Annotated in this window: 56 protein-coding genes and 1 pseudogene (1 of these 57 running past the window's edge); 24 read left to right on the top strand and 33 right to left on the bottom strand. The window is 68.0% G+C overall.

Going from position 1 to position 56306, the window contains the following annotated elements; genetic code table 11:
• Together EJK91_RS04630 and EJK91_RS04625 are read left to right on the top strand one after the other, a co-directional pair.
• Window positions 1-620, top strand: the 3' portion of a protein-coding gene (locus EJK91_RS04630; protein ID WP_024440144.1) for a serine/threonine-protein kinase PknG. Its footprint begins 1630 nt before the window's first position; the window shows 620 of its 2250 coding nt (coding positions 1631-2250); its start codon lies off the left edge, out of view; it ends in the stop codon at window positions 618-620.
• A 47-nt stretch (window positions 621-667) separates the two neighbouring features.
• Complete coding sequence (locus tag EJK91_RS04625) at window positions 668-1060, top strand: cupin domain-containing protein (protein WP_231383940.1); 393 nt, start codon at window positions 668-670, stop codon at window positions 1058-1060.
• Window positions 1061-1077: 17 nt separating this feature from the next.
• Here EJK91_RS04625 and fgd read toward each other — a convergent pair whose 3' ends face one another.
• Window positions 1078-2088, bottom strand: coding sequence for a glucose-6-phosphate dehydrogenase (coenzyme-F420) (gene fgd / locus EJK91_RS04620; RefSeq protein ID WP_125078361.1), 1011 nt, complete (start codon window positions 2086-2088; stop codon window positions 1078-1080).
• 43 nt (window positions 2089-2131) lie between these two features.
• Between fgd and EJK91_RS04615 the strand changes: the two genes are divergently transcribed.
• Window positions 2132-2887, top strand: coding sequence for an MBL fold metallo-hydrolase (locus EJK91_RS04615; RefSeq protein WP_024440147.1), 756 nt, complete (start codon window positions 2132-2134; stop codon window positions 2885-2887).
• Between the two features lie 216 nt (window positions 2888-3103).
• Window positions 3104-3499, top strand: a complete 396-nt coding sequence (locus EJK91_RS04610; protein WP_024440148.1) for a heme-binding protein — start codon at window positions 3104-3106, stop codon at window positions 3497-3499.
• Window positions 3500-3509: 10 nt separating this feature from the next.
• Here EJK91_RS04610 and EJK91_RS04605 read toward each other — a convergent pair whose 3' ends face one another.
• Window positions 3510-4424, bottom strand: a complete 915-nt coding sequence (locus EJK91_RS04605) for an SAM-dependent methyltransferase (protein WP_125078360.1) — start codon at window positions 4422-4424, stop codon at window positions 3510-3512.
• A gap of 25 nt (window positions 4425-4449) precedes the next feature.
• Complete coding sequence (locus tag EJK91_RS04600) at window positions 4450-5130, bottom strand: potassium channel family protein (RefSeq protein ID WP_024440150.1); 681 nt, start codon at window positions 5128-5130, stop codon at window positions 4450-4452.
• Between the two features lie 146 nt (window positions 5131-5276).
• Here EJK91_RS04600 and EJK91_RS04595 point away from each other — a divergent pair, with 146 nt between their 5' ends.
• On the top strand, window positions 5277-6773 hold the full coding sequence (locus EJK91_RS04595) for a potassium/proton antiporter (RefSeq protein WP_024440151.1): 1497 nt from the start codon (window positions 5277-5279) through the stop codon (window positions 6771-6773).
• Window positions 6774-6838: 65 nt separating this feature from the next.
• On the opposite strand, the gene EJK91_RS04590 is transcribed toward EJK91_RS04595, so the two are convergent.
• Both EJK91_RS04590 and EJK91_RS04585 read right to left on the bottom strand, forming a co-directional pair.
• Window positions 6839-7954 carry an alkaline phosphatase family protein gene (locus tag EJK91_RS04590; RefSeq protein ID WP_125078359.1) on the bottom strand — a complete coding sequence of 372 codons (1116 nt, stop codon included), beginning with the start codon at window positions 7952-7954 and terminating at the stop codon, window positions 6839-6841.
• A 44-nt stretch (window positions 7955-7998) separates the two neighbouring features.
• The gene (locus EJK91_RS04585) at window positions 7999-8577 is read right to left on the bottom strand and encodes a hypothetical protein (protein WP_241178624.1); all 579 of its coding nucleotides are present in this window, start codon (window positions 8575-8577) and stop codon (window positions 7999-8001) included.
• A 403-nt stretch (window positions 8578-8980) separates the two neighbouring features.
• On the opposite strand from EJK91_RS04585, the gene EJK91_RS04580 reads away from it, so the two are divergent.
• The 5 genes from EJK91_RS04580 to EJK91_RS04560 all read left to right on the top strand — a co-directional run bounded on the left by EJK91_RS04580 (window position 8981) and on the right by EJK91_RS04560 (window position 16615).
• Window positions 8981-10522, top strand: a complete 1542-nt coding sequence (locus EJK91_RS04580) for an acyl-CoA synthetase (RefSeq protein ID WP_036456812.1) — start codon at window positions 8981-8983, stop codon at window positions 10520-10522.
• 141 nt (window positions 10523-10663) lie between these two features.
• Complete coding sequence (locus tag EJK91_RS22900; protein ID WP_164517877.1) at window positions 10664-13642, top strand: PGRS repeat-containing protein; 2979 nt, start codon at window positions 10664-10666, stop codon at window positions 13640-13642.
• Window positions 13643-13680: 38 nt separating this feature from the next.
• Window positions 13681-14874, top strand: a complete 1194-nt coding sequence (locus EJK91_RS04570; protein ID WP_024440155.1) for an acyl-CoA dehydrogenase family protein — start codon at window positions 13681-13683, stop codon at window positions 14872-14874.
• 70 nt (window positions 14875-14944) lie between these two features.
• Window positions 14945-15706, top strand: coding sequence for an isocitrate lyase/PEP mutase family protein (locus EJK91_RS04565; RefSeq protein ID WP_024440156.1), 762 nt, complete (start codon window positions 14945-14947; stop codon window positions 15704-15706).
• 54 nt (window positions 15707-15760) lie between these two features.
• Entirely contained in the window at window positions 15761-16615 is an 855-nt protein-coding gene (locus tag EJK91_RS04560; protein ID WP_024440157.1) for an SDR family oxidoreductase, read from the top strand.
• A gap of 40 nt (window positions 16616-16655) precedes the next feature.
• On the opposite strand, the gene EJK91_RS04555 is transcribed toward EJK91_RS04560, so the two are convergent.
• Genes EJK91_RS04555 through purT form a run of 3 tightly spaced genes read right to left on the bottom strand, consistent with a single transcriptional unit; the run spans window position 16656 to window position 19595 of the window.
• Window positions 16656-17885 (bottom strand): O-succinylhomoserine sulfhydrylase, encoded by a 1230-nt coding sequence (locus EJK91_RS04555; protein ID WP_125078358.1) that lies wholly within the window; start codon window positions 17883-17885, stop codon window positions 16656-16658.
• Window positions 17882-18286 carry a rhodanese-like domain-containing protein gene (locus tag EJK91_RS04550; protein ID WP_024440159.1) on the bottom strand — a complete coding sequence of 135 codons (405 nt, stop codon included), beginning with the start codon at window positions 18284-18286 and terminating at the stop codon, window positions 17882-17884. The genes EJK91_RS04555 and EJK91_RS04550 overlap by 4 nt, the downstream gene beginning before the upstream one ends.
• A 43-nt stretch (window positions 18287-18329) precedes the next feature.
• Complete coding sequence (purT, locus tag EJK91_RS04545) at window positions 18330-19595, bottom strand: formate-dependent phosphoribosylglycinamide formyltransferase (protein ID WP_024440160.1); 1266 nt, start codon at window positions 19593-19595, stop codon at window positions 18330-18332.
• Between the two features lie 178 nt (window positions 19596-19773).
• Between purT and EJK91_RS04540 the strand changes: the two genes are divergently transcribed.
• Window positions 19774-20133: a DoxX family protein gene (locus tag EJK91_RS04540; protein ID WP_024440161.1), complete on the top strand. Its 360-nt coding sequence runs from the start codon at window positions 19774-19776 to the stop codon at window positions 20131-20133.
• A gap of 6 nt (window positions 20134-20139) precedes the next feature.
• On the opposite strand, the gene EJK91_RS04535 is transcribed toward EJK91_RS04540, so the two are convergent.
• Both EJK91_RS04535 and EJK91_RS04530 read right to left on the bottom strand, forming a co-directional pair.
• Window positions 20140-20793: a PaaI family thioesterase gene (locus tag EJK91_RS04535; RefSeq protein WP_125078357.1), complete on the bottom strand. Its 654-nt coding sequence runs from the start codon at window positions 20791-20793 to the stop codon at window positions 20140-20142.
• On the bottom strand, window positions 20790-22091 hold the full coding sequence (locus EJK91_RS04530) for an adenylosuccinate synthase (protein WP_125078356.1): 1302 nt from the start codon (window positions 22089-22091) through the stop codon (window positions 20790-20792). Before EJK91_RS04530 ends, EJK91_RS04535 begins: the two co-directional genes overlap by 4 nt.
• Before the next feature lie 79 nt (window positions 22092-22170).
• Between EJK91_RS04530 and EJK91_RS04525 the strand changes: the two genes are divergently transcribed.
• The 3 genes from EJK91_RS04525 to EJK91_RS04515 all read left to right on the top strand — a co-directional run bounded on the left by EJK91_RS04525 (window position 22171) and on the right by EJK91_RS04515 (window position 24667).
• Window positions 22171-22869, top strand: coding sequence for a peptidase M50 (locus EJK91_RS04525; RefSeq protein WP_444850796.1), 699 nt, complete (start codon window positions 22171-22173; stop codon window positions 22867-22869).
• A gap of 60 nt (window positions 22870-22929) precedes the next feature.
• The gene (locus EJK91_RS04520; protein ID WP_046301292.1) at window positions 22930-23715 is read left to right on the top strand and encodes a site-2 protease family protein; all 786 of its coding nucleotides are present in this window, start codon (window positions 22930-22932) and stop codon (window positions 23713-23715) included.
• Between the two features lie 67 nt (window positions 23716-23782).
• Window positions 23783-24667, top strand: coding sequence for a cation diffusion facilitator family transporter (locus tag EJK91_RS04515; RefSeq protein WP_024440166.1), 885 nt, complete (start codon window positions 23783-23785; stop codon window positions 24665-24667).
• A gap of 33 nt (window positions 24668-24700) precedes the next feature.
• Here EJK91_RS04515 and EJK91_RS04510 read toward each other — a convergent pair whose 3' ends face one another.
• Window positions 24701-25117 carry a DUF3151 domain-containing protein gene (locus EJK91_RS04510; RefSeq protein WP_192830958.1) on the bottom strand — a complete coding sequence of 139 codons (417 nt, stop codon included), beginning with the start codon at window positions 25115-25117 and terminating at the stop codon, window positions 24701-24703.
• A gap of 117 nt (window positions 25118-25234) precedes the next feature.
• Between EJK91_RS04510 and EJK91_RS04505 the strand changes: the two genes are divergently transcribed.
• The gene (locus EJK91_RS04505) at window positions 25235-26032 is read left to right on the top strand and encodes an Rv0361 family membrane protein (RefSeq protein ID WP_046301284.1); all 798 of its coding nucleotides are present in this window, start codon (window positions 25235-25237) and stop codon (window positions 26030-26032) included.
• Between the two features lie 73 nt (window positions 26033-26105).
• Here EJK91_RS04505 and fbaA read toward each other — a convergent pair whose 3' ends face one another.
• Complete coding sequence (gene fbaA, locus EJK91_RS04500; protein ID WP_024440169.1) at window positions 26106-27137, bottom strand: class II fructose-bisphosphate aldolase; 1032 nt, start codon at window positions 27135-27137, stop codon at window positions 26106-26108.
• A gap of 87 nt (window positions 27138-27224) precedes the next feature.
• On the opposite strand from fbaA, the gene EJK91_RS04495 reads away from it, so the two are divergent.
• A complete protein-coding gene (locus EJK91_RS04495; RefSeq protein ID WP_024440170.1) occupies window positions 27225-27923 on the top strand; it encodes a DedA family protein in 699 nt (232 codons plus the stop codon).
• A 20-nt stretch (window positions 27924-27943) separates the two neighbouring features.
• Here the strand turns inward: EJK91_RS04495 and EJK91_RS04490 are convergent, their stop codons facing one another.
• The 10 genes from EJK91_RS04490 to clpB form a co-directional block, all read right to left on the bottom strand.
• Entirely contained in the window at window positions 27944-29062 is a 1119-nt protein-coding gene (locus EJK91_RS04490) for a glycoside hydrolase family 76 protein (protein ID WP_024440171.1), read from the bottom strand.
• A 96-nt stretch (window positions 29063-29158) separates the two neighbouring features.
• Window positions 29159-30004: a hypothetical protein gene (locus EJK91_RS04485; protein ID WP_125078354.1), complete on the bottom strand. Its 846-nt coding sequence runs from the start codon at window positions 30002-30004 to the stop codon at window positions 29159-29161.
• A gap of 252 nt (window positions 30005-30256) precedes the next feature.
• A complete protein-coding gene (locus EJK91_RS04480) occupies window positions 30257-31027 on the bottom strand; it encodes a TrmH family RNA methyltransferase (protein WP_241178623.1) in 771 nt (256 codons plus the stop codon).
• Window positions 31024-31917 (bottom strand): hypothetical protein, encoded by an 894-nt coding sequence (locus EJK91_RS04475; RefSeq protein ID WP_046302279.1) that lies wholly within the window; start codon window positions 31915-31917, stop codon window positions 31024-31026. Before EJK91_RS04475 ends, EJK91_RS04480 begins: the two co-directional genes overlap by 4 nt.
• 17 nt (window positions 31918-31934) lie before the next feature.
• Complete coding sequence (pyrE, locus tag EJK91_RS04470) at window positions 31935-32483, bottom strand: orotate phosphoribosyltransferase (protein ID WP_024442025.1); 549 nt, start codon at window positions 32481-32483, stop codon at window positions 31935-31937.
• The gene (locus EJK91_RS04465; RefSeq protein ID WP_024442024.1) at window positions 32470-33246 is read right to left on the bottom strand and encodes an SDR family NAD(P)-dependent oxidoreductase; all 777 of its coding nucleotides are present in this window, start codon (window positions 33244-33246) and stop codon (window positions 32470-32472) included. Before EJK91_RS04465 ends, pyrE begins: the two co-directional genes overlap by 14 nt.
• Before the next feature lie 22 nt (window positions 33247-33268).
• Window positions 33269-34153 carry a trehalose monomycolate transport factor TtfA gene (gene ttfA, locus EJK91_RS04460; protein WP_046302278.1) on the bottom strand — a complete coding sequence of 295 codons (885 nt, stop codon included), beginning with the start codon at window positions 34151-34153 and terminating at the stop codon, window positions 33269-33271.
• Between the two features lie 72 nt (window positions 34154-34225).
• Window positions 34226-35437, bottom strand: a complete 1212-nt coding sequence (locus EJK91_RS04455) for a PecA family PE domain-processing aspartic protease (protein WP_241178622.1) — start codon at window positions 35435-35437, stop codon at window positions 34226-34228.
• 154 nt (window positions 35438-35591) lie between these two features.
• Window positions 35592-36815 carry a PecA family PE domain-processing aspartic protease gene (locus EJK91_RS04450; RefSeq protein WP_125078353.1) on the bottom strand — a complete coding sequence of 408 codons (1224 nt, stop codon included), beginning with the start codon at window positions 36813-36815 and terminating at the stop codon, window positions 35592-35594.
• A 160-nt stretch (window positions 36816-36975) separates the two neighbouring features.
• Complete coding sequence (gene clpB, locus EJK91_RS04445) at window positions 36976-39522, bottom strand: ATP-dependent chaperone ClpB (protein ID WP_125078352.1); 2547 nt, start codon at window positions 39520-39522, stop codon at window positions 36976-36978.
• A gap of 204 nt (window positions 39523-39726) precedes the next feature.
• Here clpB and EJK91_RS04440 point away from each other — a divergent pair, with 204 nt between their 5' ends.
• On the top strand, window positions 39727-40347 hold the full coding sequence (locus tag EJK91_RS04440; protein ID WP_024442019.1) for a TetR/AcrR family transcriptional regulator: 621 nt from the start codon (window positions 39727-39729) through the stop codon (window positions 40345-40347).
• Here EJK91_RS04440 and EJK91_RS04435 read toward each other — a convergent pair.
• Window positions 40336-40797: a hypothetical protein gene (locus tag EJK91_RS04435; RefSeq protein WP_024442018.1), complete on the bottom strand. Its 462-nt coding sequence runs from the start codon at window positions 40795-40797 to the stop codon at window positions 40336-40338. The two genes, EJK91_RS04440 and EJK91_RS04435, sit on opposite strands and share 12 nt — an antisense overlap.
• Before the next feature lie 110 nt (window positions 40798-40907).
• Between EJK91_RS04435 and EJK91_RS04430 the strand changes: the two genes are divergently transcribed.
• From EJK91_RS04430 to EJK91_RS04420, 3 genes are read left to right on the top strand one after another with little or no spacing between them, the layout of a single operon-like run.
• A complete protein-coding gene (locus tag EJK91_RS04430; RefSeq protein ID WP_024442017.1) occupies window positions 40908-41579 on the top strand; it encodes a GAP family protein in 672 nt (223 codons plus the stop codon).
• Window positions 41580-41615: 36 nt separating this feature from the next.
• Window positions 41616-42782: an FAD-binding oxidoreductase gene (locus EJK91_RS04425; RefSeq protein WP_125078351.1), complete on the top strand. Its 1167-nt coding sequence runs from the start codon at window positions 41616-41618 to the stop codon at window positions 42780-42782.
• 3 nt (window positions 42783-42785) lie between these two features.
• Window positions 42786-43688 carry an aldose 1-epimerase gene (locus tag EJK91_RS04420; protein WP_024442015.1) on the top strand — a complete coding sequence of 301 codons (903 nt, stop codon included), beginning with the start codon at window positions 42786-42788 and terminating at the stop codon, window positions 43686-43688.
• On the opposite strand, the gene EJK91_RS04415 is transcribed toward EJK91_RS04420, so the two are convergent.
• The 8 genes and pseudogenes from EJK91_RS04415 to EJK91_RS04380 all read right to left on the bottom strand — a co-directional run.
• Entirely contained in the window at window positions 43685-44059 is a 375-nt protein-coding gene (locus tag EJK91_RS04415) for a heat shock protein transcriptional repressor HspR (protein ID WP_024442014.1), read from the bottom strand. The two genes, EJK91_RS04420 and EJK91_RS04415, sit on opposite strands and share 4 nt — an antisense overlap.
• The gene (gene dnaJ, locus EJK91_RS04410) at window positions 44056-45252 is read right to left on the bottom strand and encodes a molecular chaperone DnaJ (RefSeq protein WP_024442013.1); all 1197 of its coding nucleotides are present in this window, start codon (window positions 45250-45252) and stop codon (window positions 44056-44058) included. Before dnaJ ends, EJK91_RS04415 begins: the two co-directional genes overlap by 4 nt.
• 21 nt (window positions 45253-45273) lie before the next feature.
• On the bottom strand, window positions 45274-45894 hold the full coding sequence (gene grpE, locus EJK91_RS04405) for a nucleotide exchange factor GrpE (protein ID WP_046301445.1): 621 nt from the start codon (window positions 45892-45894) through the stop codon (window positions 45274-45276).
• Window positions 45891-47744: a molecular chaperone DnaK gene (gene dnaK, locus EJK91_RS04400; protein ID WP_024442011.1), complete on the bottom strand. Its 1854-nt coding sequence runs from the start codon at window positions 47742-47744 to the stop codon at window positions 45891-45893. Before dnaK ends, grpE begins: the two co-directional genes overlap by 4 nt.
• A gap of 208 nt (window positions 47745-47952) precedes the next feature.
• Window positions 47953-48543 (bottom strand): NAD-dependent epimerase/dehydratase family protein, encoded by a 591-nt coding sequence (locus EJK91_RS04395; RefSeq protein WP_125078350.1) that lies wholly within the window; start codon window positions 48541-48543, stop codon window positions 47953-47955.
• Window positions 48540-49040 carry a DUF302 domain-containing protein gene (locus tag EJK91_RS04390; RefSeq protein WP_241178621.1) on the bottom strand — a complete coding sequence of 167 codons (501 nt, stop codon included), beginning with the start codon at window positions 49038-49040 and terminating at the stop codon, window positions 48540-48542. The genes EJK91_RS04395 and EJK91_RS04390 overlap by 4 nt, the downstream gene beginning before the upstream one ends.
• Window positions 49027-50004 (bottom strand): nitrilase-related carbon-nitrogen hydrolase, encoded by a 978-nt coding sequence (locus EJK91_RS04385; RefSeq protein ID WP_024442008.1) that lies wholly within the window; start codon window positions 50002-50004, stop codon window positions 49027-49029. Before EJK91_RS04385 ends, EJK91_RS04390 begins: the two co-directional genes overlap by 14 nt.
• Window positions 50001-50291 (bottom strand): annotated as a pseudogene (locus EJK91_RS04380) (steroid 3-ketoacyl-CoA thiolase); the annotation flags it as partial. The gene EJK91_RS04385 and the pseudogene EJK91_RS04380, both read right to left, overlap by 4 nt.
• 174 nt (window positions 50292-50465) lie before the next feature.
• On the opposite strand from EJK91_RS04380, the gene EJK91_RS04375 reads away from it, so the two are divergent.
• Window positions 50466-50954 (top strand): winged helix-turn-helix transcriptional regulator, encoded by a 489-nt coding sequence (locus EJK91_RS04375; RefSeq protein WP_024442006.1) that lies wholly within the window; start codon window positions 50466-50468, stop codon window positions 50952-50954.
• Window positions 50955-50969: 15 nt separating this feature from the next.
• Here EJK91_RS04375 and EJK91_RS04370 read toward each other — a convergent pair whose 3' ends face one another.
• Together EJK91_RS04370 and EJK91_RS04365 are read right to left on the bottom strand one after the other, a co-directional pair.
• Complete coding sequence (locus EJK91_RS04370) at window positions 50970-52244, bottom strand: cytochrome P450 (RefSeq protein ID WP_036457640.1); 1275 nt, start codon at window positions 52242-52244, stop codon at window positions 50970-50972.
• Window positions 52241-53404, bottom strand: coding sequence for an FAD-dependent oxidoreductase (locus EJK91_RS04365; protein WP_046301441.1), 1164 nt, complete (start codon window positions 53402-53404; stop codon window positions 52241-52243). The genes EJK91_RS04370 and EJK91_RS04365 overlap by 4 nt, the downstream gene beginning before the upstream one ends.
• A 359-nt stretch (window positions 53405-53763) precedes the next feature.
• Here EJK91_RS04365 and EJK91_RS04360 point away from each other — a divergent pair, with 359 nt between their 5' ends.
• The 3 genes from EJK91_RS04360 (at window position 53764) to EJK91_RS04350 (ending at window position 56129) form a co-directional block, all read left to right on the top strand.
• Window positions 53764-55245, top strand: coding sequence for an amino acid permease (locus EJK91_RS04360; RefSeq protein ID WP_046301440.1), 1482 nt, complete (start codon window positions 53764-53766; stop codon window positions 55243-55245).
• Window positions 55246-55261: 16 nt separating this feature from the next.
• Entirely contained in the window at window positions 55262-55444 is a 183-nt protein-coding gene (locus tag EJK91_RS04355; protein ID WP_024442003.1) for a hypothetical protein, read from the top strand.
• 115 nt (window positions 55445-55559) lie between these two features.
• Complete coding sequence (locus EJK91_RS04350) at window positions 55560-56129, top strand: hypothetical protein (protein ID WP_046301439.1); 570 nt, start codon at window positions 55560-55562, stop codon at window positions 56127-56129.
• Window positions 56130-56306: the final 177 nt, after the last annotated feature.

The raw sequence follows: 56306 nt of genomic DNA, 5'->3' as shown, positions 1-56306 counted from the left end.
CCGAACTGCTCACCGGCGACTACGAGGCGGCCCGCAAAGACTTCACCGAGGTGCTCGACATGTTCCCCGGCGAGCTGGCGCCGAAGATGGCGTTGGCCGCCACCGCCGAGCTGGCCGGAACCGACGACGAGCGCGGTTTCTACGAGTCGGTGTGGCACACCGACGACAGCGTGATCTCGGCCGCCTTCGGTCTGGCCCGCGCTCTTTCGGTGGAAGGCGACCGGACCGCGGCTGTCCGTACCCTCGACGAAGTTCCAGCCACCTCAAGGCATTTCACCACCGCGCGGTTGACCAGCGCGGTGACACTGCTGTCGGGGCGTTCGTCCAGCGAGATCACTGAGGCCCAGATCCGTGATGCTGCCCGCCGGGTGGAGGCGCTGCCGGACACCGAACCGCGAGTGTTGCAGATCCGGGCGCTGGTGCTGGGCGCGGCGATGGACTGGCTGACCGAGCACGAGGCCAGCACGAACCACATCCTCGGATTCCCGTTCACCGAGCACGGTTTGCGGCTCGGTGTGGAGATGGCGCTGCGCGCCCTGGCCCGGCTCGCGCCCACCCAGGAGCATCGCTACCGCCTGGTCGACACGGCCAACGCGGTGCGGCCGATGAGCACGTTCTAGATCCGATGACCGTCCCCAGCCGGCTTCGGCGAGCTTGCGCGATTTCCGTGACCTTAGTGGTCGCGCTGGCGCCACCGGCCACCGCGACGCCGAGCGACCAGACCAGCGGGGTGACCCTGTCCCAGACCTCGGTCGACGGCCGAGACTACTTCCTGCGGGAGATCACCATCGAACCCGGCGGCAGCACCGGGTGGCACTGGCATCCCGGCACCGTCTTCGGCGTCGTGCGACAGGGCACCTTGACCCATCATCGCGCCGACTGCAGTCTCGACGGCAGCTACGGACCCGGCGATCCGATCACCGAACCCGGCGGGCCCGAGCATGCCCACATCGGCCGCAACCTGGGGTCGACTCCGGTGGTGCTGCAGGCGGTGTACCTGTTGCCGATAGGCGCCCCGCTCTTCGAGGATGCGCCCGACCCCGGTTGTGGTTACGCCTGACCGGTCCCTGAAGCTGCTCAGCCCAGCCGGCGCAGCCGCGGCTCCAGGTCGGTCTTGAACAGCTCCAGGAAACGGCGCTGGTCGTGGCCGGGTGCGTGGAACACCAGGTGGTTCAGGCCCCACTGCACGTACTCGCCGACTTTCTCCACGGCCTCATCGGGGTCCGAGGCGACGATCCAGCGTTTGGCGATCTGCTCGATCGGCAGCGCGTCGGCGGCCTTCTCCATCTCGATCGGGTCGTCGATGGAGTGCTTCTGCTCGGCGGTCAGCGACAGCGGCGCCCAGAATCGAGTGTTGTTCAGCGCCAGGTCGGGATCCGGGTCATAGGAGATCTTGATCTCGATCATCTTGTCGACGCCGTCGACGTCGCGTTCGGCGATGGCCGCGCCCTCGCGCACGGCCGGCATCAGCTTCTCGGTGTAGAGCTCCGCGCCCTTGCCGGAGGTGCAGATGAAACCGTCGCCGACGCGCCCCGCGTACTTCGCCACCGCCGGCCCCCCGGCCGCGATGTAGACCGGCACTCCGGACTCCGGGACGTCGTAGATCGAGGCGCCCTTGAGCTTGTAGTAGTCGCCGTCGAAGTCCACCCGGTCACCGCGCCACAGTTCGCGCATCAGCCGCACCGACTCACGCAGCCGCCCGAACCGCTCCTTGAACTCGGGCCACTCGCCGGTGAAACCGGTGGCAATCTCGTTCAAAGCCTCGCCGGTGCCAACCCCCAGAAAGATCCGCTGCGGATACAGGCAGCTCATCGTCGCGAAAGCCTGCGCGATGACGGCGGGGTTGTACCGGAAGGTCGGGGTCAGCACCGAGGTGCCGAGCTGGATCTTGCTGGTCCGCTCGCCGACCGCGGTCATCCAGGCCAACGAGAACGGGGCATGCCCGCCTTCATGCCGCCAGGGCTGGAAGTGGTCGCTGACGGTGGCGCTGTCCATCCCATGCGCTTCGGCGGCTACGCCGAGCTCCACCAGCTCCCGCGGCCCGAACTGCTCTGCCGATGCCTTGTACCCGAGTTTTAGTTCCGCCATTCCACCTTTTCTACTCTCCCGCCGCCTTTCTAAACTCACGGGCATGGGTGAGAAGCTCGTCGAGCTCGTTCCGGTGACCGAACGGGTGTACTTGGCCCGCGGTGAAGCCGTCAACTGGCTGCTGGTCACCGACGACAGCGGAGTCATGTTGATCGACGCCGGTTACCCCGGCGATCGCGCCGACGTGTCGGCGTCGCTGGGCGCCTTGGGCTATCGCCCGGCCGATGTGCGGGCGGTGTTGCTCACCCATGCCCACGTCGACCATTTCGGTGCGGCGATCTGGCTCGCAAAGACCCACGGCACCCCGGTCTACTGCCACGCCGACGAGGTCGGCCACGCCAAACGCGAGTATCTGGAGCAGGTTTCACCGCTGGCGTTGGCTCCGCGACTGTGGCGGCCGAGCTGGGCACTGTGGAGCGCGCACGTGGTGCGCAGCGGCGGCCTGAACCGGGAGGGCATCCCGTCCGCACAAGCGCTGACCGGCGAGATCGCCGCCGGACTGCCCGGTCAGCCGGTCGCCATCCCCACCCCCGGCCACACCCGCGGGCACTGCTCGTACCTGGTCGATGGCGTGCTGGCCAGCGGGGATGCGCTGATCACCGGTCATCCGGTGTTGTCGCACAGCGGGCCGCAGCTGCTGCCGGAGCTCTTCAGCTACAGCCAGCAGGACTGTCTGCGCAGCCTCAGCGCGCTGGCGCTGCTGGAGACCGAGGTCTTGGCACCCGGTCACGGCGATGTCTGGCATGGGCCGATCAAAGAGGCCGCCGAGGCCGCAATCGAGCGTGCCAGCAAATATTAAGGTCACGATCGGATAAGTGCTGATCCCGCAGATTAAGGACGGCCCTTACCGAATCGCTCCGTACATGTGGAGTGATTGCCGCCAAAAGCTGCGGCCAGTGCAGGAACGATGGCTGCAAGCGTCAATCGTGTGCCCCAGGACACATGGCGTGCACTCCAGCCGCGCGTACCTTGGGCTCCGGACGGGAACTGCATTCCACACCCGGAAGGAAAATCAATGTCGAAAGCCCACGGCTTCACCATGTTTCACCGGCTCGGCCTCGGTGCCGGACTGCTTGGCGCCACCGCCGCCGCCCTGGTCGTCGCGCCGTCGGCGTCTGCGGCACCGGACTGCAGTCCAGCTGGGGTATCCCACACCGTGAACTCGGTGACGGGTTCAGCGCGGCAGTACCTGGCCGCTCACCCCGGCGCCAACGCGGTGGTGAATCAGGCCATCGGCGCACCGCGGCCACAAGCCGCCGCGGATGTGCGCAGCTACTTCACCGCTCACCCCCAGGAGTACTTCGAACTGCGGAACATCCTGGCGCCCATCGGCGAGACGCAACGGCAATGCCAGACCACGGGCCTGCCGCCCGAGTTGGCTTCGGCCTACGCCGAATTCATGGCCGGATAGCGTCGGGCGGTCAGCGCCGGGCGGCCGCAACGTAGCGGATGGCCGCCGGAGCGCCGTCGAGTTCACGGTCGGACAGCCGGGGCAGCCGGGCCGCCGCGAACAGGTCAGCGATACCGGATTGGCTGGTGGCCCAGCCGCTTTCGGTGAGATGCCGCACGACGTCGGTGTGCTCTCCGGAATAGAACGGGCCGGGCCCGGTGAGGCTCAGGCCACGCCGGCGCCACCGCTCGACGAGTGATTCGTGATGGACGGCCTGCGGCCGGCTCGGTGGCACCGCGTGATCAGCGGCGAGCCGGCTGCCAGGCGCGCTGAGCGCAGTGACGCCGTCGAGCAGACGATTCTGCGCATCGGAGGGGACGTACCAGACCAGCAACCCCTCGATCACCCACACGGTGGGCGCGGCGGCGTCAAAACCCACCCGGCACAGAGCCGCCGGCCAGTCGCCGCGTAGGTCGACGCCGACCGCGCGACGGTTGACGCTCGGCGTGGCGTCCCAGGCCCGCATGGTGCTGGTCTTGAAGTCCACGACATTCGGATGGTCGACCTCGAAGACGATGGTCTCCGGCGGCCACCACAGCCGATAGGCCCGGGTGTCGAGCCCCGAGCCCAGGATCACCGCCTGCCGGATGCCCGCGCGGGCGGCATCGGTGAAGAACGCGTCGAAGAACAGGGTCCGCGCCGCGGAGAACTCGGCAAACCGGGGAAATCCCCCGTCTCTGCCGAGCCGGCTGATGTCGAGGTCCCCGTCGGCCACCCGGATGCAGAACTCCAGGCCGACCTTGTGCACCAACGGCGCTGCGAACGGGTCGTTGATCAGCTCGCGCGACACCGCCGCGGCCCGTGCCGCCGCCAGCACAGTGGCCATGACGCCCGCGCCGCTGGCCAGGCTCCCGGCGTCATCCTGCTCGTTCGGCGCCGTACTCACGGGTCCCCACCGCGACGGCACGACGTCAGTGTGTCCTTCTGCCGGCGGGAGCGCCGTGCACCACCGCGCGGACCGCGTCGTCTATCCCGCTGGCCGCGGCGAAGAGCATCTCGTCGCCGGCCTGCAGCGCCTCGGTCGCCCGCGGCAGAATCACCCGGTCACCGCGCTGCACCGCGACCAGCGCGGCGCCGTCGGGCAGCACGATGTCACAGACCTGCCGACCGATCAGCGGGTTGTCCTCGGGCAGAGTCAGTTTCGTCAGGCTGGCCTGACCGCGCCGCAGGCCCATCAACGGGACCAGGTGGCCGACGTCGATGGCGCCCTCCACCGCGGCGACCATCGCCCGTGGGGTGGAGACCGCCACGTCGATGCCCCACTCTTCGGTGAACAGCGGCTCGTTGCGGGCGTTGTTGACCCGAGCCACCACCCGGGCCACCCCGAACTCCGCCTTGGCCAGCAACGCGGTGGCCAGGTTGGCCTTGTCGTCACCGGTGGCAGCGATCACCACATCACAGATCTCGATGCCGCATTCCCGCAGCGCACTCAGCTCGCAGGCATCCGCGAGCAGCCACTCGGCTTCCGGGACGGTATGGGGCTGGTAGTGCGCCGGGTTGCGTTCAATCAGCAGCACCCGGTGACCGTCGCCGATCAGTTCTCGCGCGACCGACCGCCCCACCGCGCCGGCGCCGGCGATCCCGATGCGCATGCTGGCTCCCCTCATCCCCCGCCGCTCCGGGCGTAACACAGTCGTGACAGCGCTACTGATTTACTGACAGATAACACGAACCCGCCGACTTTGAGCGAATCACATAGGCGGGTCCGACCGCCACCAACAGCCCGAACGGGGATCAGATGAGCCTGGAACAGCTCTACCTGGCTCTGTTGATCGGGGGCTTGGTCCTGCTGGCCAGCATTATCGCCACCCGCGCGGCGGATCGGGTCGGGCTGCCCAGTCTGTTGCTGTTCCTGCTGGTCGGTGTGGCGATCGGCAACGACGGGCTGGGCCTGGATTTCTCCGACGTACAACTGGCCAGTGACCTGGGCACCACCGCGCTGGCCGTGATCCTGGTCGAAGGTGGTTTGACCACCCGGTTCGCCAACATCCGTCGGCTGCTGGCGCCGGCGGCGGTGCTGGCCACCGTCGGCGTCGTGGTCAGCATGGCGGTGATAGCGGTGGCCGCGCACCTGCTGCTGGGTATCAGTTGGCAATTGGCGTTCCTGCTGGGTGCGATCGTCTCACCGACCGACGCCGCGGCGGTGTTCTCCATCCTGCGGGTGCTGCCGCTGCCCAGACGGGTGGCCGGCCTGCTGGAGGCGGAGTCCGGTTTCAACGATGCCCCGGCGGCCATCGTGGTGCTGATGCTGAGCACGACGCCGCTGGTGATCGACCCCGTCCACGCCATCGGCGGGGTGTTCTATGAGCTGGTGGCGGGCTCGGCGATCGGCCTGGCCGTCGGGCTACTCGGCGCGATAATGCTGCGCCGGGCGGCCTTGCCGGCGTCCGGTCTGTATCCCTTGGCGACGTTCGGGCTCGCCATGGTGGCGTTCGCGGCGGCGGCGTCGTTGCACTCCAGCGGATTCATCGCCGCCTACCTGTCGGGTGTGGTGCTGGCCAACTCCGGCCTGCCGCACCGCGCGGCCATCCGCTCGTTCGCCGAGGGGCTGGGCTGGCTGGCGCAGATCGGGCTCTTCGTGTTGCTGGGCCTCCTGGTGAGCCCGAGCCAGTTGTCCGGCGAACTGATCCCGGCGCTGATCATCGGTGCGGTGCTGCTGCTGTTGAGCCGGCCGGTGTCGGTGGTGGCGTCGCTGATCTGGTTCAAGGTGCCCTGGCGTGAACAGATCTTCCTGTCCTGGGCGGGACTGCGTGGCGCGGTCCCGATCGTGCTGGCGACCTTCCCGATCGTCGAGGGCGTACCGGACAGCTACCGCCTGCTCAACATCGTGTTCATCCTGGTGGTGGTCTACACGGTGGTGCAGGGCCCCAGCCTGGGGTTGTTCGCCCACTGGCTACGACTGATCCCGCGCGACGCCACCCGCGAGATCCAGGTCGAGGCGGCGCCGCTGGACGTCTTGGAGGCCGAGCTACTGACCATGACGGTGCAGCCGGGTTCGAAACTGCACAACGTCTCGGTGCTGGAGCTGCGGCTGCCCGACCCGAGCGTCATCACGCTGATCATTCGCAAGGGCGACACCTTCGTGCCGCAGCCCGACACTCGGATCACCATCGGCGACGAGCTGCTCATCGTGACCACCAGCAAGACCCGCTTGTCCGCCGAACGCCGGCTGCGAGCGGTCAGCCGGCGCGGCAAGCTGGCCCACTGGTTCGACGAGTACGGCGATAACGAGTAACCCCGTCGCGGTGGCCCTGCGCTGGGAGCGGGGGCCACTCGTACTCTTGCGCCCTCAGCGCGGCGTCAACGAGAGAAGGTGAGCAGCGGGATCGCCGTCTCAGCCGGGGTGAGCCCGCCGTGGAAGCCGATGAGTTGTGCCGTCTGCGGCGGCTCGTGTTCGGTCGCCAGTATCGCGGTGTCGCCGGTACAGGTCACCACGAGGTCGCCGATACGTGCCAGATGCCGGTCCCGCACCGGCCCGAATACCCCTGAGGCGACGGCCTGTTCGCGGGTTTGCACCAGGGCGCGCCCGGCCAGGCGTTCGGTCCAGGCCGCCAGCACGTCGGCTGTCGCGCCCGGCTCGGTGTGCAGGTAGCGCACCCGCGGCTCACCGGCGACCACCCGGATTCCGGCCCGCAACGCCGGGTCGGCGTCGAGGTCGATGCGGGCCTCCTCGGGCACGTTGAGCCCGCCGTGGTCCGCGGTCACCAGCAGCGCCGTGTCGCGCGGCAGCTCCTCGAGGAGATGCCGCAGCAGCGCATCGACTTTGGCGGCCGCGGCGTGCCAGTGCGGTGAGCCGATTCCCGACACATGCGCGGCGTGGTCGAGTGCTGCGGTGTAGCCGTAGACCAAGCCCGGCGCGGCCAGCTCCGCGGCGACCCGCCGCGCGTAGGGCTCGCCCTTGGCCACCGGGCGAAACTCCGCGCCCCGGTAGGCGGACTCGGTCAGCCCACTGCCGACGAACATCTCCGGCAGCACGGCGCGGGCCGCCACGCCGGCGTCGCGCAGCCGCTCGAACCAGGTGGGCACCGGCTGCCAGAGCGCCGGCGGCGGCTCGTCACCCCAGAAGATGTGCGTGAGCACCTGATCCGTTCCGGGGACATTGACGGTGAAGCCCAGCACGCCATGCTCGCCCGGGGGTACGCCGGTGCCCAGCGAGACCAGGCTGGTCGGTGTGGTGGAGGGGAACGTGCAAGACAGTTCGGTCAGTTGACCGGTGGTACCGGCCAGCACCGAGGCCAGCAGCGGGGCGTCCCGCGTCAGCTGCGGCAACAGTTGGTAGCCCAGCCCGTCGACCAGCACCACCGCCACCCGTTGCACGCCACCGACGCGCTCGCGCAGACCGAGTGTGTCGGTCGCGCCCGAAACTCCAAGCAGCGCGGCCGCGGACGGCAGGATGTCGCAGATCGAACCGGGCACCGGTTCAGCCTGCCATCGATCGGCGCCGCGCTGCAGCCCAGGAGCTAGCTGACGCCGTCGCCCTCGGCTTTCGGCAGATCGGCGCCGGGCTTGGCAGCGCTGGTGTTCGACTTGGTCTTGGTGTTATTGCCGCCCTGGGCACCTGAGCCGTTACCGCCACCGCCGGAACCACCGCCGCCGTTGCCTCCGCTGGGCATGCTGAGCTTGGGGAAGCTGGTGGAGTTGTTCGAGTTTTCCGAGTCGCCGGTGTGATGCTCGCCATTGGCAGGCGTCGGGGTGGTGTCGCCGGAGTTGGTGTCGGTGGGCGTGCCCGGGCTGGACTCGGTGGCCGGTTCTGGACTGAGTTGCCCTGGCTCGCCGTGCAACAGCTGATCGAGTTCTGCCAGCGGGTCCTGCAGGACTCCGGAGGCGGCCAGGTCCACCGAGCCCGCCGGAAGGTCGGCCACGTCGACAGGGTCGGGGCCGGCACTCGCCGCGCCGATCACGATGTCGAGTAAGTCCTCGAGGTCGGCGTGCGCCGCCGGTGCGACCAGCAAGCAGAATCCGGCGGACACAATCGTGGCCGTCACACGGACCGCCGCCCGCTGCCCTCGGCTCAAGCCGCCACCCCGGGGACCGCTCATCCGTCCAGACCTTCCTCGATGAACCTGGCCCGGCGACACTCCGCCAGGCCGAGGACGAACGTAGTCGTTTATCGCTCATTTACGCGACCCGGAAAGCCCGTTGAATAACAATGTTCAAAAAGCGTTCACTTTCCGTCACCGCTCCAGCCACCACCCCTCGAGACGCGGCATTTCCCCTGGTAAAGCCCGGAATTGAGATCGGCGTCACAAAGGCCGTGGCCAAACACACGGCGAATAATTCGGCTACCCACATAAAAGGGCCCACGGCTCCTATCTTTTATTGAAGATCGGCCATCTGCGGGATATAAGAATCAGCACGAGCGATAAGCGTCACCAACGGGCTCACCGCGTCCGTGCGGCGAACCACCCGTGCGCCGACAGTCAGCGGGTTAGCGTTCGTGGCGTGGACACACCCCCAATCGATCTCGGCTCCTGGATCGCCCGGCGGGCCGCCGCGACGCCGAACCTCCCCGCCATCACCTACGGCGAAATCACCTGGACCTACCTGGATTTCGCAAATCGGATCGACAGGCTGGCGGCCGAGCTGGCCGCCGGAGGGATGCAGCGCGGGGACCGGGTCGGCTACGCGGGCCTCAACCACCCGGACTTTCTGGTCACGTTGTTCGCCGCGGCACGGATCGGCGCCTCGTTCGTGCCACTGAACTGGCGACTGACCGCCGATGAGTTCGGCTACATCCTGGGCAACGCGCAGGTACACACCCTGGTCGCCGATGCCGAGCGCGCCGCAGTGATCGATGCGGTGCGCCGACAGGCCGGCCTGCGCCGGGTGATCGCGCTGACGCCGGTCCCGGGCTGGGAGGTGCTCGACGAGCTGCTGGCCGAACGGGCGCCCCTGGCCGACCCGGTCTTCGCCGAGCCCGACGACATCGCGGTGATCATGTACACCTCTGGCACCACCGGGCACCCCAAGGGGGCCATGCTCACTCACGCAAACCTGTTCTGGAACAACATCAATGCCCTGCTGACGTTCGACACCAGCCAGCACGACGTGTCGCTGGTCTGCGCGCCGCTGTTTCACATCGGTGGGCTCAACGTCACCACGCTGCTGACCCTGCAGAAGGGCGGCCGGATCGTGCTGATGCCCACCTTCGATCCAGCCGAAGCGCTGCGACTCCTCGCCGAAGAACGGGTCACCACCATGTTCGGGGTGCCGGCGATGTTCTTGTTCATGAGCCACCGGCCGGAGTTCGCCGACACCGACCTGTCCAGCGTGCGCAGCTTCGTCTGCGGTGGCGCGCCGGTGCCCGAGCCACTGATCCGCCGCTACGCCGAGCGCGGCATTCCGTTCGCACAGGGCTACGGGCTCACCGAGACCGCCCCGCTGGCCTTGGTGCTGCGCACCGATGAGGTCGGCGTGAAAATCGGCGCCGCGGGCAACCAGGTACTGCCGCTGTCGGATGTGCGGCTTGTCGATCTCGAGAACCAGCCGGTGCCGGCCGGCACGCGCGGGGAGATCTGCGTGCGAGGGCCGCAGGTGATGGCCGGCTACTGGCGCAATCCCGAGGCAACCGCGGCAGTGATCGACGGTGAGGGATGGTTTCACACCGGCGATATCGGCCAGGCCGACGACGAGGGCTATGTCTGGGTGCTCGACCGGGTGAAGGACATGGTGATCTCCGGCGGCGAGAACGTCTACCCGGCCGAGGTCGAAGACGTGCTGTACGGACATCCGGCCGTCGCCGAAGTGGCGGTGCTGGGCACCCCGCACGAGAAGTGGGGCGAGGCGGTGACGGCCGTGGTGGTGCTGCGGCCGGGCGCCACGTTAGAGCTCGATGAGCTGCGAGACCACGCCCGGCAGAAGCTCGCGGCGTTCAAACTGCCGATCCGGCTGGAGTTCGTCGACGCCTTGCCCCGCACACAGTCCGGGAAAGTGGTGAAGTACCAGCTCCGAGAGGTGCTCTCCGGCCGACCAGACAGACAGTGATGTCACAGGTGACGCGCAGGTAGTAGGCAGCGCCCTTCCAGAGTCCTGCAGCCTTTGTTAAGTTCCGGTAAATTCCGGATCTGAACCCCCTGAATCTGGTTCGGCGTTATGGCCGCGACCGCTGCACCGAAGAGGTACCCAATGGCGCCCCAGCGCAAATCCGTTGCGTCCCAGCGCCGCCACCGCACTCTGGCAGCGAGCGCCGTGCTGACGCTGGGACTGAGCCCGGTGGGATTCGCGCCCACCGCCAGTGCCGATCTGGAAGATCTGCTCGACCCGAGCTACTGGATGGACCCGGCCAGCTGGTTCGACCCGGGCGATGTCGGCAGCGCGGTGTTCGACCCCAGCGCCCTGGGCCTTGGGGATCTGTCGAGTTGGTTCGACGGTCTGGGAGCGGCCGACTTCAGCTTCTCCACGTTCAGTTTCGATGACTTCGCGCAGAGCATCTACCTGGATCTGCACACCGGCATGCAGGACTGGATGTCCAGTTCCTTCGGGCAGCAGATCGGCGATCTGATCAATCCGATGTTCGCCTCCGACTCCGTGTGCGGACTGATCTGCAACGGCCTGGCCGGCACCGAGGACGACCCGACCGGCGGCGGCGGTGGCTGGCTGTTCGGCGACGGCGGCGCGGGCTATGACTCCGATGTGGCCGGGGTGGCCGGCGGCAACGGCGGCGCGGCCGGGTGGTTCGGCAACGGTGGTGCCGGCGGTATCGGTGGCGCCGGCGCCGACGGCGGTGACGGCGGCACCAGCGGAACCCTGATCGGGATCGGCGGCGCGGGCGGCCAGGGCGGCGATGCCGTGGCCGGAGGGGACGGCGGTAACGGCGGCAACGGTGGCGGTGCGGCCGGAAAGTGGTTCTCCTTCGGCGGCGTCGGCGGCAACGGCGGGGCCGGGGGCGATGCAACGGACGGCGCCGGCGGGGCCGGTGGTCACGGCGGCAACGGGGGTACAGCGGTCGCGAACGGCCCGACCGCCGGCGGCTCGAAACCGTCGGTCGGCGCCAACCTGTTCAAGATCGGCGGCGCCGGGGGCACCGGCGGTGCCGGCGGTAGCGGCGACACCGGCGGCGCGGGCGGCAACGGCGGCGGCGGCGGTCTGTCGTGGACGCGGTACGGCGGGGTCGTCGGCGGGGCGGCCGGTGACGGTGGCATCGGCGGCGCCGGCAACGATCTGGGCGGCGCGGGCGGCACTGGTGGCCTCGGCGGCGGCACCTTCTCGCTGTTCGGTGGCACCGGCGGGCAGGGCGGCACCGGCGGCGCCGGGGGTGCCGTGGACGGCGACGGCAGCACCGCGGGGGCCGGCGGCACCGGTGGGCAGGGCGGCACCACGTTCGCGATCTTCGGCGGTAACGGTGGAGCTGCCGGCGACGGTGGTGCCGGTGGCGCCGCCGACGGCGACGGCAGCACCGCGGGAGCGGGCGGTAACGGCGGTGCCGGCGGGCTCGGCGGATTCCTGTTCGGCGGCACCGGCGGCAACGCCGGCGACGGTGGTGTCGGCGGTGCTGTCACCGGCGCCGACAGTGCCGCCGGCGCGGGCGGCAACGGCGGCACCGGTGGACTTGGCGGCTTCTTCAGCGGCGGGCAGGCGGGTTCCGGCGGTAACGGCGGCACGGGTGGCGCCAGCAGCGGCACCGGTGGCATCGCCGGTGCCGGCGGTGACGGCGGCGGCGCCGGCTCGCTGGCCAACTTCTTCAGTTCACCGGATCAGATCATTACGGCGTTGACCCAGATCTCGACAGTCAACGGCAAGGACCCCGCGGACCTTCAGGAACTCCTCGACAAGGTCGCCGAGCTGTCCGGCAACCCACTGTTGTCGCTCACCTCGGGCAGCGGACTTTTCGGCGGTTCGGGAGCCGATGGCGGTGCCGGCGGGGCCGGAGGATTCGCCAGCGGTGACGGCGGCCACGCCGGGGACGGCGGCGACGGTGGCGTCGGCAGCGCCGGCGGCGGCCTCCTAGGAGGCTCAGGTACGCCCGGCAGTGGTGGCGCCGGCGGTAATGCCGGCGACGCCAGCGGTGCCGGTGCGGTCGCCGGCAACGGCGGCAGGGGCGGCGACGGCGCCTCGGCGGGCCCGCTCTCGGGCAGTGGCGGTAACGGCGGCAATGGCGGTACCGGCGGAAACGGCAGCGACGGCGCCTCCGCTGGCTACGGCGGCAGCGGCGGCAGCGGCGGAAACGGTTCGTTCCTAGGCGGCAGTGGAGGCGCCGGCGGTGCCGGCGGGTCCGGGGGCACCAGCGGCGGCGGCGTCGCCGGCCAGGGCGGTGCCGGTGGCACCGGCGCCACCGGCTTCGGTGACTTCTTCAGTGCGCTAGGCAATATCGTCAACGGCGGCGCTCGACCGGATATCGGTTCGGGCGGCGGCGGCGGTGGCGGCGGTGGCGGTGCTGGAATCGCCGGCACCGGCGGCAACGGCGGCGACGGCGGCGACGGGCTGCAGTCCGCCGGTGGTGCGGGCGGCGTCGGTGGTGCCGGTGTCGACGGCGGGACCGGAGGCACTGGCGGGATCGGCGCCCAGGGCGGTTCTCTGCCTTCCCTGACCGACGGCACCGCCGGCGGCAATGGCGGCGCCGGTGGCGCGGGTATCGGAGCCGGGAGTGTCGGCGGCAACGGTGGAGACGGCGGCGTCAGCACCACCGGGCAGGGCGGTACCGGCGGCAACGGCGGCACCGGACTGGACGGCGGTACCGGCGGAAACGGCGGGCGCGGCGGTAACGCGGGTACCGGCGGCGCCAGCCGCACCTCGCCTGGCGATGACTCGACCGACACCATCACCGTGCCCGGCGGTGTCGGCGGAGCCGGCGGCAACGGCGGCAATGGAGGTACCGGCACCGCTGCGGCCACCGGCGGTGACGGCGGCGCCGGGGGCAACGGCGGCAACGGCGCCGACGCCACCGAGACCGGCCCCGGCGGCGCCGGCGGCGCGGGCGGCACCGGCGGCACCGGCGGCCAGATCGGCCCGAACGGCGACGGTAGCGGCGGCGTCGGAGGCAACGGAGCCGACGGCGGTACGGACGGTGTGGCCGGTGCGGCGGGCGGAGCCGGCGGCAGCGGTAGTGCCGATGGCACGCCGGGTGCGCCTGGGACGCCCAGCGCGCCTTCCGACAGCGCAAGCTGACCTGATCCAAGCCACGCTCTGGGTGGCAGGATGAACGAATGGCAACCGGCGCCGCCTCTGATACCCCGGCCTTCAACCCGATCGATCCGCTGAGCCTGGACACCCTGCTCTCCGACGACGAGATCGCGCTGCGCGACACCGTCGCCAAGTTCTGCGCCGAACACGTCATGCCGCACATCGCCGAATGGTTCGAGATCGGCGACCTCCCGGCCCGTGAACTGGCCCGGGAGTTCGGCAAGCTCGGGCTGCTGGGCATGCACCTGGACGGCTATGGCTGTGGCGGAGCGTCGGCGGTGCATTACGGACTGGCCTGCGTGGAGCTGGAGGCCGCCGACTCCGGCCTGCGTTCCCTGGTGTCGGTGCAGGGCTCGCTGGCGATGTATTCGATCTACAACAACGGCTCCGAAGAGCAGAAGCAGCAATGGTTGCCAGGCATGGCCGCCGGGGAGCTGATCGGCTGCTTCGGGCTGACCGAGCCCGACGTCGGCTCCGACCCGGCCGCCATGACGACCCGGGCCAGGCGCGATGGAACCGATTGGGTTCTCAATGGCCGCAAGATGTGGATCACCAACGGCTCCATCGCTGACGTCGCGGTGGTGTGGGCGGCCACCGACGACGGTGTCCGCGGTTTCATCGTGCCCACCGACACCCCGGGGTTCAGCGCCAACACCATCCACCACAAGCTGTCACTGCGCGCCTCGATCACCAGTGAACTGGTGCTCGACGACGTGCGCCTGCCGGCCGAGGCCCTGCTGCCCCAGGCCCGCGGCGTCAAGGGCGCGTTGGCCAGCCTGTCCGAGGCGCGCTACGGAATCATCTGGGGCGCAATGGGTGCGGCCCGCTCGGCCTGGCAGGCCGCCCGCGACTACGCCACGCAACGCACCCAGTTCGGCAAGCCGATCGCCGGCTTCCAGCTCACCCAGGCCAAGCTCGTCGACATGGCCCTCGAGCTTCACAAGGGACAGTTGTTGTCCCTGCACCTGGGCAGGCTCAAAGACAATGCCGGTCTGCGCCCCGAGCAGGTCAGCTTCGGCAAGCTCAACAACACCCGAGCCGCGCTGGAGATCTGCCGAACCGCGCGAACCATCTTGGGCGGCAACGGGATATCGCTGGAATACCCGGTGATCCGGCACATGGTCAACCTGGAGTCGGTGCTGACTTATGAGGGCACCCCCGAAATGCATCAATTGGTGCTCGGCCAGGCGTTCACCGGTCTCAGCGCTTTCCGCTGATGCGGCGCAACGGCCCCGGAAGGCAAACCTGGGCTTCCCTGATGAATTCTCACATGGCAGGCTTGTGAAAATGACGAGTCGCGAGGTTCTTGGGCAACGGGCGGCGGCATTCCTGGCGCTGCACCAACCGGGCAATCCGGTGATCCTGCCAACCGTGTGGGACGTGTGGTCGGCGAAGCTGGCCGTCGGCGCCGGATTCGCAGCGCTGACCATCGGCAGCAAGCCGGTCGCCGAATCGCTGGGCAAGGCCGACGGCGAGGGCATGTCGTTCGCCGAGGTGCTGGACCGAGCCCGCAAGATCACCGCCGCCGTCGATGTGCCGGTGTCCCTCGACGTCGAATCCGGTTACGCCGAGTCGCCGGACCGCCTGGTCGAGAGCCTGCTGGATGCCGGCGTGGCCGGATGCAATATCGAAGACTCGGTGCACAGCGAAGACAAGCGGCTGCGGTCGTCGTCCGAGCACGCCGAGTACGTGGCCGCGCTGCGGACAGCCGCCGACGCCGCAGGCCCACATCTGGTGATCAACGCCCGCACCGATCTGTTCCTGCGTAAAGACGGCGACGACACCGACCGGGTCGACCGGGCTATCGCGCGGTTGACCGAATGCGCGCAGGCGGGCGCGGACGTGCTCTACCCGGTCGGTTTCCATGACGCAGAAACCCTGCGCATCCTGGCCGAAGCCCTGCCGAAGCCGGTCAATGCGCTCGCCGCACCCGATACCGCCGACCCGGCCTCGTTCGGCGCGCTCGGCGTCGCACGGATCAGCTTCGGACCGCTGCTGCAGGCCGCCCTGGGCAAGCACGCCGGGGAGGTCCTGGCCCGCTGGGCCTGAGCACATCCTTCCGCGCCGTCGACACCGAATTTGACACCTGTTAAGTTCGTCGTCGTGGACAACATTCGCGGTAAGACCATTGCCATCACCGGCGCCGCCCGTGGTATCGGGCTGGCCACCGCCACTGCCCTGCTGGCGCGTGGCGCTCGAGTCGTCATCGGCGACCGTGACGTCGCGGTTCTCGACAAGGCGGTCAAGCAGCTGAGTTCGGGCGGTCAGGTCAGCGGCCACCCACTGGACGTCACCGACCGCGAATCGTTCTCGACGTTCCTGGACAAGGCCCGTGCCGACGGTGACGGCCACATCGACGTGCTGATCAACAATGCCGGCGTCATGCCGGTCGGGCCGTTCCTCGACCAGTCACCCGAATCGATCCGCTCGGCGACCGAGGTCAACTTCTACGGCGTGCTCAACGGCTGCCAGTTGGTCCTCCCGGAGATGATCAAGCGCCGCCGCGGCCACATCATCAACATCGCCTCATTGGCCGGCATCGTCGCCGTGCCGGGACAGGTGCTCTACGCCGGAACGAAATTCGCCGTCGTCGGTCTGAGCACCGCGATGTCCGACGAGTTCGCGCCGCAGGGCGTCAACGTCTCTGCCGTGCTGCCCACCTTCACCAACACCGAACTGATCTCGGGCACGACACCGTCGGCAGCCCAGAAGCCGGTGGAGCCCGAAGACATCGCCGCCGGCGTCGTCAAGGTGCTCGACAAGCCCAAGACGCTGGTCTCGGTGCCCAGCTTCGGGCGTCGCGTCTCGATCCTGGCGAGCCTGCTGCCGGACCGGGGCCGTCGCTGGCTCAACAAGAAGACCCACAACGATACGGTGTTCTTGCAGTTCGACACCGCGGCACGCAAGGCCTACGAGGACCGCGCGCAGCACGCCACCGGCGTCGTCGAAGACGACTGAGCACCCCGGGGTCACTCCCCGAGTGATCCCGGGCAACTGCCTATCCCAGCGCCTGATCCAGGTCGGCGATCAGGTCGTCGGTGCCTTCCAGCCCGACGGAGATCCGCACCACCCCGTCGCCGAGTCCGATCGCGGCGCGCCCGTCGGGCCCCATCGCCCGGTGGGTGGTGGTGGCCGGGTGGGTGATCAACGACTTCGCATCGCCCAGGTTGTTGGAGATGTCGATCAGTTTCAGTTTGTCCAGCAGCTCGAATGCCCGCTGCTTGGCACCACTGTGCGGCCCGTCGAGTTCGAAGGTGATGACGGTGCCGCCGCCAGACATCTGTTTGCGCGCCAACTCGTATTGCGGGTGCGACGCCAAGAAGGGGTAGCGAACCCAACTCACCGCGGGATGCTGCTCTAGGAACTCCGCGATCCTAAGCGCCGCGGAATTTGCGTAGTCGACCCGAATCGCCAGCGTTTCAAGGCCTTTCAACAAGATCCACGCGTTGAACGCACTCAGCGCCGGTCCAGTGTGTCGCATCAGGGTTTGCACCGGACCGTCGATGTAGTCCTGGTCGCCCAGAATCGCCCCGCCCAGGACGCGTCCCTGCCCGTCGAGGTGCTTGGTGCCGGAGTACACCACCACATCCACCCCCAGCGGTAGACCCTGCTGCAGCAGCGGGGTGGCGAAAACGTTGTCCAGCACCACTTTCGCGCCGGCGGCGTGGGCCAGCTCAGTGACCGCGGCGATGTCCACCAGCGACTGCATCGGGTTGGACGGCGTCTCGAAGAACACTGCCTTGGTGGGTACCGAAAGTGCCTGCTCCCACTGCGCCAGGTCCTCACCATCGACGAACACGGTTTCCACGCCCCAACGCGGGAGGATCTCGTTGCAGATCACGAAGCAGGACCCGAACAGGCTGCGCGCGGCGACCAGACGATCGCCGGCCTTCAACAGCGCACCGAGTGCCACGAACACCGCCGCCATGCCGCTGGCGGTGGCGAACGCCGCGGGGGCCCCTTCGATCAGGCGTAGTCGTTCCTCGAACATCGAGACCGTGGGGTTGCCGTAGCGCGAGTAGACGAATCGGTCCACCTCGCCGGTGAACGCCTGCTCCGCGGCGGCCGCGGAGTCGTAGACGTATCCCGAGGTCAGAAACAGCGCCTCGGCCGTCTCCTCGAACTGGGTGCGTAGCAGCCCGCCGCGCACCCCGATAGTGGCCGCGCTGACCCCGTCCGGCAGCGGTTTGGGGATGCGGACGGAGCGGGTCGGTCCCGCGTCGCTCATGACTGCGTCCAGGGCAGGCCGACTGCGCGCCAGCCGGTGCCTCCCCGGTGGCCGTGCTCATCGAGATTGCCCTCGAAGCCGTCCAGCACGTTGTAGGACGGCGTCAAGCCCAGTGCGGTACCGGTTTCGGCGGCCCCGATGGAACGGTTGCCCGAGCGGCACAAGAAGATCGCCGGCCCGCCGGCAACGCGCGCCGCCAGTTCACGGGAGAAGTCGCGGTTGGGCGTTCCATCGGAGTGAACCCACTCGATGCAGACCAGTTCGCGGCCCAGATCGGAGACGTCGGGCAGTCCGACGAAGCGCCATTCGGCGTCGGTGCGAACGTCGATGAGCGTTGCCGCCGAGTCGTCGCGCAGTATCGCCCAGGCCTGCTCAGGTGTGATATCTCCTGCGTAGCTCACCTGCGGAAGTCTCGCACCTGAACCAGGTCGACGCCACGGGGGGTCACGGCCACAGCTTGCCCAAAATGGTCGCCACCTGCGCCGCACGGTCCCGGGCGACCGCGGCGTCTGGCCCGGTGGCCAGCGCCAATCCCAGCCGCCGGCGGGGGTGCCCCTCGTGGTGGGAGAACACCACGACATCACTTTCAGTCACGCTGAGTGCATCGGCGACCACCGCTAGCCGGTCCGGCCCGGACTGGCCGTCCACCTCGGCAGCGGTACCGACGCGGCGGCGCGAATAGATCAGCCGAGCGGCGCCGGGCGAGACCATGATGGTGTCGGTCGCCAGCCCGAGGATCCCGCGCGCCTGCAACTCGAACCCCGAGAGCCGCTGGGTGCGCAACGTCAGCAGGTTGGCGTCATAGGGGCGCACATTGACCCCGGCGAAATACACCTCGTCGCCGTATACCAGGAGCTCCACCCCGAACAAGCCGCGTCCACCGAGCGCGCGAGCCACCCGCGCGGCGATCGACTTGGCCGCACCCAGCGCCACGGCGTTCATCGGGTGCGGTTGCCAGAACTCCACCGTCAGTTGCCCATTGGGCTCCTCGACACTGCGGTGGCCGATGGGTGCGCAGAAGTCCAGCGCCGGCCCGTCCGGACCGTCCCGATGCACAGCCAGCAGAGTGACCTCGCTGTCAAACTCCACCATGGTCTCGGCCAGCACCCGCGGCGGTGTCTCCGACGCGCTGGCCGCCACCGCGCGCTGCCAGGCGGGTTCGATGTCGCTGTCGCGGACCATCACCGAACGGCCCTCGCCGAGCGAGCCGCCCACCGGTTTGACCGACATCGGGTAACCGGCCCGCTGGGCCACCTCCCGGAGTTCCTCCACCGACCCGGCGAACCAGAACGGTGCCGTAGGCAGCCCCAACTCCTCGGAGACCAGCCGCCGCAAGCCCTCGGGGTCTGCGGCCAACCGGGCTCCGCGGATACCGGGCACCAGTTGGGTGACGCCGGTGTCGGTGGCCGCGGTCAACGCGTCGGTTGCCACCACCTCGGAGGCGACCACCACGAATTTCGGCTGCAGCCACCGGATAGCCGCCGCCAGTTCGTCGTTGTCGCCGAGATCGACCACCACGGAGCGATCCACAATGCCGTGCAACGCGGCATCGGCGTAGCGGTCGACGGCGATCACCTCGGCGCCGAGGCGCTGCAGCGCCGTCACCAGCTCGCGGCTGAGATCACCCGACCCGAGCAATGCAACGCGGGTACGGCTGGGACCGTCGACGGGCAACCGCTCGGTCGCCAACTCCCCCGGCTCGCCGTTCACCGCCCCACCCTCCCCGCGCCACGGCAATGTTGCATGCTGCTCCAGGATAGGGGGAAAGCCGACCGGGATGCAGCGACCGCGCACGCCGCGCTGTCAGGGCCTGCATCGGCGGGATCGCGACGATGGCGACGCTGAATCTGGACTAGCGGTCCTGGCGCATCCGAATAGAGTCGATCCCATGAGTGCACTGACCTCACCGAAGACCTACACGGGCCTGGCCGCCTTCCAGGCCGCCGACGCGGTGTTGTGCGCCATCCCAGCGCCGTTCATCACCACCGCGCTCGACACCGTCGGATGCCCGCAAGAGATCAGGCCGGTGCTGCCGATCGTCAAAGCCGCCTCAGCGGTCGGCCTGCTATCGGCACACCGGTTTCCGGGACTGGCACGGCTGACAACCGCGGCGTTGACGTTGTATTTCGTCCTGGCGGTCGGCGCGCACATCCGGGTCCGCGACAGCATCGCCAACACCGTGCCCGCCGCGTCGTTTCTGGCCCTGTTCGCGTCGATGACGCTGCGCGGACCACAGCGCAGCGGTTAGGGCTAGTTAGGGCTGCCCCGGCAGCAGTCGCACCATCAGGCCCTGCGCCTCGGCCAGCACCGTGCCGTCGGTGTCGGTGAGTTCGGCACCGATGAATACCTTACGTCCCTCGGCCCGCTCGATCCGGGCGTGCACCAGCAGCGGGGTGTCGATCGGGGTGACCTTGCGGTAGTCGACGTGCAGGAACGCCGTGCGGCTGATCGGCCGGTTGGCCGCGTGCACCACCATCCCGAACATCCAGTCGAACAGCAGCGGCAGCACGCCACCATGCACTGCGAAGTTGCCGCCCACATGGAACCGGCTGAACGAGCCCGTCATCGACACACCGTCCGGCTCGAACCGGCTGACCCGCCACGGCGGTAGCAGCAGGCTGCCCATTCCCGGCAGTGACGGCGCCCGCCCGGCCGGGGCGACAGCCTGCGACGCCGGGAATTTCTCCAGCAGCCCCACCAGCGCGTCGACGCGGTCAGCGGCCTCATCCCAGGTGGCGTCGTCAGGGTCGGTCGACACCGCCAAGTCCTGCAGACGCCGCATCGTGGTGAGGAACCGTGCGAAGCCTGGGCTCGGGTCGACGACCGCGTAGTCCGGGAATCCACCGTGACTGGCGTAGTCCGGGTCGGTGGCCGTGTCGTCAGCGCCCGGGGACTGCCCCTCGCTCACGCGCCGGTGCCCCTCACCACGTCGCGTCGCACAATGGTCTGCTCCCGTCCGGGACCGACCCCGATGCACGAGACCTGCGCGCCGGCGATCTCCTCGAGCCGCGACACGTAGTCGCGCGCGTTGGCGGGCAAGTCCTCGAAGGTGCGGGCACCGGAGATGTCCTCCCACCAGCCCGGCAGTTCCTCGTAGACCGGCTCGGCGCGGGCGAACTCTTCCTGGGTCATGGGCAGCTCGTCGGTGCGTTTGCCGTCGACGGTGTAGCCGACGCAGACCGGCACGGTCTCCAGGCTGGAGAGCACGTCGAGCTTGGTCAGGAAGTAGTCGGTGATGCCGTTGACCCGGGTGGCGTAGCGCGCGATCACCGCATCGAACCAGCCGCAGCGCCGCTGACGCCCGGTGGTCACCCCGACCTCGCCGCCGGTCTTGGACAGGTATTCGCCGTTGGCGTCGAACAGTTCGGTGGGGAACGGTCCCGAACCCACCCGGGTGGTGTAGGCCTTCAGGATGCCCAGCACCGTGGTGATGCGGGTCGGGCCGACACCGGATCCCACTGCGGCGCCGCCCGCGGTCGGGTTGCTCGACGTCACGTAGGGGTAGGTGCCGTGGTCGACGTCGAGCAGGGTGCCCTGCGAGCCTTCCAGCAACACGTTCTCACCGCGGTCCAGCGCGGCGCCCAGCAGCAGCCCGGTGTCGGCGATGCGGTGTTTGAAGCCCTCGGCCTGCTCCAGCAGATCTTCGAGCACCTGCTGGGGCTCCAGCGCCTTGCGGTTGTAGATCTTGACCAGCACCTGGTTCTTGAAGTCCAGGGCGGCCTCGATCTTCTGGGCCAGCGACTCGTGGTCGAGCACATCGGCGACCCGAATCCCGATCCGGGCGATCTTGTCCTGGTAGCAGGGACCGATGCCGCGGCCAGTGGTGCCGATCTTCTTGCTGCCCATGTAGCGCTCGGTCACCTTGTCGATGGCCACGTGATAGGGCATCAGCAGATGCGCATCGGCGGAGATCAGCAGCCGCGAGGTGTCCACGTCACGGCGTTCCAGACCCTCCAGCTCGACCAGCAGCACCCCCGGATCGACCACGACACCGTTGCCGATGACGTTGGTGACGTGCGGCGACAAGATCCCCGACGGGATCAGGTGCAGCGCGAAGTTCTCCCCGGTGGGCAGGACCACCGTGTGGCCGGCGTTGTTGCCACCCTGGTAGCGCACCACCCACTGGACTCGTTCGCCGAGTAGGTCGGTCGCTTTACCTTTGCCCTCGTCGCCCCACTGGGCGCCGATGACGACGATTGCCGGCATGGAATTCTCGCTAACTGTCTTGGCTTACTGTGGTCCAGCCGGTGACTGAGCCTATCTGAAGAGATTCACAAGGAGCGTGTTGAACGCCACTAACGGCACGGAGAGCCTGCAGCTGCCGTCCGAAACCGTCGTCCTGCTGTTTGCCGGACGTCGTCTGCCGCGCCCCTTGCGAGGGCTACCCACAGTGCAATTCGGCGACGATACGAGCACCGATGACCCGAACGCCTTGGACGCCGCGATCGACCGCTACGGCCGGTTGGCCGTCGTCGGCGCGGACGCGGACCTGGCGCGAATACTGACCCGTCTGCTGCGCACCGACCGGCTCGACGTCGAGGTCGGGTACGTGCCGCAACGACGCACACCGGCCACCGCGGCCTACCGGCTGCCGGCCGGGTGGCGGGCCGCACGGCGGGCCCGGCGGGGTGCTGCTCAGCCGGTGCCGCTGGTCCGCGACGACGCCGGCACCGCACTGGTGGGTGTCGGCCGGTGGCTGCCGGTGGACGGCGCCGCGGTGCTGCACGGTGAGGGAATCGTCGACGACGCCGCCCTGTTCGACGGAGATGTGGCCGAGGTGCTGATCGAGCCGACGGGCACCGCGCCGGGAGTGCGCGCCGGTCTCCCGGGCCGGCGCGGCCGGGTACGACGCTGGGTGGCGGGCCGCGCCGCCCAGCTGGGCACCACCGGCGCGCTGGTGGTGCGCGACGGCGTCTACAGCAGCCGAACGGTGAAGCGGTCCACCTTTTATCGCCACATCGAGGACTGGCTGCTCGTGCGATGACGAGGCCGGCCGGAGGACCGCCGAGAGCGACCCGGCCGCACGGTGGCTAGCTTCTACTGGGTGAACGTGCATCCGCTGCGCGGGCAGGCGGTACGGCCCAGCCCGGTCTTCCTGGCACTGGTGGCCGTGACTGTCCTGGGCGGTGCGCTGGCGTGGCGGGCCGGTGAAGAGATCCGGCCGCTCGCCTACGCCGGGGTGTTCGTGTTCGTCATCGCTGGCTGGCTGGTCTCGCTGTGCCTACACGAGTTCGGCCACGCCTACACCGCCTGGCGGTTCGGTGACCACGGTGCAGAGATGCGCGGCTATCTGACCCTCAACCCGCTGCGCTACACCCATCCGGGCCTGTCCCTGGTGCTGCCGATGCTGTTCATCGTGCTCGGCGGCATCGGGCTGCCCGGCGGGGCGGTCTATGTGCAGACGTCGTTCATGACACCGCGGCGGCGCACCCTGGTCAGTCTGGCGGGTCCGGCCGCCAACCTGGTGCTGGCCGTGCTGTTGCTGGGTGCCACCCGCGCCCTGTATGACCCTGCGCATCCGGTGTTCTGGTCCGGGGTGGCGTTCTTGGGCTTCCTGGAGCTGACCGCGGTGGTACTGAACCTGCTGCCGGTCCCGGGACTCGACGGCTACGGCGCGCTGGAGCCGCACCTGAGCCCGGCGACCCGACGCGCCGTGGCGCCGTTCCAGCAGTGGGGCCTGCTGGTGCTGCTGATGTTGCTGCTGGCGTCGCCGATGCTGAACCAGAAGTTCTTCTCGCTGGTGTTGTGGTTCTTCGACCTGTTCGATGTGCCGCGCCTGCTGGTGTCGTGGGGTTTGAGCCTGACCCAGTTCTGGAATTCCTGGTTCTGAGTTCCCCGCCCGGTGTGAACCCGACTTCACGCCCAACAGCGGGCCAGTCCGCCTATATTCACCTCCCATGGGCGCCGGTCACGATCACCGTCACACCGACTCCCGGCTGTCTCGAATGGTCCTCGGCGCCGCCATCCTGAGCGCGTTCTTCGTCATCGAACTGACCACGGCGATCACCATCAACTCGATGGCCCTGCTGGCCGACGCAGGCCATCTTCTGACCGATCTGGCCGCCCTGTTCATGGGGGCGGCCGCGGTGATGTTGACCCGGCGCGGCAGCACGTCACCGTCGCGCACCTACGGCTGGCACCGCGCCGAGGTGTTCACCGCGGTCGCCAATGCGGTGCTGCTGATCGGGGTGGCGACGTTCATCCTCACCGAGGCGATCCGCCGCATCGGCACCGCACCGGACGTACCCGGGGTGCCGATGATCGTGGTCGCCCTGGCCGGAATCACCGTCAATGTCGGCGTCGCGTGGGTGCTGCGATCGCACTCGACCGAGAGTCTGGCGGTGCGCGGCGCCTACATGGAGGTGGTCGCCGACACCGTCGGCAGCGTGGGCGTGCTGATCGCCGGCGTGGTCACCATCACCACCGGCTGGCCCTACGCCGACGTAGTGGTCGCGGTCTTCGTCGCGCTATGGGTGCTGCCCCGGGCGTTCGCACTGGCCGGCGCGGCCCTGCGGATCCTGTCCGAGGCCTCCCCCAGCCACATCGATGTCGCCGAGCTGCGCGCGGCGCTCGCCGCCGTCGACGGCGTCACCGACGTGCATGACCTGCACGTCTGGACGTTGGTGCCCGGCCAGGACATGGCCACCGCCCACCTGGGCACCAGCGCCGACGCCGGCCGCGTATTGGCCGACGCCCGGGCCGTGCTGGCCGCCCGCGGGCTTACCCACGCCACCGTGCAGGTGGAGCCTGCCGGGCAGGGTGGTCGTTGCCCACTCGGGTGATGCCCTAGGTGTTCTCGACGGGTACGCCGTGGGTCAGCTCAGCCCCAGCGCAGTGCGAGCGCCGGGATCGCAGTCGTCGAGCAGAGCCAGGCAGCGCGTCTGTTCGTCGGTCTCCCCGATGGTGGTGGCGGCACGCGCCAGCGCGGCCACACACCGCAAGAAGCCACGGTTGGGTTCATGCGCGTACGGCACCGGGCCGTAGCCCTTCCAGCCGTTGCGGCGCAGCTGGTCCAGGCCCCGGTGGTAGCCGGTGCGCGCGTAGGCGTAGGCGGTGACCGCCCTGTCCTCGGCGAACGCCGCTTCGGCCAGCGCCGCCCATGCCACCGAGGCAGCCGGATGCGCGGCCGCGACGAGCTCGGGGTTCTGGTTGGCCCGCAGGGCGGCCTCGGCGTCGGGGTCGCCGGGCAGCAAGATCGGATCGGGGCGCAGGAGATCACCGGTGAGAGTCACATCGTTCATTGTGCCGTGCCGTCCATGGCCAGCCACTCCGGCGATCGGCAGGCTCGCTCAGTAAACTAGCGCCAGCCGATCCGAATCAGCCGGCGGACATTGGAGGATCAGCCACTCATGCCGAACCCACCGGAACCGGACAACAGTGAGCCGACCGACGACGAAGCCAGCGCTCCCACTGAGCAGCCCGACGGCGACGAGACCGCGACGGCCATCCTGGCGGAGACACCGGCCGAAGCCGACGCCGTCACCGAGGTGATCACCACCGAGGCCACGCCCACCGAACCCGGTCCCGACGGGTCACCGGAACGCCGCTTCACCGCACCCGGATTCGACGCCGGGCACACCGAGGTCATCCCGTCGATGGGCGATGCCGAAACCGAAGTGATCGCCCAGCAAGGCGATGAGACGGGAAAGGCGATACCGCAACAGATCCCGGCGCGGGTCGGCGGCAAACTGCCGTCGACCGTCTCGCGCAGCTGGGGCTGGGTGATGGCGGTGATCCTGATCATCATGGCGCTCGCGGTCATCGCGGTGCTGGGCACGCTGTGGCTGACCCGCGACACTCGCCAGGCCGCCTCGCAAGAAGAACATGTGCGCACCACGATCCAGAACTTCGACATCGCCATGCAGAACGGTGACCTGGCCGCACTGCGCAGCCTCACCTGCGGCGACATCCGCGACCGCTACGTCAACTACGACCAAAAGGCTTGGGACGACACCCACCGCCGAATCGCGGCGGCCAAGCAGTACCCGGTGGTCGCCAGCATCGACGAGGTTGTCGTCAACGACGGCCAGGCCGAGGCCAATGTCACCGCTTTCATGGCCTACGAACCGCGGGTCCGCTCCACTCGTAGCTTCGACCTGCAGTTCCGCGACGACCAGTGGAAGATCTGCCAGTCACACGGGAGCTAGCAACGCCCATCGACTCTGCGCCCCGGCGGGGCCGGCTCGAACCGCCCCGCCGTGAACGCGCCGAGTCAGCGACTCAGGCCAGGCTCTTGCCGGCGCTGTGCAGGTCGTTGCAGGCCTCGATGACCCGCTCGGTCATTGCGGCCTCGGCCTTCTTGAGGTAGCTGCGCGGGTCGTAGGTCTTCTTGTTGCCGACCTCGCCGTCGATCTTGAGCACCCCGTCGTAGTTGGTGAACATGTGCGCGGCGATCGGGCGGGTGAACGCGTACTGGGTGTCGGTGTCGACGTTCATCTTCACCACACCGTGCTGCAACGCCTCTTCGATCTCGGACTTCAGCGAACCCGAGCCGCCGTGGAAGACGAAGTTGAACGGCTTGGAGCCGGCCGCCAGACCCAGCTTCGCCGCCGCCACCTTCTGACCCTCGCCCAGGATGTCGGGGCGCAGTTTGACGTTGCCGGGCTTGTAGACGCCGTGCACGTTGCCGAAGGTGGCGGCCAGCAGGTACTCGCCGTGGTCGCCGACCCCGAGGGCGTCGATGGTCTTCTCGAAGTCCTCGGGGGTGGTGTAGAGCTTCTCGTTGATCTCGGCTTCCACCCCGTCCTCTTCGCCGCCGACCACGCCGATCTCGATCTCCAGGATGATCTTGGCGGCCGCCGCCTTGGCCAGCAGCTCCTTGGCGATTTCCAGGTTCTCGTCGATCGGCACCGCCGAGCCGTCCCACATGTGCGACTGGAACAGCGGGTTCTCGCCGGCCTTGACCCGCTCAGCCGAGATCGCCAGCAGCGGCCGCACGAAGCCGTCCAGCTTGTCCTTCGGGCAGTGGTCGGTGTGCAGGGCCACGTTGATCGGGTACTTGGCGGCGATCACGTGGGTGAACTCGGCCAGTGCCACCGCGCCGGTCACCATGTCCTTGACGCCCAGGCCGGAGCCGAACTCGGCGCCGCCGGTGGAGAACTGGATGATGCCATCGCTGCCGGCGTCGGCGAAGCCCTTGATCGCGGCGTTGATGGTCTCCGATGACGTGCAGTTGATCGCCGGGAACGCGTACGCATTCTGCTTAGCGCGGCCCAGCATCTCGGCGTAGACCTCGGGGGTGGCGATGGGCATGGGAACTCTCTCCTCTTGGCTGACCGAACCTGCCCCCGAGTATCTCAGGGGCGGTTTCACCGGTACCCCCCGGTATGTTGGTGCGTCATGAGCACCACCGTGGTCGCGATGCCCGGCCTGCTGGACCCGATGTACTGGCTCGGTTCCGGGGGCATCTTCCACGGCGCCGTACTCCCGGCCATCCTGGTGGTGGTCTTCATCGAGACCGGTCTGCTGTTCCCCCTGCTGCCGGGTGAATCACTGCTGTTCACCGGTGGTCTGCTGGCCGCCAAGGGGCTGGCTCCCGACATCTGGATTTTGGCGCCCGCAGTCGCTGTGGTGGCGGTGCTGGGCGATCAGTGCGGCTACTTCATCGGCCGGCGGATCGGGCCGGCGCTGTTCAAGAAGGAAGATTCCCGCTTCTTCAAGAAGCACTACGTGACCGAGTCGCACGCGTTCTTCGAGAAGTACGGGCCGTGGGCGATCATCCTGGCCCGGTTCGCGCCGTTCGTCCGGACGTTCGTGCCGGTGGTCGCGGGTGTCTCCTACATGCGCTACCCGGTGTATCTGGCGTTCGACATCGTCGGCGGCATCCTGTGGGGCGCCGGCGTGACGACGCTGGGTTACTTTCTGGGCAACGTGCCGTTCGTCCACGAGAACCTGGAAAAGATCATCCTGGTGATCCTGTTCGTCTCGATGATCCCGGCGTTCATCGCCACGGCGAAGGCCTACCGCAGCCGCCGCGGCGGCGGAGCACCCGCGGACGCCACCGCTGACTCGGCCCTCACGGCGCAACAGCCCGAGTAGACCGGGCGCTCAGGGCAGAGTCACCGGGCCGGTGCGGCGGCCGCGACACAGTGCGCGGCCTCCATCAGCATCCAGCCGCCCAACTGCACCGACAGGTCACGTTCGGGGATCTCGGATTCGCGCACCGCACCGGCAATGGAGGTGGCCACGACGCCATCGGCCCGGGGCAGCTCCGCGGGCTGGTCCCAGAACGCCCCGAACAACGGCAGCCCGTCGACCGATTGCCGGTAATCCCACGCCGATTTCGCCGATGACAGCACCAACCCGCCGGCGGTGTCGCGTGCCTCGGCGTCGGCGGCGGACTCCTCCGGCAGCGCGGTGGCGACCAGTGCCAGGTAGCGGGCGGTGATCCCGGCGAACAGCCCGCCGTCGCCGCCGCCGGCGCCCTTGATCACCCCGCCCGGGGCCATCCGCTTGCTCACCGCGGCCACCAGCCGGCGCACCCGGGCGGCGTGGCGCGGGTCCCCGGTGCGCACCGCCAACTCGGTCTCGAGCCCGAGCACCACGCCCTGGCAGTAGGTGTACTCGGCACGCACCAGCGAACCCTCCCTGATGCCGTCGAACACCAGGTCGGTGTCCGGGTCGATCAGGGTCGCTTCGATCCAGTCGCCCATTTGCTGGGCACGCTCCAGCCACCCGGGTTCGCGGGCCAGAAATATCCCGGCCGGGCCGTTGGCGGGGGCGTTGAAGAAGGGGGCGGTGAACTGTTCGTCCTTGCGCCATGGAATGCCACCGCCGGCTTCGGGCATCCATGATTCGGTCAGCTCGCGAGTCAGGGTGCCCAAGGCGCGGTGTCGGTCGACACCGGTGACTGTGGCTGCGCGTTGGATCGCCAGTGCCAGCCAGGCCATGTCGTCGTAGTAGGCGTTGGTCCAGCGGCCCACGTTGCGCAGCCGGTGGGTGCGGATCTGCCGTTTGATCCGTGTCACCCGTTCGGGTTGTGGATCCCGCAGCTGGGCATCGACCAGGCAGTCGATCAGGTGGGCCTGCCACCAGTAGTGCCAGTGTGGGGCGCGCCGGATCGGCGGCCAGGCGACCACGCCGAGCTGGGTGCCCGGCAGATGCCAGAGCGACTTGAGGTGTCTCGCGCTGACGGCAGCCTCGGCGCTCTCGGCCCGATTTGCCCAGAGGAGATCCATGGGGTCCATGGCCCTAGATCTTGCCGCATAAGCCGAACGCGCAACTTTCCCGCGGATCGGCCGCGGGAAAGTTGCGCATCGCTCGGCGGTCGGCGGTCAGAACGGCAGCTCGACACCGGCCCCATCACTGAGCTGGCTGACGATGTCGAGAATCCACTGAACGCCCGGCGAATTCTCCAGGATGTCTATCACCTCATCCATCGAATTGGTCAGCGTCTCCTCCGTCGACGTCAACCAGTTCATCATCGATTCCCCGGCGAGGTTAGCCAGCAGATCGAGCTGGCTGCCCGCCTCGGGGAAGAGATCGTCGAGGCTGATGGTGCCGTCGACAACCGCATTGATCGCCCCCGGTACGACCGCGTAGATCCCCATCAGCTCCCACGTGAGCATGCCGCCGGCATAGCCCGATGCGAGCTCCAGCAGAGAGTTGAGCTGGTCGCCGTCCTCGGCCGAGATCCCCAGCAAGCCGTACACCCAGCCGAGGTCGATGTCCGCCATCGGGCCGAAAAGAATGTTGGGGTCGTTGCCGATGGACTCAAAGAATCCCGCGAACCAGGGCAGGGGGTCCCAGCCGGGGGCGAGGATATCGGTGAACAGGTCATAGCGGTCGGAAACCCAGTCCGCCAGTCCCGAGATCCCGGCAAAGGACAGGAAGGGCTCGAGCCAGCCGGCCCACTCGACCGCGGTTTGGCCGTACGACAGGGTCGTCGCGGTCAGATCGTCGGCGTAGGCCTGCGCCAACACGGCGGAGTCGAACATCTCCCAACCGTCGGGGGTAAGGAACTCGACGTCCGTCCAGCCCAGGCTGGTCAGCGCGACTCCGGCGCCGACGGTGTGCGCCGCCGCGCCGGGCACCGCCCCGGGAGCGGTGATGACCGCGCTGGCAGCTACCAAAGCGACACCCATGGTGGCGCAGGGACGCAAACTCTCACGTATTTTCATAGCAAACCTCATTCCTGGCCGAATCTGGCAACCGGTACGCTAACTCGTTCCTTAACGGCGCCGATACAGGGAAATCCCTGGAATTCGTCCCGAATTACCCTGTTGGGACTGGGTTTTTACCGGTGATCGCTCGCGCAAAGCGTGAACAGAGAGCGGTCCGGCATGACGAAACCCCGTCAATCCACTCAGCAGAGCCGGAATGAAACATATAGTTATCCAACATATTTACTGAGGTTGGCTTGAAGGTAGCTGTCACCACGCTTGGTCGAGGTGACCATGCCGGCTGATCCAGGCATGCATCACAATCCCGGCGGCCACCCCGACGTTTATGCTGCGGGTGGAGCCGAATTGAGCGATCGACACCGTCAGCTCCGCGCCGGCCCGGGCTTCGTCGCTGATACCGAGACCTTCGCTGCCGAACACCAGCAGGCAGTCGACGGGCAGCGTGGTCTGCTCCAGACGCACCGCCCCTGCCACGTTGTCCACCGCGACGACGGTGAGTCCCTGCCGGGCGGCGAAATCCAGGAGATCAGTGGCGGTTTCGTGATGCAGCAGTCGCTGATAGCGGTCGGTGACCATGGCGCCGCGCCGATTCCACCGGCGCCGACCAACGATGTGCACGGTGTGCACGGCGAACGCGTTGGCGGTGCGCACCACCGAGCCGATGTTGGCATCGTGGCCGAAGTTCTCGATCGCGATGTGCAACCGGTGCCGCCGGCGATCGATATCGGCGACGATCGCCTCTCGGGTCCAGTAGCGGTAGGCGTCGACGACGTTGCGACGGTCTCCCTCGCGCAGCAGCTCCGGGTCGTAGCGGGAGTCGTTCGGCGGGGGTCCCGGCCAGGGGCCGACGCCGTTGGCCGGTGCGAACCACTCGGTGGGGCCCGGCGGTTCAGCGAGGCTCGACGGAGGAGAGGCGAAACTGGGACCGCCGCATGAAACCGGCGGTTCAGTCAGACTCGACGGAGGAGAGGCGAAGTTGGGACCGCCGCATGAATCGGGATGGTCCGACGACTCGGTCACGAGATGGTCCACACGGCTGCATGCGTGCCCGCCACCGACACCGTCGGATACAGCAGCGCGGCGTTGATCTCCCCGTGCGTGCACAGCGAGGTCGGCACGTGCACCGAGTTCAGCGACGCCTCCGGCAGGATCAACACCGACGATCCCGCCGCGACGCAGTCCGCGCCCAGTCCAGGTATCGGCGTCGAGGGTCCGGCGATCAACATCAGCGGTCCGCCACGGGCTTTGGCGTCGTCGCGGTACTGCGAGGCGACCGCGTCGACCGACAGGTTAAGCACCATGGAGCCGGCGCCGGTGAACGCTTTCGGGTCGCCGAGGGCCGTCGGCGCCAGCGGCACGCCGTCGGCCCGGTAGGCCGCCACGCCTTGGGTGGTGAGCTGCAGACCGGTGTCGCCCGGATTGACCGGCGCCAGCCCCACCGGGAACGCCGCGGGGTAGGCCACCGTGGTGTCCTTGATCCGGTCGGCCGGCGAGTAGACATACATCCCGCGCAGCGCGCTGCGCTCCTTGAGCGGACCCAAACAGACGGTCCCGTTGAGCTGGTCGGGTTCCTTGGCCGACAGCGGCGTCGGCACCAATTCCCCCAGCAGCCGGCAGCTGCCCAGCCCGGTGGCCTCGATCGGGTGCGCCGGGGTGCCGTACACCCCGAACCGCAGTTCACCGGCGGCGGCGTGCGGGGCATCGGCATCGGCGACCCGGGCCTTGACGTCGACCAGCGCGTAGTCGACTTCCCACCGCAGGTTGGACAGGGTCATCTCCCAGCCCAGGATGGTGCGAGCCGAACCGATCGGGGCGCTGTGGGCACCGTAGGGGCCGGCCGTGCCGGAACCCGAGCAGGCCGCGGCACAGGCGACGGCCAACGCTGATGTCAGCGCGATCAGACTCCGCACAACCGTCCTCGGAGAGTTCAGTCCAGGCCCAGCTCGGCCAGGCCGAGCACACTGCGATACGGCACGCCTTCGGCCTCGATGGCCTCGGCCGCGCCGGTGGCACGGTCTACCACGGTGGCCACACCGACCACCTTGCCGCCCGCCTCACGCACCGCGCGCACCGCGGTCAGCGCCGACCCACCGGTGGTGCTGGTGTCCTCCACCACCAGAACCGGTTGGCCGGCCACGTCGAACCCTTCGATAAGGCGTTGCATGCCATGCGCTTTCACTGACTTGCGCACCACGAATGCGTCGATCGGGCGACCCGGAGCGTGCATAACGGCGGTCGCCACCGGGTCTGCGCCCAGGGTCAGGCCGCCCACGGCCGCGTAGTCCCAGTCGTCGGTGAGTTCGCGGACCAATCGCCCGATCAGGGCGCCGGCGCGGTGGTGCAGGGTGGAACGGCGAAGGTCGACGTAGTAGTCGGCTTCGGCCCCGGAGGACAGCGTCACACGGCCGTGCACCACCGACAGCTCGCGCACCAGCGCGGCGAGCTCATCGCGTTCGTCGTTGTTAAGTGCGGCCACGGCCCCTCCCGAATGTGTTGGTCAGCGTGCGCGACAGCCCGCGCGGAATCAGCCGACTGACGGCTGTCAATGCCTTGTATTGCAGGCCCGGAACGCTGACCACCTCGCCGCGGGCGATGTCGGCCAAACTGGCCGCGACCACATCGTCGACCTCCATCCACATGAAGGATGGCAGCGTGGCCATATCGATTCCGGCGCGCTCGTGGAACTCGGTGTGGACGTATCCCGGGCAGACCACGTGGATGCCGACGCCGGTGCCGTGCAGTCCGCCTGCCAGACCTTCGGTGAACGACACCACCCAGGCCTTGGACGCCGAGTAGGTCGAACCGCGTCCGGACAGCAGCCCGGCGACGCTGGCGATATTGATGACGGTGCCGGCACCCGCCTCGATCATCGCGGGCAGCGCGGCGCGGGTCAGTTGCATCACCGCGGTGACATTGACGTCCAGTTGCGACTGCAGCAGGGCCGGGTCGGCGGTCCAGAACTCCCCGGACGTGCCGAACCCGGCGTTGTTGACCAGTACCCGCACCCCGGCGCGCAGCCGCTCGGCAACTTTGGCGCGGCCGGCAGCGTCGGCCAGGTCGGCTGGTAGCACCTCGACGGCACCGCCGTGGCTGCCCCGCAGTTCGGTTGCCAGCGCTTCCAGGCGTTCGACGTCGCGGGAGACCAGGACCAGGTCATAGCCATCGGCGGCGTAGCGGCGGGCATAGCCGGCGCCCAGCCCGGAGGTGGGCCCGGTCACCACAGCAACGGGGCGAGACATGACGGACAGCCTAACGAGGCTGTCAGCGCTGATAGTGCGCGGTCTGGCGACCGTTGCGACCGCCGGGCGCGTGCAGCACGTCCGAGGAGCTCTCCCGGCTGGTCCGGCGGCGCTGCTGCGGTTCGGCAGCCGAGGGGGCGTTGCCCGGTGCCGGCGCGGCTGCTCGCGACGCCGGCGGGAGCTGCGCGGACTCGTTCTCGTCCCCGCCCTCAGCAGCGCCCGAGGACCCGAGCGGACGGCTGGGTTGCCCGTTGCGGCGGCCGGTTGCGGCGGCTCCGGCTTCGGCGGACTGACGCCGTGGGCTCGGCGGCAGCACCCGCAGCAGGTCGTTGAATTGGCGAACGCTGCGCAGGCCCTCATCCCACTGGGCGCGGGTGCTGGTGATGGGCATGCTCACCAGGGTCCAGTTCGCCTCGTTCCACATAACCTCGGCACAGTCCGGAGCGGTGTGGGCGAACGTGACCATCCGCCGGTCGCAGGCTCGGCGCGCCGCGTCGAGATTGGTGGAGTACACCATCCGTGGGCCGATCGCTCCGAGCAGCCAGATGTCGTTCTCCCGCGGTTCTTTGAGACCCTTGAGCCGCACGTCGACGACGACGTTGGTGCTGACCTTGCGGTGCAGGGCGATCACGGTCGCCACTTCGTCCAGGTCAAAGATGTAGACGGCCTCGCCGCGGATCTGGCCGAGCACCACGTTGCGCACCGGCGCCTCGCCCACCGTCGACATCACGCCGCGCTTCCAGCGGTGGAGGATCTCGGCGGATTCCGGCTCGAAGTCGAAACCGTGCGAACGGGCCCAGGACTTACGGCGCCGGCTACGGCCGCGCCGCTGGTCGATGTCCACGTACAGCAATACGGCCGCGCCGACGAAACACAGCGCGGACAGCGTGAACCAGAGCGGGACCATTGGGCCTAGCGTATCTGTTCTCGGCCGGGACTGACGAACGTCCTCAGGTCACAACCCGGTATCACCGCGGCGTTAGGGCGTCACGACCTTGTTCGCAACGATGTGCATGGAGCCGTTGCCGGCCGTCGAGACGTACACCTGGTTCTGCTGGAACAGCCAGTTGCCGGTGTTCATCGAGGTGCCGGACACGATCGTCGGGCTATTGGCGGAGGTCGGATCGACCGTGTAGTCGTAGAGCAGCGTACCGCCCTTGGTGGGGTCGCCCGTGTACACGCTGACCTGCTGGCCGGCGGCCAGAACCTCCCCCGCGCTTCCGTTCGTCAGGCTTACCGGGATCGTCCCGTTCACCCCACCGGAATCCATGACCGATCCGACCTGGGTGGCCGTTTTGCCGCCGTCGAAGGACACATACAGCGTCGAGTCCGGCGAGCCGTCGACGGTGACTCCGCCGGTCAGCGGGTCGGCGCCGAAGGTCAGGGTGCCGTCCTTCTGGTCGATCAGTACACCGTCGCCGAGAGCACCCGGCAGCGCTGTGGTCGGGATGCTGTCAGGGGTCGGCCCGGCTGCGTTCGCCCCGATGCCTAAGACGCCGTCGGCGTTATCGCCGAGGTAGGAGCTGATATTCCACCCGGTGAACAGTGCCGACATACTGACCGGGAAGGCGAACAACACGGCATCGACATCGGTCGTACCGGTGGTGACGGTGGCGCCGGCGGCGTCGGTGAACGTGACCGTGGTGGGCAGTTCCGCGTAGACGTAGTCCACCGAATTGCCGAACTGACCGATGTTGATGCTGGTGGGCAGGCCGGTGATCCCGAACGGGTTGATGTCCCAGATCGGCATGACCAGACCAGCCGAGCCGGTGTCGACCAGCACTGACGACTCCGGTCCGCCACCCACCGAGACGTTCACCACCGGTTCGGTGCCGCTGCTGACCTCCAGCGGGACCGTGAAGGTGTCCGCGGTGGTGGCGTCCGGGCCGAACGCGGCAGCGCTGCCGGCCACGCTCGCATCGGCGGCCCCACCGAAGATCCACTGGTCAAGCTCGTTGATCGGGGTGTAGACGAGGCTCTGGTACCAGCTGTCGAACATGGTGTCCAGCGAGGACAGCGCGAAGCCCGGACCGGTGTCGGCAGCGATGCCGGGGTCGAACCCGCTGAGGGCGTCGATGATGGGTTGCAGCAGGTCATCGATGTCGGCGTGTGCTGTCGGCACGGGAGCTCCCAGCGCGAGAAACGCCCCGACCGCCGTGGTCACGCCGATCATGCGTCGACGAGCTGCCATCTCCGAAACCTCCCGCGTGAGGTCACGGACACCCGCTGAGCCGTAACCAACCGGGGTCAGCTAAACCACCCAGGGGCGTAGAACACCAGGGGTTTCAGCCAAGAAAGCGCCAAAAAACGCTTGGCCGGCAGACGGGCTCCCGGCCACTACCTCATCACGGTTGAATGATGGGGGTGCCACCCACGATGGTCTGCCCGACGCCATCCGGGCTGTACGAGATGTAGACCGGCTCTTGGGCGAACAGCCAGTTGCCGGTGTTCATACCGCCGCTGGCGATCACGGTCGGGCTGCGCACCTCGCCGGGCTGCGTGCCCACCGTGTAGGAGTACAGCGGAGTTCCGTCCTTGGTGAACACCTCAATGGTCGTCCCGCTGGGCAGCTGTCCGTTGGCGGTCGGGCTGACGCCGGCAGCGCTGAGCACCGAGGTCGGCATGGTGCCGTACACGCCGCCGGAGTCGATCACCGCCCTGACCGTCGAGGGCGCCTCGCCGTTGATGCTCACCTTCAGATCACTGGTGGGGAGTGTCCACGGCGCCCCCTGGATAACCGTTCCGCCCTCCAGCGGGTTGTCCCCGAAGACCAATCTGCCGCCCGGCTGGTCGATCAGCACGCCGTTGCCCAGAGTGCCCGGCAGGTCGGCGGTCGGAATGTGGTCGGGAGTGGGTCCGAGCGCGTTCGGTCCGATCCCCAAGATGCCGGTGGAGGAACCGGCCAGGTAGTCGTAGATGGACCAGGAGCCGAAGGGATTGAGGTCCGTCGGGAAGGCGAACAGCACCGCATCCACCGTGGTGTCGGCGGTCAGCGTGTCCCCGTCCACGCCGGTGAAGGTCACCGTGGTGGGCAGCTCTAAATAGAAGTAGTTCAGCGCGCCGCCGAACTGACCGATGTTGAAACCGGTCGGCAGACCGGTGATGCCGAACGGGTTGATGTTCCAGATCGGGATGACCAGTCCGGCAGCACCGGTGTCGACCAGCACCTCGGTCTGCGCGCCGCCGCCCACCGAGACATTGATCACCGGTTGGGTGTTGAGATTGACCTCCATCGGGACGGTGAAACTGTCCGGCAGATTGGCACTGTCCGGGCCGTACGCGACGGCACTGCCGGGCAGGCTCTCACCGAACAGCCATGGCGCGATGCTGTTGAGGGGGTTGTAGATGAGGTCCTGGTACCAGCCGTTGAACAGGGTGTCCAACGAGGACAGCGCCGCACCCGGATCGGTGTCGGCGGCGATGCCCGGGTCGACCCAACTGATCGCGTCGATGAGGGGCTCGAACAGGTCGTCCCAGTCAGCCTGAGCGGCCGGGGCGGGCGCGCCCAGCGCCAGGACCGCACCGACGGCCCCTACGGCGCCCACCAGGCGATGGCGACGAGCTGACATGACTACCCCTCCGGATGAATAACGGTGCAGGAATACACCGGAATTTCTCAGTAAGGGCCAGGCTAACCGATCAGCTTCAACACCGCATCCGCAAAGGAGCGCCGGCCGACGACAAGGCCCCCCGGAACTGCTTCCGAGGGGCCTTGCCGTGAGGGAAGTCTCAGCCCAGGACCAGCGACTCGCCGTCCGCGCTGATGTTGACCGGCACGATGTCACCGTCGTGCACCTCGCCAGCCAGCAGCATCTTGGCCAACTGGTCGCCGATGGCCTGTTGAATCAGCCGGCGCAGTGGACGCGCTCCGTAGACCGGGTCGAATCCGCGGTCAGCCAGCCACTTCTTGGCCTCCAACGACACCTCGATGGTCAGCCGCCGCTGCGCCAGCCGCTTGGCCAACTGCTGCAGCTGGATGTCGACGATCCGCACCAGCTCCTCAGGATTGAGGCCCTCGAAGATCAGCACGTCGTCAAGCCGGTTGATGAACTCCGGCTTGAACGCCGCCCGCACCGCGGCCATCACCTGCTCCTCGGTGCCACCCGACCCCAGGTTGGAGGTCAGGATCAAGATCGTGTTGCGGAAGTCCACGGTGCGGCCCTGCCCGTCGGTGAGCCGGCCCTCGTCCAGGACCTGCAGCAGCACGTCGAACACGTCCGGGTGGGCCTTTTCCACCTCGTCGAAGAGCACCACGGTGTAGGGCCGGCGGCGCACCGCCTCGGTGAGCTGACCGCCTTGGTCGTAGCCGATGTAGCCCGGGGGCGCCCCGACCAGGCGGGCCACCGAGTGCTTCTCGCCGTACTCGCTCATGTCGATGCGGACCATGGCCCGTTCGTCGTCGAACAGGAAGTCGGCCAGCGCCTTGGCCAGCTCGGTCTTGCCGACCCCGGTCGGGCCGAGGAACAGGAACGAGCCGGTGGGCCGGTTGGGGTCGGCGACCCCGGCCCGGCTACGCCGCACCGCGTCGGAGACCGCGGAGACCGCATTGCGTTGCCCGACAACCCGTTTGCCCAGTTCGTCTTCCATCCGCAGCAGCTTGGCGGTCTCGCCCTCCATCATCCGGCCGGCCGGGATACCGGTCCAGGCACTGACCACGTCGGCGATGTCGTCGGGTCCGACCTCCTCCTTGAGCATCACGTCCTCGCGAGCCTGGGCGGTCGGCAGCGCGGCCTCGAGCTTCTTCTCCACCTCCGGGATGCGCCCGTAGCGCAGCTCGGCGGCCTTGGCCAGGTCGCCGTCGCGTTCGGCGCGGTCGGACTCACCGCGCAGCTCTTCCAGTTGCTCCTTGAGCTCACGGACGACGTCGATAGCGCCCTTCTCGTTCTGCCACCGGGTCGTCAGCTGTGCCAGCTTCTCCTTGTAGTCGGCCAGCTCGCTGCGTAGTTTCACCAGCCGTTCCTTGGAGGCGTCGTCTTCCTCCTTGGCCAGCGCCATCTCCTCGATCTCCAGCCGGCGCACCAGACGTTCTACCTCGTCGATCTCGACGGGCCGGGAGTCGATCTCCATCCGCAGCCGCGACGCGGACTCGTCGACCAGGTCGATCGCCTTGTCCGGCAGGAACCGGGCGGTGATGTAGCGGTCACTCAAGGTGGCCGCGGCGACCAGCGCCGAGTCGGTGATGCGCACCCCGTGGTGCACTTCATAGCGGTCCTTGAGGCCACGCAGGATGCCGATGGTGTCCTCCACCGACGGCTCCCCGACGTAGACCTGCTGGAAGCGGCGCTCCAGGGCGGCGTCCTTCTCGATGTACTTGCGGTACTCCTCGAGGGTGGTGGCACCAACCAGCCGCAGTTCACCACGCGCCAGCATCGGCTTGATCATGTTGCCGGCGTCCATCGCGCCTTCGCCGGTCGCGCCGGCGCCGACGATGGTGTGCAGTTCGTCGATGAACGTGATGATCTGTCCGGCGGAGTTCTTGATCTCGTCCAGGACGGCCTTGAGCCGTTCCTCGAACTCGCCGCGATACTTGGCACCCGCGACCATCGAACCCAGGTCCAAGCTGACGACGGTCTTGTCTCGCAGGCTGTCCGGGACGTCGCCGGCGACGATGCGCTGGGCCAGGCCCTCGACGATCGCGGTCTTGCCGACACCGGGCTCACCGATGAGCACCGGGTTGTTCTTGGTGCGCCGGCTCAAAACCTGCACCACCCGGCGGATCTCGGTGTCACGGCCGATCACCGGGTCCAGCTTGCCCTCGCGGGCACGCGCGGTCAGATCGGTGGAGTACTTCTCCAATGCCTGGTAGCTGGCCTCCGGGTCAGGGCTGGTGACCCGCGCACTGCCGCGCACCTTGACGAACGCCTCCCGCAGCGCCTGCGGCGACGCGCCGTGGCCGGTCAACAGCTTGGCGACGTCGGAGGCGCCGGTGGCCAAGCCGACCATCAGGTGCTCGGTGGAGACGTACTCGTCATCGAGTTCGGTGGCCAACTGCTGGGCGACGGTGATCGCGGCCAGCGAGTCGCGGGACAGCTGCGGCTGCGCGTTGGAGCTGGTCACCTGCGGCGCCAGCTCGATCAGGCGCTGCGCTTCGTCGCGGACAGTCGCCGGGTTCACACCGACCGCCTCCAGCAGCGGCGCGGCGATCCCGTCGTTCTGGGTCAGCAAGGCCTGCAGCAGATGGGCGGGCCGGATTTCGGGGTTGCCGGCGGCAGTAGCCGTCTGCAACGCCGCGGTCAGCGCTGCCTGGGTCTTGGTGGTCGGGTTGAACGAGTCCACGACACCTCCATTCGGGGTCAGAGCGGGCTACACGTGCCCGCCGAAAATGCTTGTCGTGTTGTCCAACGCCGTCAAGGTTGAGTCTGTTCCGCTCAAGTCATCTTTTTTGCGGAGCGGCATTCGGGCAACTGGAATCAACCGATTCCTCTATGCGACCGGGCGCGGGAACGTATCCTCAGGCGTCCCCACGATTCGGAGGTGCACATGAGTGGCGAACGGGCGCCACGGGTGTGGCGCGGCCAGACCCACGATGCCCGGTCCCAGGCACGTCGGGCTCAGCTGATTGAGGCAGGAATGGAGCTGCTGGGCACCGGGGGCACAGCCGGCGTCACGATGCGCGCGGCGTGCCGCGACGCCGGGCTCAGCCTTCGCTACTTCTACGAAAGCTTCAGTGACACAGACGAGCTGATCCTGGCCGTGTACGACAAGTGCAACGCCGAACTGCTTGCCACCATGGCCGGCGTCGCCGGCAAAGCGGCGCCGATCAGCGTGGCGCTCGACCGGGCGACAGCCTATTTCGAGGAAGATCCCCGTCGGCTGCGGATCCTGCTGCGGGAGCCGCAATCCAGCACCCTGCTGGCCGATCATCGCGCCGACGTTCTGCCCGGACTGCTGGGCGCACTGATCGGCCCATCCGGTGTCGCTGATTCGTCTGCGGTCACCGCAACACAAGCCATGAGTGCCAGCGCACTGTCTGGAGCCCTAACCACGCTGGTCCTAGACTGGGCCGACGGCCGTCTTCACGTGAGCCGTGCCGAGCTGGTGAAGTTCGCCGCCGGGCTGGTCCGGGCCGAGCTGAACTTGGCAAGCCCGTCACAGAGTTGACGGCTGGCACGAGCTGGCGCCGGAACGCGGGCGCGTCCACAGGTACAACGCGATCCAGGCGCCGTAGCCCAGCGCCATCCCCGCATACATCACGGCGGGATCGTCCTGCCCGTGCACGCTGAGGTAGAGCACCACACCGGCAAGCAGCGCCGGTAGCACTGCCGCACGACGCCGCAGCGCGAACGCCACCGTGACGAGCACGACCGATGCGGTCAGCAGCACCGGACTGAGCCGGTGCAGCACGTCGAGCAGTGCCGCGAACCACCCCCGGAATTCGCCGGTGGCATGCCCGGCGTGCCCCATGCCGGCGGCGGCCGACGCTCCGGCCCCGAGCGCCGCCAGGGCCGCCGGCAGGCAGCAGGCCAGCGTGCAGGTCAGCGCGGCAACGACTCCCGCGGCCCCGAACCGGCGTCCGGGGGGCCGGTCGCGACATTCTGACGTGGGTGACATGTCCGCCCTTCCTAGACACTTCCCGTTGAACCTATACCCCGTATGGGTATCTAGCAAGGGCGGCGCGCTGGGTGACCGGTCCGTGCCATCGCGTCGACTACGGTGCTGCTATGACGACCAGCCTGGCTTCGGTGTGGACCGCGTTGATCCCCCTCGCGCTGGTGGTGGCGCTCTCGCCGATCACCGTCATCCCTGCCGTGCTGGTGCTGCACACCGCGCGCCCACGCGAGACCGGGCTGGCCTTCCTGCTCGGTTGGCTGGTGGGCCTGGCGGCACTGACCGCCGCCTTCATCGCCGTATCCGGACTGCTGGGCGGCTTGCACACCACGCCGCCGGCCTGGGCGTCGTGGTTGCGGATTGTCGTGGGTGCGCTGCTGATCGCGTTCGGCGTCTACCGGTGGACGACCCGGCACGGACACGGCGAGATGCCGCGCTGGATGCGCTCATTCACCGCGATGTCCCCGCCGCGCGCTGGCCTGACGGCCGCTGCGCTGGCCGTGATCCGGCCAGAGGTGCTGTTCATGTGCGCAGCGGCCGGCCTGGCCATCGGCAGCGCCGGACTGCGTCGAGAGGACAGTTGGCCGGCGGCCATCTTCTTCGTCCTGCTCGCCGCATCCTCGGTCCTGATCCCGATTCTCGGCTACCTGGCGGCCAGCGACCGACTGGATCCAGCGCTGAACCGGCTCAAGGACTGGATGGAGCAGCAGCACGCCGCGCTCGTCGCCGTCATCTTGGTCCTCATCGGTGCAATGGTGGTCTACAACGGGATTCACGCGCTATAGCCGGCGTCGGCGCCGGCCAGCATTAAGATCGCGGCCGTGGGCTTGGACGATCGCGACGCGCTGCGCGTGCTGCACGGCGCATTCGCCGTGCCGTCCGACGGTTCCGGTGTCGTCGCCCGGTTCTTCACCCGATGGTTCGGCACCGACCCGTCGGTGCGTGACCTGTTCCCCGCCGACCTGACCACCCAGCGGGCCGCTTTCGCCCACGCCATGGCCTGGGCGCTCAGCGAATTCATCGCCCAACGGGCACAAGAACCCATAGCGCTTCTAGCCCAACTGGGCCGTGACCACCGCAAGTACGGTGTGACGCAACGTCATTACAACGTGATAGGCCAAGTGCTTCTGAGCACCCTGCGTGCGGAGCTGGCCGAAGACTGGACCGCAGCCGTCGACGACGCCGCCCGCGAGGCGCTGAATCTGATCGTCGGGGTGATGGGCGGCGCCGCCGATGCCGAAGAGGGCCCGGCGTGGTGGGACGGCACCGTCGTCGAGCACCTCCGGGTCTCCCGCGACATCGCCGTCGTCCGGATCCAGTTGGACCAACCGCTGCCCTATCACCCGGGGCAGTACGTCAAAGTCGAGGTGCCGCAGTGCCCACGGTCATGGCGCTACTTGAGCCCGAGTATGCCCGCCGACGAGACCGGGGCCATCGAGTTTCACGTCCGCGCGGTGCCCGCCGGTCTGGTCAGCACCGCGATCGTCAACGAAACCCGGCCCGGTGACCGGTGGCGACTGTCCAGCCCCCACGGCGGTCTGCACGTCGATCGCGACGCCGGAGACGTGCTGATGGTGGCCGGAAGTACCGGGTTGGCGCCGCTGCGCGCAATCATCATGGACCTGACCCGATGGGGCGTGAACCCGCGGGTGCACCTGTTCTTCGGTGGCCGCTATCCCTGCGAGCTCTACGACCAGCCCACTCTGTGGCAGATCGCCGCACACAACCCGTGGCTGTCGGTGACGCCGGTGTCGGAGTACGCGGGCGACCCGGAATGGGCCGCCGATTACCCCGACGTGACCCCGCCGCGGGGATTGCATCTGCGTCAGACCGGACGATTGGCGGAGGCGGTCACCCGCTACGGCAGCTGGGGCGACCGCCAGATTCTGGTCTGCGGTGGGCCGGAGATGACGCGGGCTACCGTGGCGGCGCTCATCGCCAAAGGAGCTCCCCCAGAACGCATTCAACACGACCCTCTGTCGGAGTGAGAAGTGACTGATCTCGAGTCCTGCGTGGTGATGGATCCGTCATCGTCGCTGACGGCGACCTTCGTTCCGGGCGCGGGCATGATCGGGACGTCGCTGTGCGACGACGGCGTGGAACTGCTCGGCCAGCGCCGGGGGGTGGCCGCCTACGTTGCCGAGCACAAGACCATGGGCCTTCCGCTGTTATATCCGTGGGCGAATCGCTTGAGCGGCAACAGCTACCAGGTGGGTGCCACGGAGGTAGCGCTCACGCCGGGGGTCGGCGGGGTGCACGCCGACGAATACGGCGCCCCCATCCACGGCACCCTGGCCGGGGATCCCGGTTGGCGGGTGAGCGCGCGATCGGCGTCGGCGTTGACCGCGGAACTGGACTTCGGGGCCCGCCCGGACCTGCTGGCGACGTTCCCGTTCCCGCACCTGTTGGAGCTGGCCATCACCCTGGCGGATCGCACCTTGACGGTGCGCACCACGGTCACCGCAACCAGCGAGACAGCGGTGCCGCTGTGCTTCGGCTTCCACCCCTACCTACACATTCCCGGCGTACCCAGGACGCAGTGGCTCATCGAGACACCGGCGATGCGGTCCCGGATCGTCGACGCACACAATCTCCCGACCGGTGCGCTCACGCCTCACCCGGTATCGACAGAGTTGTTGGGCGACACGGTGTTCGACCACGGGTTCGACGAGGTGGCACCTGGAGCGCTGTTCGCACTCTCCGGCGGCGGTCGACGCATCGAGGTGCGCTTCGACCAAGGCTATCCGGCGGCGCAGATCTACGCTCCGGCCACCGAAGACGTGGTGTGCTTCGAGCCCATGGCCGCACCTACCGACGCACTGCGCCGCGGCGGCTACGCGGTGGCCCGGTTGGGCCAGCCCGGCGTGGCCCAGTTCTCGATCCGTATCCGCTAGCGGCGCGGTTGCCAGACCACCACGGCGGTGCTCTTGGGCACCACCGCGATCTCGCGACGCTGGTTGGCGCGCAACCTGTCCAGCTCCGCCGCCATCTCCTTGACCCGCGACTGCAACGCCTCGACCTGGTTGGTCAGTTCGATGATTCGCTTGATGCCGGCGAGGTTGACCCCCTCGTCATGAGAAAGCCGCTGCACCTCGCGCAGCAGGTCGACGTCGCGTTCGGAGTAACGGCGTCCGCCACCCGAGCTGCGCTGCGGACTCACCAGCCCGATCCGGTCGTAGGTGCGCAGGGTCTGCGCGTGCATCCCGGCCAGCTCGGCGGCCACCGAGATCAGGAAGGTGCGCGAACTCTCCGAGGATTTGCTCATGACCGGTTCCCCGCCCATCCGGCCCGCGGGTCGAATCCGCTGGCCTGCTCCGCAGCCGCGTACGCCTCGAGCGCCTCTTGCGCCTGACCCTCCAGATTCGGTGGGACCGCGACCTTGACGGTGACCAGCAGGTCCCCGCTGCCGCCGCCGCGTTTGGGCACACCGCGCCCGCGAACCCGCAGAATCCGGCCGTCGGCGGTTCCCTTGGGCACCCGCACGCCGACTTTGCCGTCCAGCGTCGGGACCGAGAGCGTGGTGCCCAAAGCGAGCTCGGAGAAGCTCACCGGGATGGTGACCGTCAAGTCGTCCCCGTCGCGCCCGAAGACCTTGTCCGGACGCACCCGCACCGTCACGTAGAGGTCACCCGAGGGCGCGCCGCGCAGCCCGGCCTCACCCTGGCCCGCCAGCCGAATCCGTTGGCCGTCCTCGACACCGGGGGGAATGCGTACATTGATTGTGCGGGTCCGGGCTGCCCGTCCGGTTCCGTTGCACTCCGAACACGGGTGTTCGATGATCGATCCGCTGCCACGGCAGTCGGTACACGGTTCCGAGAACCCGAACGCACCCTGATTGCTGCTGATCACCCCGGATCCGTTGCAGGAGACGCAGACTCGGGGGCTGGTGCCCGGCCGGGCGCCACTGCCGTGACAGTTGGTGCACGGCGCGGCACTGGTCAGCCGCAGCGGCATCTCGACGCCCTTGGTGGCTTCCAGGAAGCTCAACTCGGAGTCGGTCTCCAGGTCGTTGCCGCGGCGCGGCCGGCTCGGGCGTTGCTGCGCACCGCGCCCGAACAGGCCGCCGAAGAGATCACCGATGTTGGCCCCACCGGTCTGGCCGGCAGCGCCGAACAGGTCGTTGAGGTTGAATTCGTTGCCGTCGCCGCCGGTGGAGAACCGGTCGAAGTTACCGCCGCCGAAGCCACCACCGCCGTTGAAGCGCCGCCCGAACCCGCCGCCTGCGAACAGCCGGCGGGTCTCGTCGTACTCCTTGCGCTTGGCTTCATCGGACAACACGCTGTAGGCCTCGGAGACCGCCTTGAAGCGGTCTGCGGCGGCCGGGTTGTTCGGGTTGCGATCCGGATGCAGCTCGGAGGCCAACTTGCGGTAGGCGCTCTTGATCTCTTTCTCGCTGGCGTCGGAGGAGACGCCCAACTCCTTATAGAAGTCCTTTTCGACCCATTCACGCTGAGCCATGACGCGTCACCTCCTTACCTGTCAATTCTCTTCAGCAGTGTCGCCGTCGACAACCGCTCCGTCGGAACCGGCTTCCGGGACGGTGTCGACCACGCCCACCATCGCGTGCCGCAGTACCTGCTCGCCGAGCTTGTAGCCCCGTCTCAGGACGGCGCCGATCACCGAGTGCGTCCCGTCGCCCTCATGCTGGACCGCCTCATGCAGCAACGGGTCGAATTCGTCGCCCTCGGCGCCGAACGACGTCAGTCCCATTCCGGTGAGCACACCGGTCAGCTTGTCCGCCACTGCCTTCAGCGGGCCCGCTTCCAAGTCGCCGTGGCTTCGGGCGCGGTCCAGGTCGTCGAGGATCCCGAGCAATTCGGTCACCACTGCGGCCTTGGCCCGGTCGGCGATACCTTGCTGATCGCGCAGCGTCCGCTTGCGGTAGTTGGCGAAGTCCGCCTGGACTCGCTGCAGGTCGGCGGTCAGCTCGGCGACCTGATCGGCCTGGTCCTCGCTGGCGGCCGGCTCCTCCGGCGCCGGCCCACTCGGGGCCGGCCCGGAGGAACTCTCCCGCACTTCACCGGTTTCCGGGTCGATGCGCCGCTTGTCGGTGACGGTGATGGTCTCCGGAGACGATTCGCGTGAGTGTTCTTCGCTCACTTGGTGTCTCCGTCGTCGACCACCTCTGCGTCCACGACGTCGTCGTCGCTAGCGGACCCGGCGCCTTCTGCTCCAGCGGCGGCCTGCTCAGCCTGGGTGGCCTCGTAGATCGCCTGACCCAGCGCCTGCGACTCGACGCCCAGCTTCTCCATCGCCGCCTTGATGGCGCCGATGTCGGTGCCCTCCAACGCCTTCTTGGCTTCGCCGATGGCTGCGTCCACCTTGCCGAGGGTGTCCTCTGGAACCTTGGAGCCGCCCTCGGCTTCGCGCTGCTCCTTGACGAACTTCTCCGTCTGGTAGACCAGCGACTCGGCCTGGTTGCGCACGTCGGCCTCTTCGCGACGCTTGCGGTCCTCCTCGGCGTGCGCCTCGGCGTCCTTGATCATCCGGTCGATCTCCTCCTGGGACAGGCCGGAGCCCTCCTGGATCTTGATCGTGTTCTCCTTGCCGGTGCCCTTGTCCTTGGCGGTGACGTGCACGATGCCGTTGGCGTCGATGTCAAAGGTGACCTCGATCTGCGGGACACCGCGCGGGGCCGGCGGGATACCGGTGAGCTCGAAAGAGCCCAGCAGCTTGTTGTGCGAGGCGATCTCGCGCTCACCCTGGAAGACCTGGATCTGGACCGACGGCTGGTTGTCGTCGGCGGTGGTGAAGGTCTCGCTGCGCTTGGTCGGGATGGTGGTGTTGCGCTCGATCAGCTTGGTCATCACGCCGCCCTTGGTCTCGATACCGAGCGACAGCGGGGTGACGTCAAGCAGCAGAACGTCTTTCACCTCACCCTTGAGCACACCGGCCTGCAGGGCGGCGCCCACGGCGACAACCTCGTCGGGGTTGACGCCCTTGTTGGGCTCCTGACCACCGGTCAGCTCCTTGACCAGCTCGGTGACCGCGGGCATCCGGGTGGAACCACCCACCAGCACCACGTGGTCGATCTCCGACACCGAGATACCGGCGTCCTTGATCACCGACTGGAACGGCTTGCGGGTGCGGTCCAGCAGATCCTGGGTGATCTTCTGGAACTCCGAACGGGTCAGCTGCTCGTCGAGGAACAGCGGGTTCTTGTCGGCGTCGACAGTGATGTAGGGCAGGTTGATCGAGGTGCTCTGCGAGCTGGACAGCTCGATCTTGGCCTTCTCGGCCGCTTCACGCAGCCGCTGCATGGCCATCTTGTCCTTGGTCAGGTCGATGCCCGAGGTGCCCTTGAACTTGTCGACCAGCCAGTCGACGACACGGTCGTCCCAGTCGTCACCACCGAGGTGGTTGTCACCGGAGGTGGCCCGCACCTCGACCACGCCCTCGCCGATCTCCAGCAGGGAGACGTCGAAGGTGCCGCCACCGAGGTCGAACACCAGGATGGTCTGTTCCTTGTGGCCCTTGTCCAGGCCGTAGGCCAGCGCAGCCGCGGTCGGCTCGTTGACGATGCGCAGCACGTTCAGCCCGGCGATCTGACCGGCTTCCTTGGTGGCCTGGCGCTGGGCGTCGTTGAAGTACGCCGGCACGGTGATCACGGCGTCGGTGATGTCCTCACCGAGGTAGGCCTCCGCGTCACGCTTGAGCTTCATCAGCACGCGGGCGCTGATCTCCTGCGCGGTGTAGTCCTTGCCGTCGATCTCGACTTTCCAGTCGCTGCCGATGTGACGCTTGACCGAGCGAATGGTGCGGTCGACGTTGGTGACCGCCTGGTTCTTGGCGGGCTGGCCGACCAGCACTTCACCATTACGGGCGAATGCGACGACCGACGGGGTCGTGCGCGAGCCCTCCGAGTTGGCTACGACGACAGGGTCGCCGCCCTCGAGCACCGAGACGCAAGAGTTGGTAGTCCCGAGGTCGATTCCGACCGCACGAGCCATTGTGATTCCTCCCTGGTAGACGATATCCCTAGTCTGAGCGGACTGCGCTCAAGGATGCTCCTTCGGCGGCTTGGCTGTCAACCCAGACTTGAGTGCTTATGACTCAACTTGTCGAATGGGTCAACGGACCCGGTTCGCGATTTGTTCCCGAATGGCACCGCGGCAGCGAAACGGGCACCGAGGGGTTGCCCGGCGCGACGCAGTCGACTCAGCCGTCGACAACCGCCAGGATGCCCGTGGGAGCGCCGAGGGCAGCGAACGTCCGCGCGGCGGCGGTATCAATGTTCACCCGTGGTTCCGGAGGCAGCTCGCCCTGGTAGTAGGTACCGGGCCCGTACAACAGTCCGTAGCGTAGGACCACGCCGCTCGCCGCGAGCACCGCTTCTTCAAGCACTGCGACCGCATCGGCTTCCGCGCCGGGACGCATCCCCCACGCGACGCTTTGGGCGATGATCTTCGTCGCGCCCAATCCGTCCAACGCGTCGATGAGATTACGGGTGCCCTCGGATCGGATACGAGCGTTGAGCAGCGACTCCTCGGGCAGGTCGGCCAGATTGTCGGGTAGATCGGTCAACTCGTGCAGCAATACCTCAGGCGCAAAAAGTCGGACGGCCCGGGTCAGAACCGGGCGGTCGAATACGTCGCAGACGATCGGCTGCGCACCCATTGCGGCCAGCAGGTCGGCCTTCTCGGCCGACCTCGTCATGGCGCCGACGGTATGGCCCGCTTCGACGAGCAGCGGAACCAGTCGGCTGCCGATCACACCCGAAGCACCCGCAACGAAGACGCGCTTGGTCATCCCGCGACCTTCCTCGCCAACGCGGCCAACTTGACGTCGAGTTCTTCTGCGGCTGCAAGCAGGGCAGGGTTGGGTTCGACGACCATCAACGAAGACGGTTTGACGTAGGTCAGACTGCTGCCGTTCTCCTCACCGATCAGCAGCAACTCCACCGGTGCAAACAACCCCGCGGTCAGGTCGTGGCGCAACATCGTGATCGCAATCAGCGGGTTGCCGATGATGACGCGCAACGCTTTCCGGTCGATGCCGGCCTTGGCGATCCAGCCGCCGTGATCGAAGACCGTGAACAACATGAATCCCCCAGGTCCGACGTGAGTTTGGACCTCATCGCGATAGGACTCCCAGCCGGCGAAGTCCTTCGCGATGTCGTCGATCGGGACCGGCCGGACACCGACCTCGGAGAACAACGCGGCCGCCAATTCCTCGTAGCTCTTCGTGCTCTGGTAGCACACCCTGGCTCCGGAGAAGCGGAGCTCGCGCGGATCAGACTGCGACACGGTCCACCCCCTCGAGATCGGCTTCGGTGGATCCTTCGAAGCGGTCCCGAACATGTGCCTGCGGGGTGCGGTCCACCAGCAGGCTCAGCAGATCCGGCCGGCTGTAGTGACCGGCGGCATCCATCTGCGACTTCCGGGCATCGATCACCGAGAAGTCCAGGTCGGCGACGACCTCGCCCTCACCGGCCAGCAGTGGCTCCCCCAGCAGCTCGCCGTGCGGAGTGACGATCGTGGTGAAGCACCCGCCCGAGATCGGGCCGATTGGACACCCGGTGTCGGCCATGATCCGGGCCTGTTGGTCGGCATCCAGCCAGGCGGTGGCGTTGACGACGAAAGCGGCCGATTCGAGTGCGTGATTACGCATGCTGGTCTCGATCTGGCGGGTGAACAGTTCGCCGGCAAACGATCCCGGCCACATGCCTGAGTGGATCTGCTCGCCGTCGGCGATCAAGGCGTAGCGGGCCAGCGGGATGTAGTGCTCCCAGCAGGCCAGCTGGCCGACCCGCCCGACCACACTGTCGACTGCACGCAGCCCGCTGCCGTCGCCCTGCCCCCAGAGCATCCGCTCGTGGTAGGTGGGCATGATCTTGCGCCGGCGCTGCAGCAGGCTTCCGTCGGCGTCGAACAGCAGCTGGGTGTTGTACAGCGACCCGCCGTCACGCTCGGTGACACCGACGGACACCACCATTTCTGCCTGCCGGGCCGCGGCGCCGATCGCCTCGATCTCCGGCGAAGGGATCGTCACGGCCTGCTCCATCAGTTTGAGGTGCTCCGCGCGCATCTCGAACGGCCGTTGGACGAAAGCGAAATAGGGGTAGTACGGGATCACCGTCTCCGGAAAGGCCGCGAATTGCACTCCGCGGCGCGACAAGTGGTCGATCCTGGCCACCACCCGTTCGACGGTTCCTTCCCGGCTGTAGAGCACCGGGCTGATCTGCACGGCCGCTGCTCGAATCGTGTTCATTGCCGTGCTCCCTCGAGCCGCTCGATGATGGTGGCGTTGGCCATGCCCCCGCCCTCACACATGGTCTGCAGACCGAACCGTTTTCCGCTGTGCCGCAGCGCGTGGACCAAGGTTGTCATCAGCCGCGCGCCGCTGGCGCCGAGCGGATGCCCTATCGCGATAGCACCGCCGTGGATGTTCGTCTTGGCCAGATCTGCACCGGTTTCCTTCGCCCAGGCCAGCACCACGGGCGCAAACGCCTCGTTGACCTCGAACAGATCGATGTCGGACAGCGTCATCCCGGCACGGCGACCACCAGGTTTGCCTTTGCCAGTCGGCGTGCGGACGGCTCCGACGATGACGGCGTCTCGATCTCGATATTCGACCATCATGAATCCTCCCACCTGCTGAGTATTGTTCTCTATACTCAGCTATACGCCCTGGGTATAGTAGGGTCAACCCAGACCGGGAGGTGAATCGAGATGAATTTCCTGCAGGGCCCGCTGGCGGATCGCGATGGCTGGTCGGCGATCGGCGAGTGCCCGGTCGAAAAAACCATGGCCGCGGTGGGTACCAAGTCAGCAATGCTGATCATGCGCGAGGCCTACTACGGCACCACCCGGTTCGATGACTTTGCACACCGGGTCGGCATCACCAAGGCCGCCACCGCAACACGGCTCACGGAACTCGTCGATCTCGGATTGCTGGCCCGTCGGCCCTACCGTGAGCCCGGCCAGCGCAGCCGCGACGAATACGTCCTGACCGAGGCCGGCACCGACTTCATGCCCGTGGTCTGGGCCATGTTCCAGTGGGGGCAACGTCACCTGCCCAACCGTGACCGGCTACGCCTGACGCATCTGGCCTGCGGCGCGGACGCGCAGGTCGAGATCCGCTGCACCGAAGGTCACCGCGTCGAGCCTGGCGACCTGGGTGCACGGCTGGTCACATCGAAGGCATCACGTCCTGAATGACACCCGGGCTCTGGATCACAGGGTCGCCGGAATGCGCCGGAAGCCGTGCAGGGTGGCCAGCCCGCGCGGCGTGGGCGGGCCGTCGAGCCGCAGATCGGGGAACCGCTCGAACAGCGCCTGCAGCGCGATGGTGGCTTCCATACGGGCCAGGTTGGCGCCGAGGCAGGCGTGGATCCCGCTGCTGAACGACAGATGCTCTTTGGCGTTGGCCCGCGTGACATCGAAGCGGCCGGGATCGTGGAAAACGCCGGGGTCGCGATTGGCGCCGCCCAGCAGGAGCGCCACCGTTTCGCCGGCAGCGAGGTGGTACCCGGCAAGCTCGAGGTCGCCGAGGGCGTTGCGCGACGTCATCTGCACCGGGCTGTCGAAGCGCAACACCTCCTCGACCGCGCCCGGCCACAGCGGAGGATCCTCGCGCAACTTCGTCAACTGTTCGCGGTGGCGCAGCAACAGCACGATCGCGTTGCCGATCAGATTGATGGTGGTCTCGAAACCGGCCCCGGCGAGCAGCAATGCCGTCACGCCCAGTTCGCGTCGGTCGAGGTCCCCGTCGCGGATGATCTGGCTGTAGATGTCGCCACCGGGGTTGGTGCGCAACCGTTCGATGTGGTCGCTGAATTCGTGATCGTTTTCCCGCAAGGACTGCATGGCACCCCGAAACGTTTTCCAGGACACCCCGATATCGAGCAACGGTGCACCACGATCACCCCGGTCGAGCATCTGCGGGCGCTGCTCCTCGGGGATTCCGAGAATCTCGGCGATGATCAAAGCCGGCAGGGGCCCGGCGAAATCGGCGATCAGATCCGGATGCGCTGCCGATTCCACCCGATCCAGCAGTTCATCGGTGATCTCGACGATCCGGGCCCGCAACCTGTCGATCGCACGGGGCGTGAACGCGCGCACCACCGCACGCCGATAGCGCGTGTGGTCGGGCGGATCGACCGCCAGCATCGAGGGGGGCTCCGCCGGATTCGGCAGCCGGGGATCTGTCAGGTCGATCATCCAGCGCACCGTCTTAGGCAGATTCATATTGACCGGGTTAGTCGCTCCGAACCTGTCGTCGCGCAGGATTGCTCGGCACAACTCGTGGTCGGCGGTCACCGCAGCGAACGGCGTGCGCGTCAGTCGGCCACGGGCACGGATCTGTTCGGTCAGCGGTTCGGGGTCGCCGCCACGCAGTGGCCCGAGGAGCAAGCGTGCCATCGGGTCGCCGCGCCGCGCCTGCACCGCAAGAAGCGCCCGCGGAAACCCCTGCAGCAGTGCCCACCGAAGCCACAGACCTGGTCTCATCGCGGCGCACCTGCCGTCGGCAACACAAACGCCGACCCTGCGGCGACCGTTGCCAGGTGCCGCATCAGCAGTGCTTCTGGAATCAGGCCGGTGGCACGACTAGCGGTGGCGCTGAGCACGGCGGGGCGTGCGTTGACGACTTTTCCGAACCACGCCGACTCCCGGACCAGCGGCGCAACCCGTGGGCGCCGGAACGCGACGAACCGGGCGAAGGCGGTGGGCAGATCGGGTGCCTGATCGACGAACTCGGCCAGGATGGCGGCGTCTTCCAGCCCCTGGCAGCCACCCTGCCCGAGATGCGGACGCATGGGATGGGCCGCGTCACCGACCAACACGATCGGGCCGCGCGCCCAGTGCCGAATGGGCGCGCGATCGTAGAGGTCGTCGCGCAACACGTCGCCGGGCGAGGTCGCGGCGAGAATGCTCGGGATGGGCTCGCACCAAGGGGCGAACTTGGCTCGCAGGTAGGCCAGTTCCCCCTCGGGCGCTCGTTGTCCCTCGGGGACCCGCTCGGTGGCAAACCAGTAGGTCAGATCCGGCCCCATCGGCACATGCCCGGTTTCGACTCCGGGACCCATCGTCTCGCCCGCCAGGTCAGGATCCAGCGCGTAGGCGGCGATTCCACGCCATGCGGTGTAGCCGACATAGCGCCGGCGCAGCGGGCCGTTGAGGTGGCGAGCCAGAACCGAGTGGATGCCGTCGGCGCCGACGACGGCATCGAATTCATCTGCCGTTCCATCCGAGAGTTGCAGCGCCACAACGTCTCCCGCCATAGCCACGTCGGTGGCGGCGAGCCCGTAGTGCAGCCTGCCCGCGGCCAGCGCTTCGGCGAGGATGTCGCGAAGCACCGAGCGCTGCACCACCACGAGCGGTTCACCGAGTGCCCGGACCATCCGCTCTGGCGCCGGGTGGCGTAGCCACGATCCGTCGTGCCAGCGCGCCGCCCCCGCGGTGATCCGGCCGCCCGCCGCTCGGACGGCATCTCCGAGGCCGAGCTGGTCCAGGGCGGCCAGCGCATTGGGCCAGATGCTGATCCCCGCACCCGATGAGGTGTCGGTCCGTTGTTCGACAACGGTGACCTCGTGTCCGCGGCGCTGCAGTCCCACCGCGGTCGCCAGCCCGGCGATGCCGGCCCCCACCACCGCGATCCGCTTGCTCATCGGGACTCACCGCCTACCTCATAGATCGGATTTCCTTGCGGCCCTTTGATTCTGGCGACGTGGGGCATCGCCGCGGCGACCTCGTGCGCATCTGCGACTGGCGCGGGTCGATCAGCCATAACCGCAACCGTAGTCACCCGTCGAACTGCAGGCGTTCGATCCGCTCGACGGTGCCCCACGGACCGGTGGTTTCACGTCGTGAGCTGCCGCGTCATTGACCGGGGCATCATCGGGTTCTTCTTCGAGAACACCCTCGACGACATCGGCAATTGGTTCAGCTCGCTATAGCGAATTAGCAGGGCCTGAGCGCCGTGGGCATTGGTCCTGACCAGCAACCCCGGTGCGTTACCCTCGCACCGATGCCACTTTCCCCCGACCCGCACCCGATTTCCTCGGCTGCGCTGACCCGTGAGAACGAGGGCTACCACAAGGACCTCGCCCCACGACAGCTGCAGATGATCGCCCTAGGCGGTGCCATCGGGACCGGGTTGTTCCTTGGCGCAGGCGGCCGGCTCGCCTCGGCCGGGCCGGGCCTTTTCGTCGTCTACGCGGTCTGTGGCGCCTTTGCCTTCCTGATCCTGCGCGCACTGGGCGAGTTGGTGCTGCACAGACCGTCGCCGGGATCGTTCGTCTCCTACGCGCGTGAGTTCTTCGGGGAGAAAACCGCCTACGTCGCGGGATGGTTGTACTTCCTGAACTGGTCGATGACCGGCATCGTCGACACCACCGCGATCGCCAGCTACTTCCACTATTGGCACCTATTCGCGGTGATCCCGCAATGGACGCTGGCCTTGATCGCCCTGTTGGCCGTGCTGTCGATGAACCTGATCTCGGTGAAGCTCTTCGGTGAGCTGGAATTCTGGGCAGCGCTGATCAAGGTCCTCGCGCTGATGACGTTCCTGGTGGTGGGAACCATCTTCCTCGGCGGCCGCTACCAGGTCGACGGCCAAGAAACCGGCCTGCATCTCTTGACCCAGAACGGCGGATTCCTGCCTACCGGCCTGCTCCCGCTGGTGTTGGTGACCTCCGGGGTGGTGTTCTCCTACGCCGGGGTCGAACTGGTCGGCACCGCCGCCGGCGAAACCCCCAACCCCGAGAAGGTCATGCCACGGGCGATCAACTCGGTGGTGGCCCGCATCGGGATCTTCTACGTGGGATCGGTAGTCCTGTTGGCGCTGCTGCTGCCCTACACCGCTTTCAAGGAGCACCAGAGCCCGTTCGTCACGTTCTTCTCCAAGGTCGGCTTCACCGGCGCGGGCAGCCTGATGAACCTGGTGGTGCTGACCGCCGCGTTCTCCAGCCTCAATGCCGGGCTGTATTCCACCGGGCGGATCCTGCGCTCGATGGCGGTCAACGGCAGCGGTCCCGCGTTCACCGCCAAGATCTCGAAGAACGGGGTGCCCTACGGTGGCATCCTGCTGACCAGTGGCGTCGGCCTGCTAGGCGTCGCCCTCAACGCACTGCGCCCCGGACAGGCCTTCGAAATCGTGCTCAACATCGCCGCGGTCGGAGTCATGGCGGCGTGGGCCACGATCGTGGCCTGCCAGTTGCGGTTGCTCCGGCTGGCCAATGCCGGGGTGCTCAAACGGCCGTCATTCCGGATGCCGCTGGCTCCCTACAGCGGATATGTGACCTTGGTGTTCCTGGCCGGCGTGCTGGTCCTGATGTTGTTCGATCAGCGCAGCGGTCCGTTCGTGCGGGGAGTGCTGCTGATCGGCACACCGGCATTGATCGTCGGCTGGTATCTGGTGCGCGGCCGGGTGCAGGCCGCGGCCGCGCTCGCCGAGACGCCTCCCGTGCAGACACCGGCTGCGGCCCTGCAGCCGGACCAGGACGAGTAGAAGGCCGGAAAAACCTATGGCCCGCAACCGTTACGCAGCCGAGCCCCCGCTGTATGGAATGGTGCTGGTCTTCTGCGCCATCGCGATCGTGGCCGTCACCGCCTACCTGCACGCCGGTTGGTGGTCGCTGGTGGGCTACGCGCTCGCCGCGGTCACTGCCGTGGCGGGTGCGGTGCTGGCCTTCCGTGACTTTTCCTGACCGCGGGCTCCTCACCCGAACGACGTGCGCCGCACCGGCAGTACCGCGCGTCACTACAGCCACTGATGTCACGGGTTGCGTACGCTGGCCGCAACATACGTCAGCGGGGGAATCAGTGCAGGTACCAGACCAGGCGACGCGCAGGACGGCCGGAAAGCTGACGCTGGTGGCCGCGCTGCTGCTGACCGGTTGCAGCAGCACCGTCGACGGCCATCCGACCGCCGCGCCCGGCGGGGGACCGCCGGAGCCGTCGTTCCGGCCACCGCGTACCAGTACCGCGCCGCCGAGTCCATCGAGTCCGACCAGTCCGACCAAGCCCGCCACCCCGAGCCGGCCGGCCGACGCCATCCCGTTGCCGCCCGACGACAACGGCTACGTCTTCATCGAGACGAAATCCGGCCGGACCCGCTGCCAGATCTCCTCACCCCAGGTCGACTGTGAAGCGCAGTTCACCAATACGCCCCTCAAGGACGGCCAGCACGCCAACGGCGTCAGTGTCAGCGCCGACGGCACTGTGCAGTGGGTGCTGGGCAACCTGGGCGATATCCCGGTCGTCACCATCGATTACCTGACTTACCAGGCGCAAGGCTGGACGATCAACGCCGATATCAACGGCACGCGGTTCACCAACGACCGCACCGGTCACGGCATGCTGGTCAGCATCGACAACATCGATACCTTCTGACTTCTCGCTGATTTCTCGCCCCAGTCGCCGGTCAGCACTTTCCGATACGATCGGTGAAATGGCGCGCTTCGGATCTTCGGACGGTTCCGGCAAACCCAGCGAGGACCAAACTCGGTCCATGCCCTACGGTCACCGCGGCCCGCAACCACCCGGCCCTCCCCCGGCACCGTTCGGGCC

Origin of the sequence: Mycobacterium sp. P7213, assembly GCF_900604305.1 — a bacterium.
GTDB lineage: Bacteria > Actinomycetota > Actinomycetes > Mycobacteriales > Mycobacteriaceae > Mycobacterium.
This window is presented reverse-complemented; position numbering and strand designations above follow the sequence as displayed.

Bases quoted from the DNA above. Each gene is read 5' to 3' on its own strand.
- fgd (WP_125078361.1), bottom strand. From the start codon at position 2,088: ATGGCGGAACTAAAACTCGGGTACAAGGCATCGGCAGAGCAGTTCGGG.
- EJK91_RS04615 (WP_024440147.1), top strand. From the start codon at position 2,132: ATGGGTGAGAAGCTCGTCGAGCTCGTTCCGGTGACCGAACGGGTGTAC.
- EJK91_RS04610 (WP_024440148.1), top strand. From the start codon at position 3,104: ATGTCGAAAGCCCACGGCTTCACCATGTTTCACCGGCTCGGCCTCGGT.
- EJK91_RS04600 (WP_024440150.1), bottom strand. From the start codon at position 5,130: ATGCGCATCGGGATCGCCGGCGCCGGCGCGGTGGGGCGGTCGGTCGCG.
- EJK91_RS04595 (WP_024440151.1), top strand. From the start codon at position 5,277: ATGAGCCTGGAACAGCTCTACCTGGCTCTGTTGATCGGGGGCTTGGTC.
- EJK91_RS04585 (WP_241178624.1), bottom strand. From the start codon at position 8,577: ATGAGCGGTCCCCGGGGTGGCGGCTTGAGCCGAGGGCAGCGGGCGGCG.
- EJK91_RS22900 (WP_164517877.1), top strand. From the start codon at position 10,664: ATGGCGCCCCAGCGCAAATCCGTTGCGTCCCAGCGCCGCCACCGCACT.
- EJK91_RS04570 (WP_024440155.1), top strand. From the start codon at position 13,681: ATGGCAACCGGCGCCGCCTCTGATACCCCGGCCTTCAACCCGATCGAT.
- EJK91_RS04565 (WP_024440156.1), top strand. From the start codon at position 14,945: ATGACGAGTCGCGAGGTTCTTGGGCAACGGGCGGCGGCATTCCTGGCG.
- EJK91_RS04555 (WP_125078358.1), bottom strand. From the start codon at position 17,885: ATGAGCGACGCGGGACCGACCCGCTCCGTCCGCATCCCCAAACCGCTG.
- EJK91_RS04540 (WP_024440161.1), top strand. From the start codon at position 19,774: ATGAGTGCACTGACCTCACCGAAGACCTACACGGGCCTGGCCGCCTTC.
- EJK91_RS04530 (WP_125078356.1), bottom strand. From the start codon at position 22,091: ATGCCGGCAATCGTCGTCATCGGCGCCCAGTGGGGCGACGAGGGCAAA.
- EJK91_RS04515 (WP_024440166.1), top strand. From the start codon at position 23,783: ATGGGCGCCGGTCACGATCACCGTCACACCGACTCCCGGCTGTCTCGA.
- EJK91_RS04505 (WP_046301284.1), top strand. From the start codon at position 25,235: ATGCCGAACCCACCGGAACCGGACAACAGTGAGCCGACCGACGACGAA.
- fbaA (WP_024440169.1), bottom strand. From the start codon at position 27,137: ATGCCCATCGCCACCCCCGAGGTCTACGCCGAGATGCTGGGCCGCGCT.
- EJK91_RS04495 (WP_024440170.1), top strand. From the start codon at position 27,225: ATGAGCACCACCGTGGTCGCGATGCCCGGCCTGCTGGACCCGATGTAC.
- EJK91_RS04490 (WP_024440171.1), bottom strand. From the start codon at position 29,062: ATGGATCTCCTCTGGGCAAATCGGGCCGAGAGCGCCGAGGCTGCCGTC.
- EJK91_RS04485 (WP_125078354.1), bottom strand. From the start codon at position 30,004: ATGAAAATACGTGAGAGTTTGCGTCCCTGCGCCACCATGGGTGTCGCT.
- EJK91_RS04465 (WP_024442024.1), bottom strand. From the start codon at position 33,246: ATGTCTCGCCCCGTTGCTGTGGTGACCGGGCCCACCTCCGGGCTGGGC.
- ttfA (WP_046302278.1), bottom strand. From the start codon at position 34,153: ATGGTCCCGCTCTGGTTCACGCTGTCCGCGCTGTGTTTCGTCGGCGCG.
- EJK91_RS04455 (WP_241178622.1), bottom strand. From the start codon at position 35,437: ATGGCAGCTCGTCGACGCATGATCGGCGTGACCACGGCGGTCGGGGCG.
- EJK91_RS04450 (WP_125078353.1), bottom strand. From the start codon at position 36,815: ATGTCAGCTCGTCGCCATCGCCTGGTGGGCGCCGTAGGGGCCGTCGGT.
- EJK91_RS04440 (WP_024442019.1), top strand. From the start codon at position 39,727: ATGAGTGGCGAACGGGCGCCACGGGTGTGGCGCGGCCAGACCCACGAT.
- EJK91_RS04435 (WP_024442018.1), bottom strand. From the start codon at position 40,797: ATGTCACCCACGTCAGAATGTCGCGACCGGCCCCCCGGACGCCGGTTC.
- EJK91_RS04430 (WP_024442017.1), top strand. From the start codon at position 40,908: ATGACGACCAGCCTGGCTTCGGTGTGGACCGCGTTGATCCCCCTCGCG.
- EJK91_RS04415 (WP_024442014.1), bottom strand. From the start codon at position 44,059: ATGAGCAAATCCTCGGAGAGTTCGCGCACCTTCCTGATCTCGGTGGCC.
- dnaJ (WP_024442013.1), bottom strand. From the start codon at position 45,252: ATGGCTCAGCGTGAATGGGTCGAAAAGGACTTCTATAAGGAGTTGGGC.
- dnaK (WP_024442011.1), bottom strand. From the start codon at position 47,744: ATGGCTCGTGCGGTCGGAATCGACCTCGGGACTACCAACTCTTGCGTC.
- EJK91_RS04395 (WP_125078350.1), bottom strand. From the start codon at position 48,543: ATGACCAAGCGCGTCTTCGTTGCGGGTGCTTCGGGTGTGATCGGCAGC.
- EJK91_RS04385 (WP_024442008.1), bottom strand. From the start codon at position 50,004: ATGAACACGATTCGAGCAGCGGCCGTGCAGATCAGCCCGGTGCTCTAC.
- EJK91_RS04375 (WP_024442006.1), top strand. From the start codon at position 50,466: ATGAATTTCCTGCAGGGCCCGCTGGCGGATCGCGATGGCTGGTCGGCG.
- EJK91_RS04370 (WP_036457640.1), bottom strand. From the start codon at position 52,244: ATGAGACCAGGTCTGTGGCTTCGGTGGGCACTGCTGCAGGGGTTTCCG.
- EJK91_RS04365 (WP_046301441.1), bottom strand. From the start codon at position 53,404: ATGAGCAAGCGGATCGCGGTGGTGGGGGCCGGCATCGCCGGGCTGGCG.
- EJK91_RS04360 (WP_046301440.1), top strand. From the start codon at position 53,764: ATGCCACTTTCCCCCGACCCGCACCCGATTTCCTCGGCTGCGCTGACC.
- EJK91_RS04355 (WP_024442003.1), top strand. From the start codon at position 55,262: ATGGCCCGCAACCGTTACGCAGCCGAGCCCCCGCTGTATGGAATGGTG.